This is a genomic window from Streptomyces sp. NPDC044106, from assembly GCF_056433985.1.
This window is the reverse complement of sequence record NZ_JBWKFZ010000011.1, coordinates 1-55302: the sequence shown is the minus strand read 5'-3', so window position 1 is coordinate 55302 and position 55302 is coordinate 1. Positions and strand designations below refer to the sequence as shown.

General features: G+C 71.6%; 55 protein-coding genes (1 of these 55 only partly in view). 34 read left to right on the top strand and 21 right to left on the bottom strand.

All coding sequences use genetic code 11. The features are described 5' to 3' along the window. On the bottom strand, positions 1-989 hold the 5' end (the start) of the coding sequence (tkt, locus tag AC07DI_RS21005) for a transketolase (RefSeq protein WP_478905617.1). It extends 1099 nt beyond the left edge of the window; 989 of the gene's 2088 nt are visible here — the first part of the coding sequence; the start codon lies at positions 987-989; its stop codon lies beyond the left edge, outside the window. Positions 990-1406: 417 nt separating this feature from the next. Between tkt and AC07DI_RS21000 the strand changes: the two genes are divergently transcribed. The 3 genes from AC07DI_RS21000 (at position 1407) to AC07DI_RS20990 (ending at position 3995) form a co-directional block, all read left to right on the top strand. Further along, a complete protein-coding gene (locus tag AC07DI_RS21000; RefSeq protein ID WP_384261071.1) occupies positions 1407-2360 on the top strand; it encodes a heme o synthase in 954 nt (317 codons plus the stop codon). 93 nt (positions 2361-2453) lie between these two features. Beyond that, a complete protein-coding gene (locus tag AC07DI_RS20995; protein ID WP_384260965.1) occupies positions 2454-2801 on the top strand; it encodes a hypothetical protein in 348 nt (115 codons plus the stop codon). A gap of 102 nt (positions 2802-2903) precedes the next feature. Continuing rightward, positions 2904-3995, top strand: a complete 1092-nt coding sequence (locus AC07DI_RS20990) for an amidohydrolase family protein (protein ID WP_384260968.1) — start codon at positions 2904-2906, stop codon at positions 3993-3995. A 9-nt stretch (positions 3996-4004) separates the two neighbouring features. Here the strand turns inward: AC07DI_RS20990 and AC07DI_RS20985 are convergent, their stop codons facing one another. Both AC07DI_RS20985 and AC07DI_RS20980 read right to left on the bottom strand, forming a co-directional pair. Beyond that, the gene (locus AC07DI_RS20985) at positions 4005-5033 is read right to left on the bottom strand and encodes a COX15/CtaA family protein (protein ID WP_478905616.1); all 1029 of its coding nucleotides are present in this window, start codon (positions 5031-5033) and stop codon (positions 4005-4007) included. Positions 5034-5037: 4 nt separating this feature from the next. Then, positions 5038-7764, bottom strand: coding sequence for a tetratricopeptide repeat protein (locus AC07DI_RS20980; protein ID WP_478905615.1), 2727 nt, complete (start codon positions 7762-7764; stop codon positions 5038-5040). Between the two features lie 140 nt (positions 7765-7904). On the opposite strand from AC07DI_RS20980, the gene AC07DI_RS20975 reads away from it, so the two are divergent. After that, the gene (locus tag AC07DI_RS20975) at positions 7905-9155 is read left to right on the top strand and encodes a glycosyltransferase family 4 protein (RefSeq protein WP_478905614.1); all 1251 of its coding nucleotides are present in this window, start codon (positions 7905-7907) and stop codon (positions 9153-9155) included. On the opposite strand, the gene AC07DI_RS20970 is transcribed toward AC07DI_RS20975, so the two are convergent. From AC07DI_RS20970 to AC07DI_RS20960, 3 genes are all read right to left on the bottom strand, one after another. Beyond that, positions 9114-11351 (bottom strand): glycogen debranching N-terminal domain-containing protein, encoded by a 2238-nt coding sequence (locus AC07DI_RS20970; protein ID WP_478905613.1) that lies wholly within the window; start codon positions 11349-11351, stop codon positions 9114-9116. The genes AC07DI_RS20975 and AC07DI_RS20970 overlap by 42 nt on opposite strands. Positions 11352-11414: 63 nt before the next feature. Further along, entirely contained in the window at positions 11415-12185 is a 771-nt protein-coding gene (locus AC07DI_RS20965) for an ABC transporter permease (RefSeq protein ID WP_384260980.1), read from the bottom strand. An 88-nt stretch (positions 12186-12273) separates the two neighbouring features. Next, positions 12274-13197: an ABC transporter ATP-binding protein gene (locus AC07DI_RS20960; protein WP_478905612.1), complete on the bottom strand. Its 924-nt coding sequence runs from the start codon at positions 13195-13197 to the stop codon at positions 12274-12276. A gap of 261 nt (positions 13198-13458) precedes the next feature. Between AC07DI_RS20960 and AC07DI_RS20955 the strand changes: the two genes are divergently transcribed. The 10 genes from AC07DI_RS20955 (at position 13459) to AC07DI_RS20910 (ending at position 21049) form a co-directional block, all read left to right on the top strand. Further along, on the top strand, positions 13459-14214 hold the full coding sequence (locus AC07DI_RS20955; RefSeq protein WP_478905611.1) for a helix-turn-helix transcriptional regulator: 756 nt from the start codon (positions 13459-13461) through the stop codon (positions 14212-14214). After that, complete coding sequence (sufB, locus tag AC07DI_RS20950) at positions 14211-15632, top strand: Fe-S cluster assembly protein SufB (protein ID WP_223773968.1); 1422 nt, start codon at positions 14211-14213, stop codon at positions 15630-15632. The genes AC07DI_RS20955 and sufB overlap by 4 nt, the downstream gene beginning before the upstream one ends. A gap of 62 nt (positions 15633-15694) precedes the next feature. Next, entirely contained in the window at positions 15695-16876 is a 1182-nt protein-coding gene (gene sufD / locus AC07DI_RS20945) for a Fe-S cluster assembly protein SufD (RefSeq protein ID WP_478905610.1), read from the top strand. Further along, complete coding sequence (locus AC07DI_RS20940; RefSeq protein ID WP_384260990.1) at positions 16873-17205, top strand: bifunctional 3-phenylpropionate/cinnamic acid dioxygenase ferredoxin subunit; 333 nt, start codon at positions 16873-16875, stop codon at positions 17203-17205. Before sufD ends, AC07DI_RS20940 begins: the two co-directional genes overlap by 4 nt. A gap of 7 nt (positions 17206-17212) precedes the next feature. After that, positions 17213-17977, top strand: a complete 765-nt coding sequence (sufC, locus tag AC07DI_RS20935; protein WP_365145094.1) for a Fe-S cluster assembly ATPase SufC — start codon at positions 17213-17215, stop codon at positions 17975-17977. Further along, positions 17974-19242 (top strand): cysteine desulfurase, encoded by a 1269-nt coding sequence (locus AC07DI_RS20930; RefSeq protein ID WP_478905609.1) that lies wholly within the window; start codon positions 17974-17976, stop codon positions 19240-19242. The genes sufC and AC07DI_RS20930 overlap by 4 nt, the downstream gene beginning before the upstream one ends. 17 nt (positions 19243-19259) lie before the next feature. Further along, the gene (gene sufU, locus AC07DI_RS20925) at positions 19260-19733 is read left to right on the top strand and encodes a Fe-S cluster assembly sulfur transfer protein SufU (protein WP_384260995.1); all 474 of its coding nucleotides are present in this window, start codon (positions 19260-19262) and stop codon (positions 19731-19733) included. Beyond that, entirely contained in the window at positions 19730-20068 is a 339-nt protein-coding gene (locus AC07DI_RS20920; protein ID WP_030358830.1) for a metal-sulfur cluster assembly factor, read from the top strand. The genes sufU and AC07DI_RS20920 overlap by 4 nt, the downstream gene beginning before the upstream one ends. Before the next feature lie 115 nt (positions 20069-20183). Then, positions 20184-20504, top strand: coding sequence for a DMT family transporter (locus AC07DI_RS20915; RefSeq protein ID WP_478905608.1), 321 nt, complete (start codon positions 20184-20186; stop codon positions 20502-20504). Beyond that, positions 20504-21049, top strand: coding sequence for a TetR/AcrR family transcriptional regulator (locus AC07DI_RS20910; protein ID WP_384260999.1), 546 nt, complete (start codon positions 20504-20506; stop codon positions 21047-21049). Before AC07DI_RS20915 ends, AC07DI_RS20910 begins: the two co-directional genes overlap by 1 nt. Here the strand turns inward: AC07DI_RS20910 and AC07DI_RS20905 are convergent. Next, positions 21021-21911, bottom strand: coding sequence for a winged helix-turn-helix transcriptional regulator (locus AC07DI_RS20905; protein WP_478905607.1), 891 nt, complete (start codon positions 21909-21911; stop codon positions 21021-21023). The two genes, AC07DI_RS20910 and AC07DI_RS20905, sit on opposite strands and share 29 nt — an antisense overlap. Positions 21912-22088: 177 nt before the next feature. On the opposite strand from AC07DI_RS20905, the gene AC07DI_RS20900 reads away from it, so the two are divergent. The 5 genes from AC07DI_RS20900 to AC07DI_RS20880 all read left to right on the top strand — a co-directional run bounded on the left by AC07DI_RS20900 (position 22089) and on the right by AC07DI_RS20880 (position 26873). Then, on the top strand, positions 22089-23282 hold the full coding sequence (locus tag AC07DI_RS20900; RefSeq protein WP_478905770.1) for an MFS transporter: 1194 nt from the start codon (positions 22089-22091) through the stop codon (positions 23280-23282). Between the two features lie 9 nt (positions 23283-23291). After that, positions 23292-24281, top strand: a complete 990-nt coding sequence (gene dapD, locus AC07DI_RS20895) for a 2,3,4,5-tetrahydropyridine-2,6-dicarboxylate N-succinyltransferase (RefSeq protein WP_478905605.1) — start codon at positions 23292-23294, stop codon at positions 24279-24281. 22 nt (positions 24282-24303) lie between these two features. Continuing rightward, positions 24304-24912 carry a hypothetical protein gene (locus tag AC07DI_RS20890; protein WP_478905604.1) on the top strand — a complete coding sequence of 203 codons (609 nt, stop codon included), beginning with the start codon at positions 24304-24306 and terminating at the stop codon, positions 24910-24912. Between the two features lie 177 nt (positions 24913-25089). After that, positions 25090-25650 carry a SigE family RNA polymerase sigma factor gene (locus AC07DI_RS20885; protein WP_478905603.1) on the top strand — a complete coding sequence of 187 codons (561 nt, stop codon included), beginning with the start codon at positions 25090-25092 and terminating at the stop codon, positions 25648-25650. Then, positions 25647-26873, top strand: coding sequence for a WD40 repeat domain-containing protein (locus tag AC07DI_RS20880; protein ID WP_478905601.1), 1227 nt, complete (start codon positions 25647-25649; stop codon positions 26871-26873). The genes AC07DI_RS20885 and AC07DI_RS20880 overlap by 4 nt, the downstream gene beginning before the upstream one ends. Here the strand turns inward: AC07DI_RS20880 and dapA are convergent, their stop codons facing one another. Continuing rightward, entirely contained in the window at positions 26874-27785 is a 912-nt protein-coding gene (gene dapA / locus AC07DI_RS20875) for a 4-hydroxy-tetrahydrodipicolinate synthase (RefSeq protein WP_384261012.1), read from the bottom strand. Between the two features lie 158 nt (positions 27786-27943). Between dapA and AC07DI_RS20870 the strand changes: the two genes are divergently transcribed. The 6 genes from AC07DI_RS20870 (at position 27944) to AC07DI_RS20845 (ending at position 31975) form a co-directional block, all read left to right on the top strand. Continuing rightward, a complete protein-coding gene (locus AC07DI_RS20870; RefSeq protein WP_384261014.1) occupies positions 27944-28366 on the top strand; it encodes a phage holin family protein in 423 nt (140 codons plus the stop codon). Then, entirely contained in the window at positions 28363-28962 is a 600-nt protein-coding gene (locus tag AC07DI_RS20865) for a DUF3618 domain-containing protein (RefSeq protein ID WP_384261015.1), read from the top strand. Before AC07DI_RS20870 ends, AC07DI_RS20865 begins: the two co-directional genes overlap by 4 nt. Then, positions 28959-29225, top strand: a complete 267-nt coding sequence (locus AC07DI_RS20860; RefSeq protein ID WP_384261017.1) for a DUF4235 domain-containing protein — start codon at positions 28959-28961, stop codon at positions 29223-29225. The genes AC07DI_RS20865 and AC07DI_RS20860 overlap by 4 nt, the downstream gene beginning before the upstream one ends. A gap of 70 nt (positions 29226-29295) precedes the next feature. Continuing rightward, positions 29296-30072 carry an SDR family NAD(P)-dependent oxidoreductase gene (locus AC07DI_RS20855; protein ID WP_478905598.1) on the top strand — a complete coding sequence of 259 codons (777 nt, stop codon included), beginning with the start codon at positions 29296-29298 and terminating at the stop codon, positions 30070-30072. Positions 30073-30204: 132 nt separating this feature from the next. Then, positions 30205-30966: an antibiotic biosynthesis monooxygenase gene (locus tag AC07DI_RS20850; protein WP_478905596.1), complete on the top strand. Its 762-nt coding sequence runs from the start codon at positions 30205-30207 to the stop codon at positions 30964-30966. Positions 30967-31213: 247 nt separating this feature from the next. Continuing rightward, positions 31214-31975: an SRPBCC family protein gene (locus AC07DI_RS20845; RefSeq protein ID WP_478905594.1), complete on the top strand. Its 762-nt coding sequence runs from the start codon at positions 31214-31216 to the stop codon at positions 31973-31975. A 36-nt stretch (positions 31976-32011) separates the two neighbouring features. Here the strand turns inward: AC07DI_RS20845 and AC07DI_RS20840 are convergent, their stop codons facing one another. Then, positions 32012-33865 (bottom strand): endonuclease/exonuclease/phosphatase family protein, encoded by a 1854-nt coding sequence (locus AC07DI_RS20840; RefSeq protein WP_478905592.1) that lies wholly within the window; start codon positions 33863-33865, stop codon positions 32012-32014. 282 nt (positions 33866-34147) lie between these two features. Here AC07DI_RS20840 and AC07DI_RS20835 point away from each other — a divergent pair, with 282 nt between their 5' ends. Then, positions 34148-35605 carry a hypothetical protein gene (locus tag AC07DI_RS20835; RefSeq protein ID WP_478905591.1) on the top strand — a complete coding sequence of 486 codons (1458 nt, stop codon included), beginning with the start codon at positions 34148-34150 and terminating at the stop codon, positions 35603-35605. A 108-nt stretch (positions 35606-35713) separates the two neighbouring features. Here the strand turns inward: AC07DI_RS20835 and AC07DI_RS20830 are convergent, their stop codons facing one another. The 3 genes from AC07DI_RS20830 to AC07DI_RS20820 all read right to left on the bottom strand — a co-directional run bounded on the left by AC07DI_RS20830 (position 35714) and on the right by AC07DI_RS20820 (position 37670). Next, a complete protein-coding gene (locus tag AC07DI_RS20830) occupies positions 35714-36169 on the bottom strand; it encodes a hypothetical protein (RefSeq protein WP_478905589.1) in 456 nt (151 codons plus the stop codon). 26 nt (positions 36170-36195) lie between these two features. Next, positions 36196-37365: a chymotrypsin family serine protease gene (locus tag AC07DI_RS20825; RefSeq protein WP_478905587.1), complete on the bottom strand. Its 1170-nt coding sequence runs from the start codon at positions 37363-37365 to the stop codon at positions 36196-36198. Positions 37366-37430: 65 nt separating this feature from the next. Beyond that, the gene (locus AC07DI_RS20820; RefSeq protein ID WP_478905586.1) at positions 37431-37670 is read right to left on the bottom strand and encodes a hypothetical protein; all 240 of its coding nucleotides are present in this window, start codon (positions 37668-37670) and stop codon (positions 37431-37433) included. A 284-nt stretch (positions 37671-37954) separates the two neighbouring features. On the opposite strand from AC07DI_RS20820, the gene AC07DI_RS20815 reads away from it, so the two are divergent. Further along, on the top strand, positions 37955-39400 hold the full coding sequence (locus AC07DI_RS20815) for an alkaline phosphatase PhoX (protein WP_478905584.1): 1446 nt from the start codon (positions 37955-37957) through the stop codon (positions 39398-39400). Positions 39401-39467: 67 nt separating this feature from the next. Here AC07DI_RS20815 and AC07DI_RS20810 read toward each other — a convergent pair whose 3' ends face one another. Further along, positions 39468-40370 (bottom strand): serine/threonine-protein kinase, encoded by a 903-nt coding sequence (locus AC07DI_RS20810; protein WP_478905582.1) that lies wholly within the window; start codon positions 40368-40370, stop codon positions 39468-39470. 330 nt (positions 40371-40700) lie between these two features. On the opposite strand from AC07DI_RS20810, the gene AC07DI_RS20805 reads away from it, so the two are divergent. Beyond that, on the top strand, positions 40701-40928 hold the full coding sequence (locus tag AC07DI_RS20805) for a CarD family transcriptional regulator (RefSeq protein ID WP_055564387.1): 228 nt from the start codon (positions 40701-40703) through the stop codon (positions 40926-40928). Positions 40929-41091: 163 nt separating this feature from the next. On the opposite strand, the gene AC07DI_RS20800 is transcribed toward AC07DI_RS20805, so the two are convergent. From AC07DI_RS20800 to AC07DI_RS20770, 7 genes are all read right to left on the bottom strand, one after another. Continuing rightward, positions 41092-42309: a TerD family protein gene (locus AC07DI_RS20800; protein WP_478905769.1), complete on the bottom strand. Its 1218-nt coding sequence runs from the start codon at positions 42307-42309 to the stop codon at positions 41092-41094. A 66-nt stretch (positions 42310-42375) separates the two neighbouring features. After that, complete coding sequence (locus AC07DI_RS20795; protein ID WP_478905580.1) at positions 42376-43365, bottom strand: zinc-dependent alcohol dehydrogenase family protein; 990 nt, start codon at positions 43363-43365, stop codon at positions 42376-42378. Then, positions 43362-44192, bottom strand: coding sequence for a carbohydrate ABC transporter permease (locus AC07DI_RS20790; RefSeq protein ID WP_478905579.1), 831 nt, complete (start codon positions 44190-44192; stop codon positions 43362-43364). The genes AC07DI_RS20795 and AC07DI_RS20790 overlap by 4 nt, the downstream gene beginning before the upstream one ends. Beyond that, positions 44192-45154 carry a carbohydrate ABC transporter permease gene (locus AC07DI_RS20785; protein ID WP_478905578.1) on the bottom strand — a complete coding sequence of 321 codons (963 nt, stop codon included), beginning with the start codon at positions 45152-45154 and terminating at the stop codon, positions 44192-44194. The genes AC07DI_RS20790 and AC07DI_RS20785 overlap by 1 nt, the downstream gene beginning before the upstream one ends. Next, positions 45151-46518 (bottom strand): ABC transporter substrate-binding protein, encoded by a 1368-nt coding sequence (locus AC07DI_RS20780; RefSeq protein ID WP_478905576.1) that lies wholly within the window; start codon positions 46516-46518, stop codon positions 45151-45153. The genes AC07DI_RS20785 and AC07DI_RS20780 overlap by 4 nt, the downstream gene beginning before the upstream one ends. Positions 46519-46637: 119 nt before the next feature. Further along, positions 46638-47408, bottom strand: coding sequence for a DeoR/GlpR family DNA-binding transcription regulator (locus AC07DI_RS20775; RefSeq protein ID WP_478905575.1), 771 nt, complete (start codon positions 47406-47408; stop codon positions 46638-46640). 207 nt (positions 47409-47615) lie between these two features. Continuing rightward, positions 47616-48425: an NAD-dependent epimerase/dehydratase family protein gene (locus tag AC07DI_RS20770; RefSeq protein WP_478905574.1), complete on the bottom strand. Its 810-nt coding sequence runs from the start codon at positions 48423-48425 to the stop codon at positions 47616-47618. Between the two features lie 268 nt (positions 48426-48693). Here AC07DI_RS20770 and AC07DI_RS20765 point away from each other — a divergent pair, with 268 nt between their 5' ends. Together AC07DI_RS20765 and AC07DI_RS20760 are read left to right on the top strand one after the other, a co-directional pair. After that, a complete protein-coding gene (locus tag AC07DI_RS20765) occupies positions 48694-49659 on the top strand; it encodes a 5-dehydro-4-deoxyglucarate dehydratase (protein WP_478905573.1) in 966 nt (321 codons plus the stop codon). Then, complete coding sequence (locus AC07DI_RS20760; protein ID WP_478905571.1) at positions 49656-50855, top strand: hypothetical protein; 1200 nt, start codon at positions 49656-49658, stop codon at positions 50853-50855. Before AC07DI_RS20765 ends, AC07DI_RS20760 begins: the two co-directional genes overlap by 4 nt. Positions 50856-50945: 90 nt before the next feature. Here the strand turns inward: AC07DI_RS20760 and AC07DI_RS20755 are convergent, their stop codons facing one another. Then, positions 50946-52154 carry an MFS transporter gene (locus AC07DI_RS20755; protein ID WP_478905570.1) on the bottom strand — a complete coding sequence of 403 codons (1209 nt, stop codon included), beginning with the start codon at positions 52152-52154 and terminating at the stop codon, positions 50946-50948. Positions 52155-52404: 250 nt separating this feature from the next. On the opposite strand from AC07DI_RS20755, the gene AC07DI_RS20750 reads away from it, so the two are divergent. The 4 genes from AC07DI_RS20750 to AC07DI_RS20735 all read left to right on the top strand — a co-directional run bounded on the left by AC07DI_RS20750 (position 52405) and on the right by AC07DI_RS20735 (position 55202). Beyond that, positions 52405-53196, top strand: a complete 792-nt coding sequence (locus tag AC07DI_RS20750; RefSeq protein WP_478905569.1) for an HAD family acid phosphatase — start codon at positions 52405-52407, stop codon at positions 53194-53196. A gap of 146 nt (positions 53197-53342) precedes the next feature. Continuing rightward, a complete protein-coding gene (locus AC07DI_RS20745) occupies positions 53343-54098 on the top strand; it encodes a CPBP family intramembrane glutamic endopeptidase (protein WP_478905567.1) in 756 nt (251 codons plus the stop codon). Position 54099: 1 nt separating this feature from the next. Further along, positions 54100-54441, top strand: coding sequence for a PadR family transcriptional regulator (locus tag AC07DI_RS20740; RefSeq protein ID WP_384263944.1), 342 nt, complete (start codon positions 54100-54102; stop codon positions 54439-54441). Further along, a complete protein-coding gene (locus AC07DI_RS20735; protein ID WP_478905566.1) occupies positions 54438-55202 on the top strand; it encodes a hypothetical protein in 765 nt (254 codons plus the stop codon). Before AC07DI_RS20740 ends, AC07DI_RS20735 begins: the two co-directional genes overlap by 4 nt. Positions 55203-55302 lie beyond the last annotated feature (100 nt).

Below are 55302 nucleotides of genomic sequence, written 5' to 3'. Positions count from 1 at the left end.
TTCTCCCACTCGGCCTTGGCCTCGCGGCCCCGGTCGAGGGCCTTGCGGGTGTGCGCGAGGACCTCGTCGGAGACCTCGAAGGTCTGCTCCGGGTCGAAGCCGAGGACGCGCTTGGTGGCGGCCACTTCCTCGTCGCCGAGCGCCGAGCCGTGGGCGGCCTCGGTGTTCTGGGCATTCGGGGCGGGCCAGGCGATGATCGAACGCATCGCGATGAAGGAGGGGCGCCCGGTCTCGGCCTTGGCGGCCTGGATCGCGGCGTACAGGGCGGCCGGGTCGAGGTCGCCGTCCTCCTTGGGCGCCACGCGCTGGACGTGCCAGCCGTACGCCTCGTACCGCTTCATCGTGTCCTCGGAGACCGCGGTCTCCGTGTCGCCCTCGATCGAGATGTGGTTGTCGTCCCACAGCAGGATCAGGTTGCCGAGCTTCTGGTGCCCGGCCAGCGACGAGGCCTCGCCGGAGATGCCCTCCTGGAGGCAGCCGTCACCGGCGATGGCGTAGATGTAGTGGTCGAACGGGGACGAGCCGGGGGCCGCCTGCGGGTCGAACAGACCGCGCTCGTAACGGGCGGCCATCGCCATGCCCACGGCGTTGGCGACGCCCTGCCCCAGCGGACCCGTCGTCGTCTCCACGCCCGTCGTGTGCCCGTACTCCGGGTGGCCCGGGGTCTTCGAGCCCCAGGTGCGGAACGCCTTGAGGTCGTCGAGTTCCAGGCCGAAACCGGCCAGGTAGAGCTGGGTGTAGAGGGTCAGGGACGAGTGGCCCGCAGAGAGGACGAACCGGTCGCGGCCGGTCCAGTCGGCGTCCGCCGGGTCGTGGCGCATCACCTTCTGGAAGAGGGTGTACGCGGCGGGCGCGAGGCTCATGGCCGTACCGGGATGGCCGTTGCCGACCTTCTGTACGGAATCCATGGCCAGGACGCGAGCGGTATCAACGGCCCGCTGGTCCAGTTCGGTCCACTCGAGGTCTGTGGTGGTCGGCTTGGTGCTCACCCTGAGTCAGGGCTCCTCTCCACATGTCGAATGCCGGCGGTAGATCCCACCGGCCGTTGTCGAGCCTACCGCTGCGAGAGCGCTCATTTTTTCGAGTCATTCCAGACTGCAGTGACATGCGAGGATCCGCCTCCCGAAAGGAAAGCGGAGGCATTAGGCAAGTGAATATGGGGTCGCTCATATGTCCGCTCAAAAGGCCACCGGTATCGCCCATTTGTCCGCTCGATGAACGCGCGGTTCCGCGTCCGTGGCGGCCCGGGCCGCCACGGACGCCGCCCGGCCGGTCGCCCAACACGACCCCACCCCCGCGAAGAGCGAGGTATGGGCAACGTCTACAGTGGCGTGGTACGCGCGGGCCTTTACCGGATCTTCATGTCAGAAGGTGCTGGTCGGCTCGCTGGGATGTCTCTGTCAGGGGTGTGCGTGACGGCCGTTGAATCCCGTCCAGCGGGGGTTTCCGGGACGGACCTTAGCCCGAGCCATCGGCCGTTCGGGGCTCGTGTCAAGGCTTTCGTGGCGCTGACCAAGCCGCGGATCATCGAGCTGCTGCTCATCACCACCGTTCCGGTGATGTTCCTCGCCGAACAGGGGGTGCCCGACCTGTGGCTGGTCTTCGTGACCTGCCTGGGCGGCTATCTCTCCGCAGGCGGCGCCAACGCCCTCAACATGTACATCGACCGCGACATCGACGCCCTCATGGACCGCACGTCGCAGCGGCCGCTGGTGACCGGCATGGTCAGCCCGCGCGAGTGCCTCGCCTTCGGCGTCTGTCTCGCGGTCGTCTCCACCCTGCTGTTCGGCTTCGCCGTCAACTGGCTCTCCGCCTGGCTCTCGCTCGGCGCCCTGCTCTTCTACGTGGTCGTCTACACGATGATCCTGAAGCGCCGCACCTCGCAGAACATCGTGTGGGGCGGCATCGCGGGCTGCCTGCCGGTCCTCATCGGCTGGTCCTCGGTCACCAACTCCATGTCGTGGGCGCCGGTCATCCTCTTCCTCGTGATGTTCTTCTGGACGCCGCCGCACTACTGGCCGCTCTCCATGAAGGTCAAGGACGACTACGCGCGCGTGGGCGTGCCGATGCTGCCCGTCGTCGCCTCCAACAAGGTCGTCGCCCGCCAGATCGTGCTCTACAGCTGGGTCATGGTCGCCGTCTCGCTGCTGCTCCAGCCGCTCGGCTACACCGGCTGGTTCTACACGGCGGTCGCGCTGGTCACCGGCGGCTGGTGGCTGTGGGAGGCGCACGGGCTGCAGAACCGCGCCAAGGCCGAGGTCACGGGCGGCAAGCTCAAGGAGATGCGGCTCTTCCACTGGTCCATCACGTACGTCTCGCTGCTCTTCGTGGCCGTGGCTGTGGACCCCTTCCTCCGCTGAGCGTTCACTTCGCCGACGGGCGGGGCGCGTGGTGTTGAACGCCACGGGCCCCGCCCGTCGCCAGTTGGTCTACCCGTCGGTAGCATCCTGCTCATGGCAGAGACGCAGCAGGTTGAGGACAGCAAGCAGGCCGCTCGTGCCGAGCGGAAGGCGGCCAGGCTCGCCAAGGAGATCGGCACCTTCGCGCGGGCGCACGGCGGGGCCGAGGCGCAGGTCGCCTACCTCGGGCAGAAGGGCGCCCGGATCGTCCTGGTCGGTGAGGACGGTGGCTGGGGCGACCTGGTGGCCCCCACCCACGCCGTCGCGCAGAGCGCCGTCGAGAAGGCCGGTGTCACCGTCCACGAGGAGTTCGACGGGGAGTTCGCGGCAAAGGTGAAGACCGGTCCGTACGAATGGACGCGGATGGCCGGCATCCAGCTCGGCGGTCCCAGCAACGGCTGAACGCCACGCCGTCCGTTCCCCGCGGACCGGCCGAAAGCAACACCTGACACCCGGGTCACCCGTTAGGACCGTAGGAGCAAGGTCCACTCATCGGGAGTCCGGATGATCGAAACGCCGTCCCTGGTGGACCAGTACTGCCATGGCGTCCTCCGCAGCGAGCTGGGCCTCGGCACCTTCGAGGCCCACCTCGGCCGGGGCGAGGGCCCGCCCGCCCCCGGCACCACCTTCTTCGACACGCAGACCGGCTTCGCGGTGCGCCGCTGGTGTCCGCCGCTGCTCGGCCTCGAACCGCACTGCCCGCCCGCCCGCTACCTCGCACGCCGCCGCGAACTCGGCGTACTGGAATCGGGGCGGCGCCTGCTGCGGGGCAGCGGCATCACCACGTACCTCGTCGACACGGGGCTGCCGGGCGACCTGACCGGGCCCGCCGAGATGGCCTGCACCGGTGACGCCGACGCCCGCGAGATCGTCCGCCTGGAACTGCTCGCCGAACAGGTCGCGGACACCTCGGGCACCGCCGACGCGTTTCTGGCCAATCTCGCCGAGTCCGTGCACGCCGCCGCCGTCGGCGCCGTCGCCTTCACCTCGGTGGCCGGGGTGCGCCACCCCCTCGCCCTGGCCGCGGAGCCGCCGGGCCCGGGGGAGGTACGGGGCGCCGTGGTGCGCTGGCTGGCCGGACGCCAGGTGGGCGGGGCGCTGACCGACCCCGTACTGCTGCGGCACCTGCTGTGGATCGCGGTGGCCTCCGGGCGGCCGCTGCAACTGCACGCGGGCGCCGGGGACCCGCAGACGTACCTCGGGGACTTCGCGCGGGCCACCGCGGGGCTCGGCACCGACCTGGTGCTGCTGCACGGCTACCCCTACCACCGCAGCGCCGCACACCTGGCGGCCGTCTTCCCGCACGTGTACGCCGACCTCGGCCCCGCGCTGGTGCGCACCGGGGCCCGCGCCGCCGCCGTGCTCGCCGAGATCCTGGAACTCGCGCCCTTCGGCAAGGTGCTGTTCTCCAGCGGCGCCCTGGGGCTGCCCGAACTGCACGTCGTCGGCGCGCACCTGTTCCGGGAGGCGCTCGGGCGGGTGCTCGGCACCTGGGTCGCGGAGGGCGCCTGGTCGCTCACCGACGCGCAGCGCGTGGCGGGACTGATCGCCGCGGGCAACGCCCGCCGGGTCTACGGGCTCCTCGACGGGCGGTGAGAGCGGCTCTCAGACGGCCGAGAGGCGGGAGTCGTCCGCCTGGGCGGGTACGTCCGCCGTGGTGAGCGGCCGCTCGCGCAGCGAGAGCAGCACCCGCAGCACGGCGATCCACACCAGGCACGAGCCGAACATGTGCACGCCGACCAGGAGCTCGGGCAGGTCCGTGAAGTACTGGACGTAGCCGATCGCGCCCTGCGCGAGCAGGACCAGGAAGAGCTGGCGGGTGCGGGCCAGCGGGCCGGACGGCGCGTCGACCGCCTTGAGGACGAACCAGAGGGCGAACGCCAGCGTCACCACGATCCAGGCGAGGACCGCGTGCAGCTTGCTGACCGCCTCCCAGTCGAAGCCCATCCGCGGCACGTCGCTGGAGTCACCGGCGTGCGGCCCGGAGCCCGTCACGACCGTGCCCATCGCGATCAGCAGCGCGGCGGCGCCGACCAGGAACCAGACGAGCTGCACCACGGCCTTGCCGACCAGCGGGCGCGGCTCGCCGTCGCCCTCGCGGGTGCGCTGCCACATGGTGATGGCGACCACGATCAGGGCGCAGGAGAGCAGGAAGTGCGCCGCGACCGTCCACGGATTGAGGCCGACGAGGACCACGAAGCCGCCGAGCACGGCGTTGCCCATCACCAGCCAGAACTGGATCCAGCCGAGCCGGGTGAGGCTGCGCCGCATCGGCTTCTGCGAGCGGGCCGCGATGATCGCCCAGCCGACGGCCGCGCAGAGCACGTACGTCAGCATGCGGTTGCCGAACTCGATGACGCCGTGGAAGCCCATCTCGCTCGTCGCGGTCAGGGACTCCTCCGTGCACTTGGGCCAGGTCGGGCAGCCGAGCCCCGAACCGGTCAGCCGCACGGCGCCGCCCGTCACCACGATGACGACCGTCATGACGAGGGAGATCATGGCCGCCTGCTGGACGGTCCGCTGGGTCGGCGTCCAGCGCTCGGCGATGAAGGCGAGCGGGTTCCGCACGGCGGAGGCGATATCGGCTCGGGTCACGTTTGGCACGCGCACCATCGTAGGGGGCCGCTTGTGCATGTCTTCACGAGGGGGACGAGTTGTCCCAGAGTGACCGGTGGATGCGGTCGGCCCGGGCCCGCAGCTCCGCCTCCCGCGCCGGGTCCGGGGCGCAGTCGGCGAGGAACTCGTAGACCGCCACGAGCGAGGGATGGTCCTCTCCCAGGCTGGCGACGAAGATCCGCTCCGCCGTGCGCAGCTCCTGCTCGGCCCGGTGCCGGTCGTTCGATGCCCGCAGTACCGGGCCGAGACGGGAGAGGGTCTTCGCGCGGTAGTGGTGGTCGGGGCCGTACGCGGTGACGTAGATCTCCTCGGCCTCGCGGAGCGTGTCGACGGCCTTGTGCAGGTGGCCCTGCGCCCACTGCAGCGAGCCCAGTTTGTTGAGGCAGGCGGCGTACGTGTGCGCCTCGGTCCTGCGGCGCTCGCCGAGCAGGGCGAGGACGGGTCCGAGGAGGTCGTGCGCCGTCGTGAGATGGGCCTGGGCCTGGGCGTGCAGCCGGCGCTTGCGCAGCGGATTGCGGGTGCGCCGGGACTCGGCCCGGCACCGCTGGGCCTTGCGGCGCAGCACGTCCGCGAGGAACTTGGCGACCTGCGCGGTCTCGAAGTCCTCCGCGCCGCGCTTGTTGCGGAAGACGGTGTGCGCCGCCGACAGCTCGCGCTCCGCGGTGTCCAGGTCGCCGCGGTCCTGGGCAACGATCCCGATGTCGCGGTCGAGCATCGCGTGGAACAGCACATGTTCCTCGAGACCGGTGGAGCCGCCGCTGCTGACCAGGTCGCGGGCGCGCCCGTAGCAGTCGAGCGCGTCGGTGAGCCGGCCCGCGTTGCGGTGGATCATGCCGGCCTCCTGCTCGGTGACCGCCCAGTCGAGCACCTCCCATCCTGAGCCCTGGTGCTCGTAGATCCGCAGGGCGGATTCGAGGTAGCCGCTGGCCTCGCGGAAGCGGTTGCGCTCCCGCAGGATCCCGCCGAACTGGCGGCAGCACTGCGCCCGCACCTGCTGGAAGGCGTCGTCGTCCTTGTGGGCGTCGCACAGGGCGAGCGCCCTTCCGCAGGCCGCCTCCGCGGTGTCCAGGTGGGCGAGGAGGTAGTGCTGGCGGGCGAGGGCGAGATGGGACGCCGCCAGGCTGTGGTCGGACCCCGTCCCCAGCCTGCGCAGCTCCGCCTCCCGGCTGAAGAAGGCCAGCGCGCTCTCCCAGTCGCAGCGGTGGTTCTGGTAGCAGCCCGCCCGGTGCAGCAGCCGCATCAGCGCCTCCGGGTCCTGCGCGGCGCCCAGCTCGCCGTCGCCGTCCCCCTCGCTGTCGGCGGCCCAGGCGGGCTCGGCGGTGACCGCGTCGACGTGCGGCATGAGGCGTTCGCAGTCGACCCGCGAGTCGAGCTGCTCGGGGGTCTGCGGGAAGGCGGTCTCTATCAGCCGGACGGCGGCCTGCGACCACTCCAGGCGTTCGTGGCCCGTCAGCCGGGAGCGGATGAAGATCTGCACCCGGGAGTGGATCCCGTACGTCACGTCCTTCGTCCGGCCGCCGCCGTGGCGGGTCATCAGCGAGTGGTCGACCAGCTTGAGGACCAGCCGGGTGAAGGCGAGCTGGTCCTCCATGACCAGCCGCAGCCGGTCGGGCAGGACCGCGCGGGCCCGGAAGAGCATGGTGCGCGGCACGTCCTCGGAGGCGAGGAAGGAGCACAGCCGCAGCAGGTCCTCGGCGGCGGGGTGCTGGGCGCCGACCCGCTCGATCGCCAGCTGGAAGGTCCTCGCGTCGCTGTCGGCGCTCCGCTCGGACAGCCGCTCCAGGTAGCCCTCGAAGTCCTCGCCCTCGACGCTGATCTCCGCCTGTTCGATGTACGCCCCGGCCTGCTCCAGGGCGAGGGGCTGCCAGCCGAGCTGTTCGCCGAGCCGGGCGAGCCGCTCGTCGGCGGCCGAGCCGGTGCGCAGCCGCAGGAAGGCCATGCCGTCGGCCTCGTCGTAGACGCTGAGCTCGACGGGGTCGGGGCAGAGGCCGGTCCAGCCCTCGCGCAGCTGGGTGGTGATCAGGACTTCGCCGACGCCTTCGGGCGGCAGCAGGGGCTGCAGCCGCTGCTGGCGGTCGACGGGTCCGTCGGCGTGCGGCTCGGCGCCGTCGAGCTGGACGTTGTCGTAGATCAGGAGCCAGTCGGGGTGGTCGCGCAGCCAGCTCCACAGCCGGGTCAGGACGACGGTCTTCGACTCGTGGTCGGCGATGCCGAGCAGGGTGGCGAGATCGAGGAGGTCGCACAGCAGCCGGTCGGGGCTGGTGGCGTTGAGCCAGCGGGTGAGGGTGTGGTGGGCCAGCTTGTCGTGTGCGTACGCGGTGGCCAGCTGGGACTTGCCGACGCCGCCGGTGCCGTGGATGACGCAGACGCGCCGGTCCTTCGGGGTGCGGGCGGGGCGCAGCGTCCGCTCGATCCGGGCCATTTCCCTCGCGCGGCCGACGAAGTACCGTGACCGGAAAGGGAGGTTGTTGGGCGGGAAGGCGGTCGAAGGGGCCTCCTCGGCGGAGCGCGCGTGCGGCGGGGCGGCCGCGCCGACGAGAGTCACCATGCACAGCACGATGCAGCCGACGAGGATCCACATCAGCGGTCCGCTCGTCTTGTCCTTCAGGAGCGTCACCAGGGCGATCGCCACGCCGGAGAGCGCGGTGGCGCCGGCGGTGAGCCGCTTCACCGTGTTGGTGGCCCGCCTGCGTACCGTGCCGAACTGCTTGCGTGCGCCGGTGACCAATCCCGAAATCAATACGGACATCAGTTCCCCCTGACCGTCTGGCCCGTGCCGTGCGCAGCACACTCTTATTCTCGGGGGAAAAGCGGCCGGACCGGAATACGGCCGCAGCGGATTCCGGGACTAATATCTGCGCTTCGCGGAATCGACGGTACGGAGGCGGTATGGATCTCGGCACGAAGGATCAACCCCCGGGGTCCGGGATGCATATCGCGTTGGTCCACTGGTCCTTTCCGCCCTGCGTCGGTGGGGTCGAATCCCATTTGTGGGACTATTCGCGACTGCTGGCGCGGCAGGGGAACCGCGTCACCGTGCTCACCGGGACGCTCAAGGCCAAGGCGTCCGGCCGGCCGGACGTGGAGGTGCTCACCCACCCGGCCCTCGACCTCGCCCGGGTGGAGCGCGGTCCCGACGACCGGCACCAGCTCACCCGGTGGTTCGCCGACGTCCTCGGCGAGCGGGGCATCAGGGTGGTCCACTGCCACAACCTGCACCACTTCAGCGCGGACCCGGCCAGGGCCCTGGAGGCGCTGCGCGAGCCGCTGCGGCTGGTGCTCTGCCACACGTACCACAGCATCTGGGGCGAGCGGGGAAGTCGCGGTTCCACGCTCGACGCGGCCCAGTGGGACGGCCACTACGCCGTCTCCGCCTTCCTGCGGACCGCCTGCGCCGACGTGCTCGGCGTGCGGGCCGAGCGCACCTACCTGGGCATCGACACCGAGGCGTACGCGAAGATCCCCCCGCTCGACGTCGCGCCGCGGCCCGGCACGGTGCTGCTGCCCGCGCGGCTGATCCCGGACAAGGGCGCGATGCTCGCGGTCGCCGCGCTCGACCTGATCGTCAAACGCCGCATGTGCGCATTCACCCCTCGGCTCGTCCTCACGGACACCCGGCAGACGGTCGATTTCCACGGCGAGAAGATCGGTTTCCGGGAAAGCCTCGAAAAGGAAATCGAAGAGCGCCGCTTGGAGCCGTATGTGGATTTCGTCGAGGCCGGCGTCGAACAAATGCCTGATCTTTACGCGGAGTCCACCGTCGTCGTCTACCCCTCCGTCTTCAATGAGCCGATGGGGCTCGCCCCGTTGGAGGCGATGTCCGCGGCGCGGCCCGTCGTCGTGACCCGGATGGGCGGCCTCGACGAGGGCGTCGACGACGACGGGGTGATCGGCTACCTCGTGCCCGGCCGGGACACGGAGCAGCTCGCCGGACTGCTCGCCGTGCGCCTCGCCGAACTGCTCGACCGCCGGGAGACCGGACGTCTGATGGGGCTGCGCGGACGGGCCCACGTCAGGGAGCACTTCGATCTGCGCACGATGTACCTGGGGCAGATGCAGAGCGAGTACCGCAGGCTGCTCGCCCGGGCGGACGGGGCGTCAGCGGGCCAGGTCGGGGCCGGCGCGCGCACCGGTGTCTGAAGCAGTGCCTGGACCGGCACCTGGACCGGCACCTGGACCGGCACCTGAACCGGTGCCCGAGCCGTTGTCCGCGCCGGTGTCGCTCAGCCACCCCTCCGGCAGCCCCGCCACCGTCGCCCGGCCGTCCCGGTCGACCCGTACGGAGAGCTCCGCACCGGCGAGGCGCAGTCCCGTCACGGAGAGCGGGCCGAGCAGTTCCGGGTGGAGCGGGCGCACCCCGAGCCGCCGACGGTGCGCGTCGGGGCGCAGGCCGAGCAGGGCCGCGAGCACCGCCACACCCGACGCCGCGGACCAGCCCTGCGGACGGCAGGCCGCCGGATAGGCGAGCGGGGCGGGGGAGTTCTCGGTCCGTGCGTCACCGGCGTACAGCTCCGGCATCCGGTACGAGAAGTGGACCGCCGCGTCGAGCAGGCCGTCGGCGAGCGCCGCGGCCTCGGCGTGGTGGCCCGACGCGCACAGCCCCTGCACGGCGATGGCCGTGTCGTGCGTCCACACCGAACCGCCGTGGTAGCTCAGCGGGTTGAAGCCCGGCACGGCCGCGGACCGGCTGCGCAGCCCCCAGCCGGAGTTCAGCCCCGGCGCGGCGAGCCAGGCGGCGACGTCGGCGCAGCCGTCCCGGTCGAGGATGCCGGTGGCGAGCAGCTGGCCCATGTTGGAGGCCGGGCCGCTGACCGGATCGAGGCCGAGTCCGACGGCGATGGCGACGTAGCGGGGGGCCGGGCCCTCCTTGCTGTCGATCCAGAAGGCGTCGGCGAAGCGGCGGCGGAGCGCCGCCGCCCACCCGCGCAGCGTCCTGGCCCGCCGCTCCGCCCCCCGGGAGTGCAGCAGGTCGGCGAGCCCGGCCGCCGCCTCGTAGGCGTATCCCTGCACCTCGCAGATGGCCAGCGGCGGTTCGACGCGCCGGCCCGCCGCGTCGCGCACCGCGTCGACGGAGTCCTTCCAGGACTGGTGGAGCAGGCCGCCGGGGCGAGGGTAGTAGCGCAGCAGCCCGTCCTTGTCCTTGCCGCAGGTGGCGACGATCCAGTCCATCGCCCGCTCCGCGTACGGCAGGAGGCCGTCGACGTCGGCGGCGGGCAGGCCCCAGCGCCAGGCGTCGACGAGGAGCGAGACGAAGAGCGGGGTCGCGTCGACGGAGCCGTAGTAGTGGGCGGGGAGCAGGAGGCCGTGGCCGTGCTGCGACTCCGCGGGCCGCAGCTCGTGCAGGATCCGCCCCGGCGCCTCCTCGCGGAACTCGTCGTGGACCGTTCCCTGCCGGCGGGCGAGGGTCCACAGGGTGCCGCGGGCCAGTTCGGTGCCGAGCGGCAGCAGCATGCGGGCCGACCAGATGGAGTCCCTGCCGAAGAGCGTCAGGTACCAGGGGCAGCCCGCGGCGATGAACTGGTCGTCGCGGGGCGCCGACCTGCGTCCCGAGCCGTCCGCGAGCCGCAGCGCCCGCAGATCGGCGAGGCCCTGGCGGACCAGGGCGACGAGCCGCCGGTCGCCCCGTACCACCGGCTCCGACCAGGGCACGTACGGGGAAGCGGCGACCGGGTGGTCCGGCGGGGCGGGCACCGCGCGGCCCGTGACGGCGAGCCGGACCAGCCAGGAGCCGCCCGGCGGCAGCTCGACCCGGCGCCAGGTGAAGGTGCCGCGCGTCGGGCCTGCCGACGTCTCGGGCTCGGCCGGGCCCGTCACGGCGACCCGCGCGCGGCCGTTGGGGGCGCGCCAGGCGAGGGCCGGGTCCCCGCCGTCCACCGACGGGGGCACGGCGCGCCCGGGGAGTCCGCGCTTCACGTCGGCGATGTCGGCCAGGTCGGTGGCGGCGGCCAGCTCCACCCGCAGTCGGCGGACGGCGGGGCCGACGTTGCGCAGCAGGACTGTCTCGCCCTCGCCCGCGGTGCGCACCCGCTCGACGATCAGTGTCGGGTCGGCCGTGCCGTCGCCCGGGCAGCGGTGCACGGAGGTGAAGCGGACCTGGTGGGGGCCGAGCGGCTGGACGCCGACGGGCTCGGGCTCACGGCCGTCGACCAGCAGGCGCAGGGTGTGCAGGAGCCTGCGGTCGTGGTCGTAGAAGCCGTCGGCCCGGGCGCCGCGGAGCTGGCCGTCGCGGGACGACGCGGTGAAGGCGGGGGCCGCGACGCAGATCACCACGTCGTGCAGCAGGGGCTGCAGGGCGCGGACCCGGCGCGGTCCGGGTAATTCCGGGGTGTCGGCCACGGAACGGGAGTGCCCGCTCCGTGCACACGTCATTCGCGGCGGGGGAGCCCCGCCCCGCGCGCGTCACTCCCAGCGGAAGAATCTCGCCGCCGCGCCGAGGCCGAGCACCGCCCACACCGCGAGGATCCCGAGGTCGCCCCACGGCATGCCCGCACCGTGCTGGAGGACGTCGCGCAGTCCGTCCGAGAGCGCCGAGACGGGCAGCAGGTCGAGCACCGTGCGGGCCGCGTCGGGGAACTTGTCGAGGGGGACGATGACGCCGCCGCCCAGGAGCAGGAGCAGAAAGACGAGGTTCGCCGCGCCGAGCGTCGCCTCGGCCTTGAGGGTGCCCGCCATCAGCAGGCCGAGGCCGGAGAAGGCCGCCGTGCCGAGCACCAGGAGCAGGAGCACGGAGAGGGGGTTGCCGTGCGGCGACCAGCCGAGGGCGAACGCGATGACCGTGAGCAGCACGATCTGCAGGACCTCGGTGACCAGCACCGAGAGGGTCTTCGCCGTCATCAGGCCCCAGCGCGGGAGCGGCGAGGCGCCGAGTCGCTTGAGCACGCCGTAGCGCCGTTCGAAGCCCGTCGCGATGGCCTGGCCGGTGAAGGCCGTCGACATGACGGCGAGCGCGAGGACGCCGGGCGCGAGGAAGTCGACCGCGTCCCCGTCGCCCGTGTCGACGATGTCGACCGCGCTGAAGAGGACGAGCAGGAGGGTCGGGATCACGATGGTGAGGAGCAGCTGCTCGCCGTTGCGCAGCAGCATCTTCGTCTCGAGCGCCGCCTGCGCGGCGATCATGCGAGGGAGCGGGGCGGCGCCCGGCTCCGGCGTGTACGTACCGGCGGCGCTCATCCGCGTGGCTCCCTGCCCGTGAGTTCGAGGCTGTGCCTTCCCTGGGGACAATCCCCGGGCCCCCGGCCGAAGGACGAGTGGGCTTGCGTCATGAGCGCAACTCCTTGCCGGTGAGCTCCAGGAAGACGTCTTCGAGAGTGTGGCGTTCGACCGAGATCCGGTCCGGCATCACGCCGTGCTGCGCGCACCACGTGGTGACCGTGGCGAGCAGCTGCGGGTCGACCGTGCCGCTCACGCGGTAGGAGCCGGGGGTCAGTTCCGCCGCGGCCGAGTCCGGGGGGAGCGCCTTGAGCAGCGAGGCGATGTCCAGTCCTGGGCGGCCGGTGAAGCGGAGGGTGTTCTCGGCGCCGCCGCGGCACAGCGTGTCGGGGCTGCCCTGGGCGATGACCCGGCCCGCGTCGATGATCGCGACGTCGTCGGAGAGTTCCTCGGCCTCGTCCATGTGGTGCGTGGTGAGGATGACGCCGACGCCGTCGCGGCGCAGATCGCGTACGAGGTCCCAGGTGGCCCGGCGCGCCTGCGGGTCGAGGCCCGCCGTCGGCTCGTCGAGGAAGACCAGCTCGGGCCTGCCGACCACGGCCATCGCGAGCGCGAGGCGCTGCTGCTGGCCGCCGGAGAGCCTGCGGTAGGTGGTGCGGCCGCAGCTCTCCAGGCCGAGGCGCTCGATCAGCGCGTCGACGTCGAGGGGGCGCGCGTGCAGCTTGGCCACGTGGCGGAGCATCTCGTCGGCGCGGGCGCCGGAGTAGACGCCGCCGGACTGGAGCATCACGCCGATGCGGGGCCGCAGCGCCTCGGCCTCGCGCACCGGGTCGAGGCCGAGGACGCGGACGGTGCCGGAGTCCGGCTTCCGGTAGCCCTCGCAGGTCTCGATCGTGGTGGTCTTGCCCGCGCCGTTGGGGCCGAGGACGGCGGTGACGCCTGCCCCGGCCGTCAGGTCGAGACCGTCCACCGCGGTCTTGTCTCCGTACCGCTTGACCAGATTCCGGATCTGGACGACGGGCTCGTTTCGCATGGTGAGCCAGTCTAGGGACGGCGGCGGGGGCCGGGTCGGGCGGGGCGGCGGAGTTCGGCCGCGTACTGGCACAAAGGGCCGGTCGGAGGGGGTGCCGACATGGTGGAGGAGCCTGCGGGCCACGCTGCGTGGGCGGTGCGCTTTGATCGATCAGTGATCGTTTCCGCAGGTCAGCTTAGGTATGCCTAAGTGATGCAGCGCACCGGTGGCCGCTCTGGACACGGGTTGTCAGGCCCTGAGGAATTACGCAACAATGGCGTTGTGAAAAACGTTGGCGAGGCTCCGCAGGAGGAACTCGCGGCCGGGATGCGCTCGGACCACTCCACGCGCAACCGGGTCGCGCGCTCCATCCTGGACCACGGCCCGTCCACCGTCGCCGACCTCGCCAAGCGCCTCGGCCTCACCCAGGCGGCCGTCCGCCGCCACCTCGACGCCCTCGCCCATGAGAACGTCGTGGAACCCCGCGAGCAGCGGGTCTACGGGGCCAGGACCCGGGGCCGGCCCGCCAAGGTCTTCGCGCTGACCGACTGCGGCCGCGACGCCTTCGACCAGTCGTACGACAAGCTGGCCGCGGACGCGCTCCGGTGGATCACCGAGCACCACGGCGAGGGCGCGGTCGTCGAGTTCGCCAGGGCGCGGATCGCCGCCCAGGCGGAGGCGTACAAGCGGGCCGTGGACGCCGCGCCGCCCGCGGAGCGCACCGAGGCCCTCGCGAAGGCATTGACCGCCGACGGGTACGCTGCCACGGCGCGCAGCGCACCGGTCGGCGAGCAGCTCTGCCAGCATCACTGCCCTGTCGCGCATGTCGCCGAGCAGTACCCGCAGCTGTGCGAGGCGGAGACGGAATTCTTCTCCACGCTGCTCGGCACGCATGTGCAGCGTCTCGCCACGATCGCCCACGGAGACGGCGTCTGCACGACGTTCATCCCGCGCAGTGGCACCAGCGGCGACAGCGACAGCACCACACGGACCACCCCATCAGCATCAGCAAGCACGGCCGGGAGGAACCCCGCATGACGCTCCCCACGGAGACTGCCCACCCCGAACTCGAGGGTCTGGGCAACTACGAATACGGCTGGGCCGACTCCGACGCGGCCGGTGCCTCTGCCAAGCGCGGCATCAACGAGGACGTCGTCCGGGACATCTCGGCCAAGAAGTCCGAGCCGGAGTGGATGACCAAGCTCCGCCTCAAGGGCCTGCGCCTCTTCGACAAGAAGCCCATGCCGAACTGGGGCTCGGACCTGTCGGGCATCGACTTCGACAACATCAAGTACTTCGTGCGCTCCACGGAGAAGCAGGCGGAGTCCTGGGAGGACCTGCCCGAGGACATCAAGAACACGTACGACAAGCTCGGCATCCCCGAGGCGGAGAAGCAGCGCCTCGTCGCCGGTGTCGCCGCCCAGTACGAGTCCGAGGTCGTCTACCACCAGATCCGCGAGGACCTGGAGGAGCAGGGCGTCATCTTCCTGGACACCGACACGGCGCTGAAGGAGCACCCGGAGCTCTTCAAGGAGTACTTCGGAACCGTCATCCCCGTCGGTGACAACAAGTTCGCCTCGCTGAACACGGCCGTGTGGTCCGGCGGCTCGTTCATCTACGTCCCCAAGGGCGTGCACGTCGAGATCCCGCTCCAGGCCTACTTCCGCATCAACACGGAGAACATGGGCCAGTTCGAGCGGACGCTGATCATCGTCGACGAGGACGCCTACGTCCACTACGTCGAGGGCTGCACCGCGCCGATCTACAAGTCGGACTCGCTGCACTCCGCCGTCGTCGAGATCATCGTGAAGAAGGGCGGCCGCTGCCGCTACACGACGATCCAGAACTGGTCGAACAACGTCTACAACCTGGTCACCAAGCGCGCCGTGGCGTACGAGGGCGCGACTATGGAGTGGATCGACGGCAACATCGGCTCCAAGGTGACGATGAAGTACCCCGCCGTCTACCTCATGGGCGAGCACGCCAAGGGCGAGACGCTGTCCATCGCCTTCGCGGGCGAGGGCCAGCACCAGGACGCCGGCTCCAAGATGGTCCACATGGCGCCGAACACCTCCTCCAACATCGTCTCCAAGTCGGTGGCGCGCGGCGGCGGCCGCACCTCGTACCGCGGCCTCGTCGAGATCGGTGAGGGCGCGGCCGGATCGAAGTCGAACGTGCTCTGCGACGCGCTGCTCGTCGACACGATCTCCCGCTCCGACACCTACCCCTACGTCGACGTCCGCGAGGACGACGTGTCGATGGGTCACGAGGCGACGGTCTCCAAGGTCTCCGACGACCAGCTCTTCTACCTGATGAGCCGCGGCATGACGGAGTTCGAGGCCATGGCGATGATCGTGCGCGGCTTCGTCGAGCCGATCGCCAAGGAGCTGCCCATGGAGTACGCCCTGGAGCTGAACCGGCTGATCGAGCTGCAGATGGAGGGTTCGGTCGGTTAATTCCGGCGACCATCCTCCGCAGCGACTGACTTCTTACGCAGAGAGAGAGCACGACGACAGCCATGGCTGAGGCTCAGAATATCCCGGTGGGAAGCACCACCGCCGGATCGATCGCGGTGGCCGCCGAGTCCACCGTCGCCACCCGCATGAGCGCTCCCCCGTCCTACGACGTGGACAGCTTCCCGGTCCCGCACGGCCGCGAGGAGGAGTGGCGGTTCACGCCGCTGGAGCGGCTGCGCGGGCTGCACGACGGCACGGCGGTGGCGGACGGTGGCATCCGTGTCGAGGTGAGCGCCCCCGAGGGCGTCCTCCAGGAGACCGTCGACCGGGACGACGCGCGCGTCGGCAAGGCGGGCAAGCCCGTCGACCGCGTCGCCGCCCAGGCGTACTCGTCCTTCGAGAAGGCCTCGGTCGTCACCGTCCCCAAGGAGACGGTCCTCACCGAGCCGATCCGGATCGCCGTGCACGGCGAGGGCGGCACCGCCTTCGCACATCAGGTCATCGAGCTGGGCGCCTTCGCGGAGGCCCTCGTCGTCATCGACCACACCGGTGACGCCGTGCTCGCCGCCAACGTCGACTTCGTCGTCGGCGACGGCGCCAAGCTCACCGTCGTCTCCGTCCAGGACTGGGACGACACGGCGGTGCACGTCGCCCAGCACAACGCGCTGGTCGGCCGCGACGCCTCCTTCAAGTCCGTCGTCGTCACCTTCGGCGGCGACCTGGTCCGCCTCCACCCGCGCGTCACCTACGCGGGCACCGGCGGCGAGGCCGAGCTCTTCGGCCTGTACGTCACCGACGCGGGCCAGCACCAGGAGCACCGCCTCCTGGTCGACCACAACACCCCGCACTGCAAGTCCAACGTCGTCTACAAGGGCGCGCTCCAGGGCGACGAGGCCCACGCGGTGTGGATCGGCGACGTCCTCATCGAGGCCGCCGCCGAGGGCACGGACACGTACGAGATGAACCGCAACCTCGTCCTCACCGACGGCGCGCGGGTCGACTCGGTGCCGAACCTCGAGATCGAGACCGGTGAGATCGTCGGCGCGGGCCACGCCTCTGCGACCGGCCGCTTCGACGACGAGCAGCTCTTCTACCTGCAGTCGCGCGGCATCACGGAAGAGGACGCCCGTCGCCTGGTCGTCCGCGGCTTCTTCGCCGAGCTGGTCCAGCAGATCGGCCTGCCCGACGTCGAGGAGCGCCTCCTCGCGAAGATCGAAGAGGAGCTGGAGGCGACCGTCGCATGACGTTTGACCAAGCTCGGTTCGTTCGGGTCTGTGGCCTCGGCGAGCTGGAGGAGGACACCCCCAAGCGGGTGGAGCTCGACGGCACGCCCGTCTCGGTCGTCCACACCCAGGGCGAGGTGTTCGCGATCAACGACATCTGCTCGCACGCGAACGTCTCCCTCTCCGAGGGCGAGGTGGAGGACTGCCAGATCGAGTGCTGGCTGCACGGCTCCGCCTTCGACCTCCGCACCGGCAAGCCGTCCGGTCTCCCCGCGACGCGCCCTGTCCCCGTATACCCCGTAAAGATCGAAGGGGACGATGTGCTCGTCTCCCTCTCCCAGGAGTCCTGAGGCACCCATGGCAACGCTTGAAATCAAGGACCTGCACGTCACCGTCGAGGCCGACAACTCCACCAAGGAGATCCTCAAGGGCGTCGATCTGACCGTGAAGCAGGGCGAGACCCACGCCATCATGGGCCCGAACGGCTCCGGCAAGTCGACGCTCGCCTACTCCATCGCCGGTCACCCCAAGTACACGATCACCAAGGGCACCGTCACCCTCGACGGCGAGGACGTCCTGGAGATGTCCGTCGACGAGCGCGCCCGTGCCGGCATGTTCCTCGCCATGCAGTACCCGGTCGAGGTCCCCGGCGTCTCGGTCTCCAACTTCCTGCGCACGTCGGCGACGGCGATCCGCGGCGAGGCCCCCAAGCTGCGCACCTGGGTGAAGGAGGTCAAGTCCGCGATGGAGCAGCTCCAGATGGACCCGGCCTTCGCCGAGCGCAACGTGAACGAGGGCTTCTCCGGCGGTGAGAAGAAGCGCCACGAGATCCTCCAGATGGAGCTCCTCAAGCCGAAGATCGCGATCCTCGACGAGACGGACTCCGGCCTGGACGTCGACGCCCTGCGCCAGGTCTCGGACGGCGTCAACCGCGTCCGCGAGACCGGCGAGGTCGGCACCCTGCTGATCACGCACTACACGCGCATCCTGCGCTACATCAAGCCCGACTTCGTGCACGTCTTCGCCAACGGCCGCATCGCCGAGTCCGGCGGCGCCGAGCTCGCCGACAAGCTGGAGGCCGAGGGCTACGAGGCCTACACGAAGGGCGGCGCATCCGCGTGACAGTGGCCCACCAGGGGCTTTCCGGCCTCCTCGACACCGAGGCGATCCGCAAGGACTTCCCGATCCTGGATCGCAGGATCCACGACGGCAAGAAGCTCGTATACCTGGACAACGCGGCGACCTCGCAGACTCCGCGCCAGGTCCTCGACGTGCTGAACGAGTACTACGAGCAGCACAACGCCAACGTCCACCGCGGCGTGCACGTCCTCGCCGAGGAGGCCACCGCGCTGTACGAGGGCGCGCGTGACAAGGTCGCCGCGTTCATCAACGCGCCGAGCCGCGACGAGGTGATCTTCACCAAGAACGCCTCGGAGTCGCTCAACCTCGTGGCCAACATGCTGGGCTGGGCCGACGAGCCCTACCGCGTGGACCACGAGACCGAGATCGTCATCACGGAGATGGAGCACCACTCCAACATCGTTCCGTGGCAGCTGCTCTCGCAGCGCACCGGCGCGAAGCTGAAGTGGTTCGGCCTCACGGACGACGGCCGCCTGGACCTCTCCAACATCGAAGAGGTCATCACCGAGAAGACGAAGATCGTCTCCTTCGTGCTTGTCTCCAACATCCTGGGCACGCACAACCCGGTCGAGGCCATCGTGCGCCGCGCCCAGGAGGTCGGCGCGCTCGTCCTGATCGACGCCTCGCAGGCCGCCCCGCACATGCCGCTGGACGTGCAGGCGCTCCAGGCCGACTTCGTGGCCTTCACCGGCCACAAGATGTGCGGCCCGACGGGCATCGGCGTGCTGTGGGGACGGCAGGAGCTCCTGGAGGACCTCCCGCCCTTCCTCGGCGGCGGCGAGATGATCGAGACCGTGTCGATGAACTCGTCGACGTACGCTCCCGCGCCGCACAAGTTCGAGGCCGGCACGCCGCCGGTCTCCCAGGCCGTGGGCCTGGGCGCGGCCGTGGACTACCTCTCGGCCATCGGCATGGACAAGATCGCCGCGCACGAGCACGCGATCACCGAGTACGCGGTCAAGCGCCTCCTGGAGGTCCCCGACCTCCGGATCATCGGCCCGACGACGGCCGAGGAGCGCGGCGCCGCGATCTCCTTCACGCTCGGTGACATCCACCCGCACGACGTGGGCCAAGTCCTCGACGAGCAGGGCATCGCGGTCCGCGTCGGCCACCACTGCGCACGGCCCGTCTGCCTCCGCTACGGAATTCCTGCGACCACGCGAGCGTCGTTCTATCTGTACTCCACGCCCGGCGAGATCGACGCTCTCGTCGACGGCCTGGAGCACGTACGGAACTTCTTCGGCTGAGGGGCTGGCTGGGCAACGTGAAGCTGGATTCGATGTACCAGGAAGTCATCCTGGACCACTACAAGCACCCGCACGGGCGTGGTCTGCGCGATGGTGACGCCGAGGTGCACCACGTCAACCCGACGTGCGGCGACGAGATCACGCTGCGCGTGAAGTACGACGGGTCGACCATCGCCGACGTGTCGTACGAGGGGCAGGGCTGCTCCATCAGCCAGGCCAGCGCGTCCGTCCTGAACGACCTCCTGGTCGGCAAGGAGCTCGCGGAGGCGCAGAAGGTCCAGGAGGTCTTCCTGGAGCTGATGCAGTCCAAGGGCAAGCTGGAGCCGGACGACGCGATGGAGGAGATCCTGGAGGACGCGGTCGCGTTCGCCGGTGTCTCCAAGTACCCGGCGCGGGTGAAGTGCGCCCTGCTGAGCTGGATGGCCTGGAAGGACGCGACGGCCCAGGCGCTGGGAGAGACCGACGGGGCCGCTGAGAGGAAGACGGCATGAGCGAGAACGAGACACTCACGACGAAGCCCGCTTCGGAGGAAGAGGTCCGCGAGGCGCTGTACGACGTCGTCGACCCCGAGCTGGGCATCGACGTCGTCAACCTCGGCCTGATCTACGGCGTGCACATCGACGACGCGAACATCGCCACGATCGACATGACGCTGACGTCGGCGGCGTGCCCGCTGACGGACGTCATCGAGGACCAGGCGAAGTCCGCCACGGAGGGCATCGTCAACGAACTCAGGATCAACTGGGTCTGGATGCCGCCGTGGGGCCCGGACAAGATCACGGACGATGGCCGCGAGCAGCTTCGGGCGCTGGGGTTCAACGTCTGATTCCAGCTCCGAGCCACGGCTGACGCATCGGCCCCCCCGCGCCTTCGGGTACGGGGGGCCGACGTGCGTCCGGCGTTACGTACGCTCGTACGCAACGATATGTACACTCGTACGCATGGGATACGCACTGCTGGCCGCGGCGATCGCTGCGGAGGTGGCCGGGACCACGGCCATGAAGTACAGCGAGGGGTTCAGCAAGCTATGGCCCTCGCTCATCACCGTCGCCGGATATCTGCTCGCCTTCACGCTGCTTGCGCAGACCCTCAAGACGCTCTCCGTGGGGACCGCCTACGCCATCTGGGCGGGCATCGGCACGGCGGCCGTCGCGGCGATCGGGATGCTGTTCCTGGGGGAGCCCGCGGGGCTGCTCAAGATCAGCGGGATCGCGCTCGTGATCGCGGGCGTCGTCGTGCTCAATCTGGGCGGTGCGCACTGATGGTCCGCCGTTACGACCCCGAGCGCAGGCAGCGCATCATCGACGCGGCGATCCGCGTGGTCGCCGCGAAGGGGATCGGCGGGCTCAGCCACCGCTCGGTCGCCGCCGAGGCCGATGTGCCGCTGGGCTCGACCACGTACCACTTCAAGACGCTCGACGAGCTGATGGTGGCCGCGCTGCGGCAGACCAACGAGAGCTTCGCGAAGGTGGTGGACGCGGGCGGCGTGTTCGAGGACCCGGGGGCCGACATCGCGGGGGAGCTCGCCCGGCTGCTCGCCGAGTGGTTCGCGGGCGAGCGTGCGGGGCTTGAGCTGGAGTACGAGCTCTACCTCGCCGCGCTGCGCAGGCCCGCCCTGCGCCCGGTCGCCGCCGAGTGGTGCGCGGGGCTGGCCGAACTGCTGGAGCGGCGCACCGATCCGGTCACCGCCCGCGCCCTCGTCGCCCTGATGGACGGCATCTGCCTGCAAGTGCTGATCACCGGCGGCGAGTACGACGAGGGGTATACGCGGGAGGTGCTCAACCGGCTGCTGGTGTCAGGGACTTGACGGTCACCAGGGCCGCCTCCACGCTCGCCGTGATGTCGGTGACCGGATACTGCACGTCCCGCACCACCCGGTCGCGGTCCACCACCAGCGTCAGCCGCTTCATCCGGCTCACGCCCGCCGCGCGGAACGTCGGCAGGCGCAGCGCCGCCGTGAGCGCCAGGTCGGCGTCCGAGAGCAGCGGGAAACGCAGGCCCTCCTTCTCGGCGAACGCTCGCTGCTCGTCGGGGCGCTGGGAGGACACGCCGTGCACGGTCGCGCCCGCCGCGGTGAACTCCGCGAGCCGGTCGCGGTAGGTGCAGGACTCCAGCGTGCAGCCGCGCGCGCCGGGGATCTGCGACCAGCCGGGCGGGTAGGCCTCCTGCCGGGCGTACGCGCCGGGGAAGCAGTACAGGACGGTGCAGGGTGTGTCCGCGGCCACCGGGTCGAGCAATGCGCCCCCCCGGCCGGCCAGTTGGAGTTCCGGCACGCGCGTGCCGAGCAGCGCGTGGACCCGCTGCGCCTCCAGGGACGCCTCCGTCGCGGTCGCCATCGTCTCTCCCTCTCCGAGGATCCAGGTGTCGCCCCAGTCCTGGAGGGCGACAAGAACGGGCAGCAGCGCGCGGCCGCGCGGCGTCAGGCGGTACTCGTGGCGCACCGGGCGGTCCTGGTAGGGGACACGGGCGAGTACGCCCGCGTCGACCAGGAGCCGCAGCCGCTCGGTCAGCACCTTGCGGGACAGGCCCAGTTCGCGCTGGAGCGCGTCGAAGCGGTGCACCCCGCGCGCCGCGTCGCGCACGATCAGCAGGGTCCACCAGTCGCCCACGACGTCCAGGGCCTGCGCGATGGCGCAGTCATCGTCGTCGAGCCGGGTCCGTTGCGCCATGGCTGCCATCCTGACATAGTCCGTTCCCAAAAGGAACTGACTCGGGCGTGGGCCTGGGCCGACGGGGGTGGCGCGGTGCGGGGCAAGCGTGGTCGACAGCGGGAGCGGACGCCGGGACAAGGGCTGCGGGATGTGCCGAGGACCGTGTGGCTGCTCGCCGCCGGCCAGTTCTTCAACATGGTCGTCGCCTTCACCTTCGTCTACTTCTTCGTCTACCTCACCGACGAGCGCGGCCTCTCCGTCGCCGTGGCCGGTCTGATCAGCGGCATCGGCGGCGCGGGGATGGTCGCGGGCAACTTCACCGGCGGTTGGTTCGGCGACCGGTTCGGCCACCGCCGCGTGCTCCTCACCGGCTCCCTGATCAGCGGCGCGGGCGTACTCGCGTTGCCCGTCCTGCCCGCCGCGCTGCTGTACGTGGTGCCGGCCGTCGGCCAGTACGCGGGCGGCTGCGTGCGCGCCGCCAACGGCGCCCTCGTCGCCGTCACCGTGCCCGAGGGCGCGCGCCGCCAGGGCTTCGCCGTGATGCGCTTCGCGGCCAACGCGGGCTTCACCGTCGGACCCCCGCTGGGCGCGCTGCTCATCGCCCGCACCTCGTACACCTCGCTCTTCGTCGTCGACGGAATCGGCACGCTCGTCTTCGCCGCGTATGCCTGGCGGGTGCTGCCGTCGCACGGCGCGACGCGCGGGCAGGCGGCCGGTACCGTCGGCCCGGAGCACGGCGTCCGCGCCGCCCTGCGCGAGCGCCCCACCGTCCTCGTCCTGCTCGCCGCGATCCTCGTCACCGACCTCGTCTACCGCCAGCAGTACTCGACGCTCCCCGTCGACCTCGACCGGCACGGCCTCGGCACCGGCGTCTACGGCTGGCTCCTGGCGATCAACGGCGGCGTCATCCTCCTCCTCGAACTCCCCGCCACCCTCGCGCTGCGCGGTCGCGCGCCGCTGCGGATCATCGGGGCCGGGCTGCTGCTCGTCGGCGCGGGCTACGCCGTGCTCGCCCTCGGCACCGGGACCGCCACCGCCGTGGCCATGATGCTGCTGCTCACCGCGGGCGAGATCCTCTACAAGACACCGGCCACCGCGTACGTCGCCGACCACGCGCCCGCGCACGCGCAGGGCCGCTTCCAGAGCCTGTACTCGGGCTTCTCCGTCAGCGGCGTCGTGCTGTCGGCCCCGCTCGGCGGCGCGCTGTACACCGCGGCGCCGGGGCTGCTGTGGCCGCTCTGCGCGGCGCTCGCGGGAGCGGCGGGGTGCGTGGTCCTCGCGGCGGGGCGGGGCGGGGGCCGCGAACGGTCCGCCGCCGTCGCCGCGGGCGACGCCACCGGCAGCCCGCACCCTGAGACCGGTTCGCCCGCGCGCCGCACCTCCGGTTAGGTTTCACCCATGACCGACACGCATGCTTCCCGCACCACCGGCGCCGTCGCCGCAGGCCTCGCCACCGTCACCGCCGACGGCACCGTTCTCGACACCTGGTTCCCCGCGCCCGAGCTCACCGCAGAGCCGGGCCCCGCGGGCAGCGAGCGGCTGACCGCCGAGCGCGCCGTGGAACTGCTCGGCGACGGCGCCGCCAAGGCGATGGGCCCGGACGCCCGCCGCGGCGTGGAGGTCATCGCCGTCCGTACGGTCATCGCGTCCCTCGACGACAAGCCGCTGGACGCCCACGACGTCTACCTGCGCCTGCACCTGCTCAGCCACCGCCTGGTGCGCCCGCACGGCGTGAACCTGGACGGCCAGTTCGCCTTCCTCGCCAACGTCGCGTGGACCTCGCTCGGTCCGGTCGCCGTCGACGACCTGGAGAAGGTGCGGCTCAACGCCCGCGCCGAGGGCCTGCACCTCGCCGTGACGTCCGTCGACAAGTTCCCGCGCATGACGGACTACGTCGCGCCCAAGGGCGTCCGCATCGCCGACGCCGACCGGGTCCGGCTCGGCGCGCACCTCTCCGAGGGCACCACGGTCATGCACGAGGGCTTCGTGAACTTCAACGCGGGCACGCTCGGCACCTCCATGGTCGAGGGCCGCATCTCCGCCGGTGTCGTCGTCGGCGACGGCTCGGACATCGGCGGCGGCGCCTCCACGATGGGCACGCTGTCCGGCGGCGGCAACGTCCGTATCGTCATCGGCGAGCGCTGCCTGATCGGCGCCGAGGCGGGCGTCGGCATCGCGCTGGGCGACGAGTGCGTCGTCGAGGCCGGTCTGTACGTCACCGCGGGCACCCGCGTGACGATGCCCGACGGACAGATCGTCAAGGCCCGCGAGCTCTCCGGCGCCTCGAACATCCTCTTCCGCCGCAACTCGGTCACCGGCGCCGTCGAGGCCCGCCCGAACAACGCGGTGTGGGGCGGCCTGAACGACGTGCTGCACAGCCACAACTGACGTACGCCACAGGGGGAGCGACATGAACAGAACGGGTGCACGGGCCCTGGCCCTCGGTGCCGTCGCGGCGCTCGGCCTGGCCGCCGGGTGCGGGCAGAGCGCGGGTCAGCCACGGGACGACGTCCGAAGCGCCGCGCAGGTGGTGAGCCGGACGGCGACCGGCGACCACAGCCATCCGCTGGGGAGGAGCGACATCCCCTGGAGCGGCAGCCCGAGCCCGTTCGACGCTCAGGTCAAGCTCGCCGACAAGCGTCGCGTGGCCATGTACTACCTGCGGGGCAAGGGGCTCTACGTGCAGGACTACAGCCCCCGCGCCAAGGGGTGGTCCAAGCCCGCCGCGGTGTACCGCACCAAGGTCGACGCCTGCCAGGGCATCACCCTCAAGGCCAAGGACGGCACCGTCGCGGCCTTCGGCGACTTCGGTCCGTACTGCGCGGACGGCGAGCCGCCGACCGAGTCGGTCGCCGCGGTGTCCTTCGGACCGCTGACGAAGTGGGCGAAGCACCTCACGACGGACTTCGACGGCTGGGAGAAGATCGTCATCGCACCCGGAGGCAAGAAGACCACCTTCAGCGGGGGCGGAGAGACGCTTCGCTGGACCAGGGCGGTGGGTTTCCCGGCCGGAGCCTGAGACGCCCGCTCGCCACTCGAAAGGAGCGGTCGCCCCACGTGGGGCGACCGCTCCTTTTCTGCGCGCACAGATTTTTCGCGCACAGGTTTTCTCCGCACACAGGCATAGCGGGAGGCTCCCGGACCCGTCCACATCCATGCGGGAGGGCAACAGGCCCACCAGGGAGCGAAGGTGACGATGAATGCCGATGAGCAGAACAGCTTCCGGGAGTTCGTGGCGACCAGATCGTCGGCGCTGCTGAGGACCGCCGTGCTGCTCTGCGGGGGCGACCGGCACGCGGGGGAGGACCTGCTGCAGAACGCCCTGGTCAAGGCGGCCGGGCGGTGGCAGCGGATCGACGAACCGGAGGCGTACGTACGCCGGATCCTGTACCGGCAGCAGGTCAGCCGGTGGCGGCTGAAGTGGCCCCGACGCGAACTGGCCGTCGCCGAGCCGCCCGAACGTGCCGCGTCGGGGGACGGCACGTCCGCGGCGGAGCTGCGCATCGTGATGCGCGGGGCGCTCGCCAAGCTCACCGTGCGCCAGCGGACCGTGCTCGTACTGCGCTACTTCGAGGATCTCCCGGAGGCGGAGGTGGCCGCCGTCCTCGGCTGCTCCGTCGGCACCGTCCGCAGCACCACGCACCGCTCCCTCGCCCGGCTGCGGGGCCTCGCGCCCGAGCTCGCGCACCTCGAAGGCCGGGGCACCGCGGAGCAGCTCGCTTCCCCCGACTACTCGCCCATGGAGGTACGACCGTGAATGTGGCAGATCTGGTGCGTGAGTCACTGCGGGAGCAGGCGGACCAAGGGCCGCCCGCGCCGGAGGACCTGGCCGACCGTGTGCTGGCCGCGCGCAAGCGGCGCAGGACCCGGACGGTCGTGGGCACCTCGCTCGTCGCGGCGACGGCCGCCGTCGTCGCGGTGGCCGTGCCGGTCCTCGGACACGACTCCGGAAGTCAGGAGCCGCGCCCGGCAAGTGAGCTTCAGGACGACGACGTCGTCGCGCACCCCGGCCAGACCCCGCCGCGTGAGCTGATCGCCGCGGGCGACACGGCCCTCGCCGCGTACAGCACGATCGAGCACGTCAAGCAGTCCGACGGCGACGCCCGCATCACCCGCACCTTCCGGCTGCTCGACCAGAAGACCGGCACCTACCGCAAGGCGCCGCGCTGGTCGTGGCTGGACATCGCGCCCGGCATGCGGACCGCCGCGGTCCTGGAACGCGGTCTGCCGACCCGGCGGATCGGCCTGCTGAACCTGATCACCGGCAAGGTCGAACGCTGGATCCCGGTGGACCACGGGGTCGGCGGCGTCGAGTTCTCGCCGGACGGCAGGAAGCTCGTCGCGACGACGTACGCGGACGACCCCGACCGGCTCGACAAGGACCGGCCGATCAACGACGGCAAGCACGAGGAGCCGGGGCCGGCCGATCCGACCAGGACCGGCTTCTACGTCCTCGACGTGGCCTCCGGCAAAGGCAGTTGGAGCGAGGTGAAGACCAAGCCCGGCGGATGGGGGATGTCGGACATCAACACCCGGCAGGACTTCGACTTCAGCCAGGACGGCTCGCTGGTCCACACGGGCCGCATCCGCGCACCGAGTGAGCAGTACTACGACTTCGCCGGGCACAAGAAGAGCGCGCCCGCGCGCGAGAGGCATCTGACCTGGTCCGTCGAGGCCCGGCTCTCCCCGAACGGGAAGCTCGCCGCCGGTGACTACGCGGGCAGCGGCGAGACCACCGCCACCGAGGTCCTCGACCCCCTCACCGGGAAGCGCGTCGCCAAGCTGCCGGGCCAGGAACTCCTCGCCTGGGCCGACGACAAGCGGCTCATCGCCTGGGACATCGCGCCCGGCACGAGCGAGTACCGCAACCGGCTCGTCCTCGTCACCATCGGGAGCAGGAAGACCGTCCCGCTCAGCGGTTACCGCTCGTCGAAGGCCGATGGCGTCGGACGCTGGACGCCGGTCTTCGCCCGGCGCTGATCACCGCACCGCCGCCCGCGTCTCCTCGTAGGCGGCGAGCAGCCCGTCGGTCGCCTCGCGGCCGGCGGGCAGCAGCGGTGCCCGCACCGGACCCGCGGGCAGCCCGAGGGCGCCGAGCAGGGCCTTCGCCGTGACCGTGCCGGGCAGGCCCGACGCCATCATCGCCTCGATCAGCGGTGTCGCGGCCAGTTGCAGCCGGCGCGCACCCGCCGTGTCACCGGCGTCGAACGCGTCGAAGACCGCCCGCGGCAGGCCGGGGAGCACGTTGGCCACCGTGCTGACGCAGCCGGCGCCGCCCACCGCGTACAGTGCCAAATTGAACTCGTCGCAGCCCGCGTAGTACGCCGACTCCGTCCGGGACATGACCTTCTGACTGCCGAGGACGTCGTACGCGCAGTCCTTCACGCCGACGATCCGCGGATGGTCCGCCAGCCGCAGCACGGTGTCCGTCGCGATACGGGTGCCGGTGCGACCCGGGATGTCGTAGAGCAGGACCGGCAGCCCGCAGGCGTCCGCGACCGTGCGGAAGTGCGCCTCGACGGCGTCCTGCGGCGGGAGGCTGTAGTACGGCGTCACCACCAGCAAACCGTGGGCGCCCGCCTTCTCGGCCCGCAGGGCCAGCTCGACGGTGTGCCGGGTGTCGTTGCTGCCGACGCCCGCGACGACGGACGCCCGGTCGCCGACCGCGTCGGCGACGGCCCGCACGAGCGCCGCCTTCTCGTCGTCGGAGGTGGTCGGCGACTCGCCGGTCGTGCCGGACAGGACGAGCCCTTCGCAGCCTCCGGACACCAGGTGGTCGGCGAGGCGCTGGGCGCCGTCGAGGTCGAGGCGGCCCTCGGCGGTGAAAGGCGTGATCATCGCGCAGAGGGTGCGGCCGAAGGGCGCGGCCGACGCGGCGGTTCCGGAGGTCATGCGGACAGTCTGGGCACCCCGACTCTGAAGCTCCACTTAATTCTTCTACGAGGTAATGGAAAGAAGGCCTACGAGGTTGCTCGGTTCACCCGAGATCAGCGGGGATAGCGCGGCCCCGCCCGGGTACCCGGGCCTCCCAGAAGGAGGGAGGCGAAACTGTGACCGGAACCATGGGCGAGCAGCCGACACGCGAACACGAGCGGCACTCGGTGGGAGAGCTCGTCGAGCAGGCCACCGCGCAGATTTCGGAACTCGTACGCCAGGAAATGCGGCTGGCCGCCCAGGAGATGGCGGAGAAGGGCAAACGGGCGGGACGCGGCGGAGGGCTCCTCGGAGCGGCCGGCGCGGTCTCGTACGTCGGACTCATGGCGCTGTCGGCCACGGCGGCCGCGGCCCTCTCCCTGGTGCTGCCCGTATGGGCCGCGGCCCTGATCGTCACCGGCGTGCTCTTCGCCGTGGCGGCGGTGCTCGCGGTGCTGGGACGCGGTCAACTGGCCCGCGCGGTACCGCCCGTGCCGCAGCGGGCGATGGACAGCGTCAAGGCGGATGTCGAGGAGATCAAGGGAAGGGCGCACCGATGACGAAGACGCCGGAGCAACCGGAGAACACGGGCGTGAAGGGGCCGGACGAACTGCGCCGGCAGATCGAGGACACCCGAGGCCGTCTCGGCGTGACCGTCGAGGAACTGGCGGCGAAGGCGGACGTGAAGGCCCGCGCCCGGGAGCGGGCGGCAGCGGTGAAGGAACAGGTACGAGGGACGGCGGCACAGGTGAAGGACAAGGTGACGGAACAGGCGGCGCGCGCCAAGGACAAGGCGGCCGACGAGGCGGAGCACGCCAGGAGCGTGACGGCCGAAGGCACGGCGCGCGTGAAGGACAAGGCGGCGGCCGGCGCGGTCCGGGCGAAGGACAAGGCGGCCGAGAGCGCCGAGCGGGCCAAGGGAGCCGTGCTCGACGGCAAGGCGCGCGCGGAGCAGCACCCCGCGGTGGTCCAGGCCGAGGAGAAGGTGGCCGAGGCCGCGCGCCGGGTGCAGGACGGTGCGCCCGAGCCGGTGCGGGCCGCCGCGAGCGGTATCGCGAGGATCGGCGGCCGCCACCCGCGCGCGTTCGCCGCGGCCGGGGCGGGCGTCCTGGTCGCCTGCGTGCTGCTGCGCCGCAAGCGGGCGGGGCGCCGATGAACGGGGCACAGGTGCTCTACAAGCCGCTCGGTCTGGCCTTCGGCATGCTGGGCGGCGTGGCCGCGAGCGCGCTGTTCAACCGCACCTGGAAGGCGGTGGCGGGCGAGGACGACGCACCGGACGCGCACGACGAGGAACGCGCCTGGGGCGAGATCCTCGCCGCCGCCGCGTTGCAGGGCGCGATCTTCGCCGTCGTCAGGGCCGCCGTCGACCGCGGCGGCGCGGTCGGCGTGCGGCGTCTGACGGGCCGCTGGCCGGGCTGACACCGGTGCCCGTCTGGCATGATCGCCCCGGGCGCCGACAGGCCGGACGGATGCAGAGGTTTGAGGCTTGATGAACAGCAGCAAGAGCAGTGACAGCGACGGCGACGCCACCGCGGAGCGGCGCGTCGCGCTGGTGACCGGATCCTCCTCCGGGATCGGCGCCGCCATCGCCCGCCGCCTCGCCGCGGCGGGCGTCCGCGTGGTGGTCAACTCCGCCCGGTCGGTGGAGGCGGGCGAGAAGCTGGCGGCCGAACTGCCGGACGCCGTCTACGTCCGGGCGAGCGTCGCCGACGAGGCCGACGCCGCGCGGCTGGTGCAGAGCGCCGTCGACACGTACGGCCGACTGGACATCCTGGTCAACTGCGCCGGTACCACCCGGTTCATCGACCACGACGACCTCGCGGCCGCCAGCCCCGACGTGTGGCGTGAGCTGTACGACGTCAACGTCATCGGCGTCTGGCAGACCATCACGGCGGCCGTCCCGCACCTGCGGGCGAGCGGGGCGGGCAGCATCGTCAACATCTCCTCGCAGGCGGGCGTGCGGCCGGACGGCAGCTCGATCCCGTACGCGGTCAGCAAGGCCGCCGTGAACCACATGACGAAGCTGCTCGCCAAGACGCTCGGCCCGGCCGTCCGGGTCAACGCGGTGGCGCCCGGCATGATCGACACCCCCTGGTTCGACGGTGTCGAGGGCATCGAGGCCACCATGGAGGCGGTCGCGGGCCGCCTCCCGCTGGGCCGGGTGGGCCGCCCGGAGGACATCGCGGAGGCGGTGGCCGACCTGGCCGACTCCTCGTACATCACCGGGGCGGTCCTGCTCGTGGACGGCGGCGGCCACCTGCTGTGACGCGGCGGCGATGACGGCGCGAAACCGCGCGGGGGTTGACCTCAACCTTGGTTGATGTCGCATCGTCGGTCGTGTCCCGCCGGGCCCCGGCCCGGCGGGCGCACCGACATCGACCGAGACGGACGGACCGCCATGCCCACGACCGCGACCCACAGCACCGGAACCCTCCCCGACCCGGCCCGGCAGGACGGGGACCTCACCTTCATCAGCACCTGGAGCACCGGTTCGCCCGAGCGGCAACGGGCCACCCTGGACGCCATCGCGAAGGCCTGGGAGAGCCGCCCCTGGCCCCATGAGGGACTGCTCTCCTACACGGTGTACGCGGGCGCCGACGGATCGACCGTCCTGCACCGCTCGCAGTGGCGCGACGACTCCGCCTACCAGGACTTCTTCGCCAACTCCGGGAACGGCAGGGACGCCAGGAACACCGACATCGACGCGGCTGTGCCGGGCATCGAGCGCCTCGGCCTGAACAAGACGCGCCTGTACCGCAGTTGGACCGAAGGACGCGACGACAGCGACGGCAGCGACCGCGAGGGGCACGACTCCGGCGCGCTCGCGATCGTGGTCGTGCAGGTCGACTTCGAAGGGCCCGACGAGGACCGGCAGCGCGCCTGGGCCGACGGGGTGATCGAGGCCCTGGACACCGACCCGGCGGGGAAGCCGGGGCTGCGCTCCGCCCACTTCCACGTCAGCACCGACGGCAGGCGGGTCCTCAACTACGCCGAGTGGGAGAGCGAGCAGGCCCACATCGACGCGCTCGCCGCGGCGGGCGAGGGCATCGGCTCGCCCACGCCCCAGTGGCGCCGGGTGCGCGGATTCCCCGGCGTCGTGGGGGACGGAGCGGTCGCCCGGTACCGGTTCGCGTACGGCTTCGTACCGAGCAAGGCGTAAATTCCCGGCGCCGTCCCGCCGACGGCTCCACCCGCCTGGACAGCGGTTGGGGTCGGCGGGACGGTGGAGCCATGCTGGACGTGACCGTTGCCCCGCACCCGTACCCGCACCCGCCTCTTCCACCCGCCTCCGCCCCCGGGCGGCCGGTATGAGCGACGACGGCAGGGCCAGGAGGGGCAGGTCGGGCAGGGCAGCCAGGTCGGCCGGGCGCCGGTCCGGCCGGGGGAGGGCCGACGAGGTCGGGCCCGTGGCCGCCGGGGAGACCGGTGCGGCCGACGGCGCGGGCGAGGCCTTCGAGATCGTCAGGGAGTTCGCGGTCGAGGGCTCCCCCGACCAGCTCTGGGCCGCCCTCACCACCGGCACCGGCGGCTGGCAGTGGCCCATGGAGTACGAGCCGCGCGAGGGCGGTGCCGCCCCCTGTGGCGGCACCGTCACCCGCTGGGACCCGCCCCGCCGCCTCACCGCCCGCGTCGAGGACCCGGACAGGGTGCCGGGCCAGAGCCTGCACCAGCTCGACCACACCATCGAGCCCCGCGACGGCGGGCGCCGCTCCTGGCTGCGCTACGTCCGCAGCGGCGTCTTCACCGGCAGCGCGGACACCCAGTACGAGAGCGCCGTCCGCCACACCGACTTCTACCTGCACACCCTCGGCCAGTACATGACGTACTTCGCGGGCCGCCCCGTCGCCTTCTCCGCCGTCAACGGCCCGCTCGCCTCGCTCGCCCCGGATGCCTTCGCCGCACTCGCCCGCGCCCTCGGCCTGCCCGACGACGCCACGGACGGCGCCCGCGTCCGCGCCCAGGCCCCCGCAGGGGAGCTGAACGCGGTGATCGACTTCCGCAGCCGGTACTTCATCGGACTGCGCACGGACGAGACGATGCACCGGTTCTTCGGCCGCAACCACTTCGGCGCTCCGGTCGGCGTCAGCGTCCACGACTTCGGTGCGCACGCGGACGCCAAGGGCACCGAACTGGCCTGGCAGGACTGGCTGGACCACCTCTACGGCTGAGGCGGTCCAGCGGATCCACCGCCTACGGCCTACGGTCTACGGCCTGAAGCGCAGCACCTGCGGATCGTGATCGCTGTTCTGCTCGGCGAACTCCGCGTTGATGTGCACGCTGTCGTAGCCGAAGTCGTCCCCCACCCCGGGGCTGGTCAGGATCTGGTCGAGGACCTGCGAGTTGCCCTGGTAGACGTAGGAGTAGCGCTCGGCGCGCGGCAGCGATCTCACGGCCGAGCGAAGCACGCCGCCGTCCTCCAGGGCCTTGGCCGCCGCCGAGAACTCGAAGTCGTTGATGTCGCCGAGCACCACGACGTCCGCGTCGCGCTGCGCCTCGCGCAGCTCCTTCACGAAGCCGTTCACCGCCTGCGCCTGCCGCAGCCGCTTGGCCTCGGAGGAGCGCACCGGCGGCTGGTGGTGCGAGGTCAGACCCTCGTCGCCGCCCTTGGACCCGAAGTGGTTGGCGATCACGAAGACCGTGCGGCCGCGGAAGACGAACTCGCCGGCCAGCGGCTTGCGGCTGTCCTCCCACGCCGTGTTCAGCGGGTCCACGCGTCCGGGGGAATGGCTCAGCGCGGCCCGCTTGCCCTCGCGCACGACCTCGGTGGGGGTGGTGGCGTCGCCGGGCGCACGCTCGGTGAACGAGACCCGCTCGGGGTTGTAGAGGAAGACCTGACGGATGTTGCCGCCCGGCTCGCCGCCGTCCTTGTTGTTCTGCGGGTCGACGGAGCGCCACGCGTAGCGCGGCCCGCCCGCGGCGACGACCGCGTCCGTGAACTTCTTCAGGGTCGCCTCCGCGGAGACCGTGCCGTCGTTCTTCGCGCCGTTGTCGTCCTGGATCTCCTCCAGGGCGACGATGTCGGGCGAGGAGAGGTTCGAGACGACGGCCGCGGCGAGCGCGTCGAACTTCTTCTGCGGGTCACTCGGGTCGAGGTTCTCGACGTTGTACGTGGCCACGGCGAGCTCACCCTTGGCCTGCCGCCGCGTCTTCTCGCGCACGAGACCCTTGTCGGTGACGGTGCCGAGCTCACGGGCGGCGAGGGTGTAGCCACCGAACTGGTTGAAGTCCAGGGGCCCTTCGGCGCCGCCGCGCAGCACGTCGCCGACGTTCGCCTTGGGGAAGGGGTGCTCGGAGACGGGGGCGAGCTGCTGGATCTGCAGCCGGCCGCCGTTCTGCGCGCGGTACGAGCCGTAGACGGTGCCGCCGCGCCTGCTGCGGTTCTCGTGCTTCTTCACGGTCACCCACATCTCGTTGTACGTGTCGGTCGCGCCGACCACGCGCGAGGTGCCGATGCGTACGTTCATGCCCTCCAGGGACTCGTAGAGGTCCAGGGCGTACGAACGGGGCCTGAGCGGCAGCGCGTTGACGCTGTTGCCCTGGGCGGGGTCGCCGTCCGGCGCGTACGCGGCGGGCACGGACTTCGCGTCGATCGTGACCGGCGCGGGCAGCGCGTTGCCCGACGACTCCACGCTCACCGTCGGCTTGGTGATCTGGGTGAGGGACTGGTTGCCGGATCCCGCGCCCCCGGGAACGTACTCCCCGACCGTCCCGGAGACCCGGACCGCGTCCCCGGGCTCGACGGTGAGCGGCGCCGAGCCGGTGAAGACGAAGACCGCCTCGCTGGTGGCCGGGTCCTTGTCGGCGGCGTCGGCGGCCGACTGGATCCAGAAGCCCTTGGAGCCGTATGCGCGGACGCCGGTCACGACGCCGGCGACTCCTGTGACCTGCTGTCCCGCCAGGGGCGAGACGCGGGTGGTGCCCTGGATGTCGTGGATGCGGACCTCGTCGGCGGAGGCGGCGGACGAGGTGGTCGCGAGCAGGCCCGCGGCGAGAGCGGTGGCGAGCACGGCGCCGACGGCGGCGGATCTGGGGACGCGGGGCGAGGGTATGTGCGGCATCGGGAAACTCCGGGTGACGGAAGGCGGAGCGGACAGCGGGCGCCCGCAGAGGAGTGCAGGAGTGCAGAAGTGCGGGAAGGCAGGAGTGCGAGGGTGCGGAGGTGCTCTACGCGCGTCAATCTCTTGCGTGACCAGGGCAGTTGTCAAGGTTCCCCGGGTGTTCCCGCGCTGTACGTTTCCTGACAGGGACATGAACCGGGCCGCATGGTGCCAAATCCGTCTAGGCTTGCGCCTTGCCGATCCGAACGCTCGGCGACCACACCTTCGGAGGAGAACCAGCCGATGTCCGTAAGTCCCGCCACCCTGCCGCCGGTGCTGCTGCACTCCGAAGCGGAACTCGCGCGGGCCGCGCTCGCCACTCCGCTGCTGTCCCGCGCCGTGCGGCTCGCCCGCTGGGCGGGGCCCGAGACCCGCGTCGGCGCGGGCGGCGAGCTCGTCGACGCCCAGCTCCCGGCGGCCGCGGCCGAGCTGGACCTCGCGGCTGCGGGCATCGAGGAGGCGGACGCCGCCGCGTACACGAGCGAGGCCTGGCGGGTCGCGGTGGACACCGGCCTCGTCGACGTCACCGACGCCGACGAGGAGGGCGCGGACGGCACCGTCACGCAGGGCGCGGACCTCGCGGCGCTCGTGGCGGGCAGCCCGCAGGACGTCCTCGGCATCTGGCTCGGCGCCCTCGACACCGTGTACGCGGACGCCACCGTGCCCGACATGGAGAACCTCCTGGACGTCCTGGAGGAGAACGGCGAGGTCGACTTCGACGAGCTCGGCTGGGACCCGCAGGCCGAGGCCGACTTCCTCGACGGCGTACTCGGCAACCTCTACCTGCTCACCGTGGGCGACGCCGCGGGCGGTGAGGGACCGGTGCCACTGCCCGCCCTCGCCGCCTCGATGATCGTCCCCGACGACATGGGCGAGCCCACGGACGACATCCTGGAGCAGGTGTCGGACGCGATGATGAAGCTCGACGACCAGTTCCGGCTCTTCGAACCGCTCGGCCTCGTCGAGTACCAGCCCGTCGACGAGGCGCTCATGGCCGACATCGACGACGAGAACGCCGAGCAGCCTGCCCCCGTCGACGAGGAGGACGTCAGCCGCTACGGCATGGTCCGCCTCACCCCGCTCGGCCTGTACGGCGTCCGCGCCCGCATGCTGGAGGCCGGCGTCGACGCGCCCGCCGTCGGCGACCTCGCGGACAAGGGCGCCGACGCGCTGCTCGCCGGCACCTCCGGCTTCCCGCAGCACGCCGCGCAGGCCGAGATCGAGCAGTGGCTCACCCGGCACGAACCGCTGGCCGCCGCCGCCGAGCTGCTGGCCGCGGCGCGCGGCGGCGACGAGGGCGCGCCGCTGCGCAGACTCCGCTGCCAGCAGGCGCTCTCCCTGGTCGGCGCCGAGGCGGAGCCCGCGCTCCGCGAGGTCCTCGACGACCCGGAGCTCGGCGGTCTCGCCCGGGTCTGGCTCGCCGAGCACGGCGCCGCGGACGTGCCCGCCCCGTCGGAGGCGCTCATCTTCTGGCTGACCATCGACACACTCGCCGCGCAGCTCGCCGCCGAGGGCAACTCGGACGAACTCCAGGGCCTGGTCGAGGGCCTCGCCCAGCAGCACAGCGGCTTCTTCGCCGCGGCATGGCGGGTCGACCACCCCGCCACGGCCGACGTCCTGGAGGCCATGGGCCGCCTGCACCCCGACAAGAAGGTGGCGAAGGAGGCCCGCAAGGCGGCCTTCAAGGCGAGGAACCTCTAGCCCTCTCAAGCCCGTCCGGCGTTTGAGGACGAGCCCGGAGGGCGACAGACAGCACCCCGGGTGGGCCAGGAGATCAGGCCCACCCGGGTTCCGCTCACCAGACCTGCGTCAGCATTCGTACCGAGTCGTGTGCTTGAACGACGACGACGCCCCGTCGAACCCGTACGTACCCCGGTAGGCCGGCGGATTCTGGAACTCGCCCACGATCGTGATCGTGGACGCGCACGACCCCTGCCCCGACCGCTTCGCGTCGAGCCGGATCGTCTCGCCGATCGAGCCGCCCGTGATGTCCCACGGCGCACCGCAGATGCCGGACGTGATCCGGCCCCCGGTCACCACGTGCGGGTAGGTGTTGGGGTTGTACCGCACCTCGATGGCGAAGGTGACGGTGCCGTTGTGGAGCGTCAGCTTGCAGTCCGCCGACAGTGCCTCGGCCGACACGTCGGCGACCGGCGCGGCGAACGCCTCGTCGCGCGTCTTGACCTCGGCGCCCTGCGGATTGTGGAAGCGGTGCTCCGACATCCGTGACTGGCTGTCCTTCTGCTTGCGTGCCTGAGTGGTCATGGAAAACCCTCCTTCCGTCCTGACCGTCAGGCCAGCAGCTCGGCGATCTCCACACGCAGCAGCGCGCGGACGTTCTCGATGTGGTTGACGATGGTCGCGACGGAGGAACCGGCGAAGAGCAGGCCCACCGCGACGTCGTCCTGCGAGGTGACCAGCGAACCGGAGTCGCCGCCCGCCGAGATGTTCGTCGTGATGATCTGGTCCTTGAACCGGGCCGTGCCCGCCGTGCCGTAGTTCACGTCGACGGTCGCGTCGACGGCGATGATCCGGCCGAAGCTGATGTTCGTCGTCCTGCCGGTCTTCTTCACCAGGTCGCCGACGGCCACGTTGGCCTTGCGCCGCCAGGCGCGCGGGGCGCCGCTGAAGTACTGCTCACGCGTCGCGTCCTGGAACTCGACCGCGCCGAGCGCCGCGTCCACGACGTTGTTGTGCCGCTCCAGCGGGATCTGCGGGGCGAACTGGATCGTGATGAAGCGCTCCAGGGTCGCGATGCGGTCCGCCGGGTCCTGCCCGCCGTCGAAGACGCCGGGCTGCACGATGGCGCTGCCAAGCTGCGCCCGGTTGGAGTCGGCGAGCACGTGGTTGTTGGAGAGGACGTAGAACTTCGCCGGGGTGCCGAGGCCGGAGCCCGGCGGGTCGACGGAGGCGCCGGGCAGGAAGTCGTAGACCACGCTGCCGAGCGTGCCCGCGGTCACCCGGACGTTGCCGACCGAGAAGCCGGAGGGGCAGGGGCGCATCCGGCGCTTGAGGAGCTGCGGCTCGTACATGGTGTGCCCGGCGTACTCCTCGAGCTGTGGCTGCCCGAGGCCCGAGAGGTGCTCGCCGATGCCGGTGTCGGAGTCGTACGCCCCCGGGGAGCGGTCCTCGGCCCGGCGGCCCCCCGGCCTGCTCTGCCTGCTGCGCTGCGCCGCGATGTGGCCCACCGCGACGATGTCGGTCGGGGTGCCGTCGTCCATCTGGCGCGGGACGACGTCCCGCTCCGGGAGCATGGATTCCGGGACCTTCTGGGTGACGAACACGATGACGGCGGGCTCGCCGGTGGGCTCTCCGCCGCTCCACTTCACACCGTGGCCGAAGCCGACGACGTTGGCCAGCGGCTGCTGGGGCCGCAGGAAGTCGGACATCGCCTGCTGGCGGGAGCTGTCGCTCAGCTGACCGCCGGTGGGTCCTCGCATCAGTTCGGGCTGGCTGACCACGCCAGACCACCTCTTCCCCTGGAACAAGGGTGGGGCTCCGGCACCGCGCGCGGGCGTCGCTCTCGCTACGACCCGCCGTCCTGTGCGTCGACTTCACCGATGGTGAGTACGCGTACGGGGACGCCGTCGAGCGTGTCCGGAACCACGTCTTCGTCACGGAGACGGTCACGGGGCACTCGGTGGGTGACAAAGACGACGATCACGTCCTGACCCGAGTGCTCATCCCTCCCGGTGCCGACTCCGGTGACATTGGCCAGCCGCATCAGCCGGCCCTCATGGAGGCTGCGTGCCTGCTGTGCGTCCACTCGGCTCGCCTCCCCACGCGGTGGTGCGTGTGCACGTACGTGCTGTCTATTGCCGTGGGCATCGCGGGTCAAGGTGTCCCGCGCTGATTCTTCGCGCCGGGCCGCCTCCCACAGGCGGATTCGGAAAGCGGGCCCCTCGCTGTCGGACAGCGTTCAGCCCGTGTTCAGGCGCGGGCGGGACGGTGGCGCCGACAGCGGCCCGGCCGTCCGCTGCCGCCCGCGCGACTCCAGACGTACCTGCCCACGCGCCCATACGTACCCGTCCACGCGCCCCAGGAGAAACCATGTCGCTCACCCGCAGGGATTTCGCCAGACGCTCCGCGCTCACCGGTGCGGGGGTCGCCCTGACCGGCAGTGTCGCCGCGCTCGCCACCGCGCCCGGCGCCCTGGCCGCCACGGAGACCGAGGAGCCGGAGAGCGCCCGGGGCCACGGCCACCACGGCCCCGGCTACGGGCCCCTCCTGCCCGACCCCGACGGGCTCCTCGCGCTGCCCGCCGGGTTCACCTACCGCGTCCTCACCCACAGCGGCAGGACCAAGCTGGAGAGCGGTGAGTTCACGCCGTCCAACCATGACGGCACCGCCGCCTTCCGCGGCCCCCGCGGCACCACGCTCCTCGTCAACAACCACGAGCTGGGCGGCCCCCGCAGCAAGTGGGAGCACCCCGTACCGCTCGCCGAGGGCCTCGTCTACGACCCGGCCGCGGCCGGCGGCTGCACGGTCGTCGAGGTCGGCTCCGACGGGCACGTCGCCGAGTGGGTCGGCATCGCGGGCACCGCCACCAACTGCGCGGGCGGCGCCACTCCGTGGGGCACCTGGCTCACCTGCGAGGAGACCGAGGACCGGGCGGGCCGCAACGGCATGACCAAGGACCACGGCTACGTCTTCGAGGTCGACCCCCTGGACAGGCGGGCCAACCGCGCCCCCAAGCCCGTCAGGGCGCTCGGCCGCTACGCCCACGAGGCCGTCGTCGTCGACCCCAAGCGCGGCCACCTTTACCTCACCGAGGACGCCTCAGGGCCGAACGGCCTCCTCTACCGCTGGACCCCGCCGCAGGGCTTCACCCACGGACGCGGCAGACTGCGCACCCTCGCCGACGACGCGGGTGTCCTGAAGGCGCCCAGGTGCTACGACTCCGGCGGCCGCTTCGTCGACGACCTGTCCCGCGCCACGAGGACCGGCACGGTGTACGGCGTCGACTGGGTCGAGGTCCCCGACCGCGACGCCAGGACCGTGCCCGTGCGCCAGCAGTTCGACGACGGCGACATCACGCGCGCCCGCAAGCTCGAAGGCATGTGGTGGGCCGACGGCGGCGCCTACATCGTCTCGTCCTTCGCCCGCGCCGAGAGCCCCGTCCCGCACGACGGACAGGTGTGGTTCTACCACCCCGGCCGCCGCACCCTGACGCTGAAGGTACTCCTCGGCGTCAACCCGGAGCCGGGCAAGGACGGCGCGTTCGACGGCCCCGACAACATCACCGTCTCGCCGCACGGCGGACTCGTCATCGCGGAGGACGGCGACGGCGTCCAGCACCTGTTCGGCGCGACGGAGAGCGGCCGCACGTACCCGATCGCGCGCAACGAACTCAACGCGGGGACAGTGGAGGAGCCCGCGTACAGCGAGTTCACCGGCGTCACGTTCTCGCCCGACGGCAGGACGCTCTACGCCAACATCCAGACGCCCGGCATCATGCTCGCGATCACCGGACCGTGGCGGCGCCGACGGCGCTGACCGGCACTCCTGCGTCCCCGGGCCCGAGGCGGGCGCCGGGGCGCAGGCAAGGGTGCAAAGACAGGCTTCAAGACCCTCCGGTCCCGGCCTGCCCCAACATCTCGGCGAGCTTCCCCTCCTGACGGCGGATCAGCCCCGCGACCGGCTCCTGCGCCCACCACGGAGGGACCGCCGCCTGCCCGGCGCACCGGCCGAGCACCTCCGCGACCGGTGGCCGCGCCGCGGGGTCACGGGCCAGGCAGCGGCCGAGAAAGTGCCGCCACTCCGGGTCCGGCACGCCGAGCAGGTCGGGGTCCTCGTGCAGCGTGCGGTGCAGGACCTCGGGGGCGCGTCCGGAACCGAAGGGGCCCTGCCCGGTCGCCGCCACCACGAGGACGGCGCCGAGCGCGAACACGTCGGAGGCGGGCCCCGGCCGGGCGCCCCGCGCCAGCTGCTCGGGGGCGAGGAAACCGGGCGATCCGACCATGCCGCCGTCGGCCGCGGGGCTTCCGTCGGCCGGGAGGCCCCCGGCGACCGTGCTCTTGGCGATGCCGAAGCCGATGAGCCGCGGGCCGTGCCGCGTGATGACGACGTTGGACGGCTTCACGTCGCGGTGCGTGAGGCCCGCCGCGTGCACCGACGCCAGGGCTCCGGCGAGCGTGGCGCCCAGCGCGGCCAGCTCGGCGGAACCGAGTGGCCCGTACGTGGCCACCGCCTTCGGGAGGCTGGGGCCCGCGCAGAACTCGACGGCCAGCCAGGGCGGTTCGCCGTCCGGGTCGGCGCCGACCACGGCAGCCGCGCAGGGCCCGGTGACGGTCCGCGCGGCGAGCGCCTCGCGGCGGAAGCGCTCGCGGAACGCCGGATCGGCGGCGAGGGGCCCGTCGACCGTCTTGACGGCCACCGGCCGCCCCCACGCGGACCGCGCCAAGTGGACGCGGCCCGTCTCGCCCTCGCCGAGCAACGCGACGATCCGGTACCCGGCGACCTCCACGGGCTCTCTCCTTCCAGCGGCCCCGAGGGCCCTCGGGACTGCAGGACATGTCGACGCTCTGTGCGACGCCTGGGAGGCATCGTACGGTTGCGTACGCCGGGAGACCGGCGGCCGTATCCCCCCTCCGTCCGGCGCCCGCGGCAAGGGCCTCTCGATCACCGCTGGTGGCCGAAAGGCAGCGTGCTGACACCCTGTCCCTCGTTCGGGTCGTCTCCGCAGCGTGATCGGGGCGTGACAGACCGTGGCTTGTGTGTCTGTTCCATACCGATGTGAGGGCAGTGTGAGCACGGAATATGGTGCCGCGGCCACTCGGGGGCCCATACTGCGAATATGACGAGGCCCCCCGGCTCGCGCCGCCACCTGCCGAACAGTCCCTTCAACGTGCCCGCTCCGCCCGCGCCACCCGTGGAGCACTTCGAGGTGGGCGACAGGGTCTCCCACGACCAGTACGGCCTGGGAAGGATCGTGGGCGTCGAGGGCGAGGACGCGGTGGTCATCGACTTCGCGGGCCGCCAGGGACGGTTCCTGAGCCCCTACCCGAAGCTGGCCAAACTCTGACCCGGAAGCCGGCCGAACTCTGACCCGGAAGACGATCCGGTACGTCCGACCCGGACGGCGAACCGATACGAGTGAGGGGCGGCGGACCGCACATGCGGTCCGCCGCCCCTCACTCGCGTCCGCGAGGCCCTTCACGGGGCCTTACGCGGCCTTTGCAGGGGCCCTACAGGGCCTGCGCCGCCGGCTTCACCATGCCGCGCACCGTGCGGGACTTCACGAACTGCCCCATCGCGGTCATTTCCCACTCGCCCGTGAACTGCTTGATCAGCTTCGCCATCATGACGCCCGTCTGCGCCTCGGCGTTGGTCAGGTCGAAACGGACGAGCTCCTCGCCCGACGCCGCGTCGATCAGACGGCAGTAGGCCTTGGCGACCTCGGTGAACTTCTGCCCCGAGAACGAGTTCACCGTGAAGACCAGGCCCGTGACGTCCTGCGGGAGACGGCCGAGGTCGACGACGATCACCTCGTCGTCACCGCCGCCCTCGCCCGTGAGGTTGTCGCCGGAGTGCTTGATCGCGCCGTTCACGATCGAGAGCTTGCCGAAGTAGCAGCTGTCGACGTGGTTGCGCTGCGGGCCGTACGCGATGACGGAGGCGTCCAGGTCGATGTCCTTGCCGCGGAACGCGGGCTCCCAGCCGAGGCCCATCTTGACCTGCGAGAGCAGCGGGCGGCCGCCCTTGACCAGGGACACCGTCTGGTTCTTCTGCAGGTTGACCCGGCCCTTGTCCAGGTTGATCTTCCCGGCGCCGGGCGCGGGTGCGGCGGGCGGCGGGGGAGCGGCCGGGGCGGGCGCCGAGAGGCGCGGGTCGGCGGCCGGCGGGGGCGGACCCTGCACGGGCGGCCCAGCGGGCGGCGCCATGGGGGCGGCGGCCGGCGGAGCCGGGGCGGGCTCCTCCACCGAGACGCCGAAGTCCGTGGCGATGCCCGCGAGGCCGTTGGAGTACCCCTGGCCGACCGCGCGGGCCTTCCACGCGCCGTTGCGCAGGTAGATCTCGACGATCACCAGGGCTGTCTCGGCACCGAGCTTCGGGGGCGTGAAGGTGGCGAGGACCGAGCCGTCGTCGGCGTTGCGGATCGTGGCGGTGGGCTCGATGCCCTGGAAGGTCTGGCCCGCCGCGTCCGGGCTCGCGGTCACGACGATCTTCTCGATGCCGGGCGGCACGGATGCGGTGTCGACGGTGATCTTGTCGGGGGTCGTGCCGCCGCCCGACTGGTAGGTCACGCCGGGCCCGGCGGGCTGGTTGAAGAAGATGAAGTCGTCGTCGGAGCGCACCTTGCCGTCGGCGGTGAGCAGCAGGCCCGATACGTCGAGCCGCACCGGAGCGGCGACGTCCACCGCCACGCGGGCGGCGGTCAGCGGGATGTTCGAGCCGGGGGTCATAGCTGTCATGCCGGGGTAACGAACGATCCCGCTTTGCCGTTCCCTTACCCGGCGAAGGTTTTTGGATCACGGCACCACCACGATCTTCCGCCCGAGCCCGGCGGCGAACCGGTCGAGCGCCCCCGGGTACTCCGTGAGCGGCAGCCGGTCGCTGATGAACACGTCGGGGTCGAGCACGCCGCCCGCGAACAGCTCGGCCGCCCGCTCGTAGCTGTGCAGGACCGCCATCGAACCGGTGATGGTGATCTCCTGGTTGTAGATGCGGTACGGGTCGATGTTCACGCGCGTGGCGTAGTCGGCCACACCGAACTGCAGGAACGTGCCCGCCTTGGCCACTCGTTCGAGCCCGTCCTGGATCGCGGCCGCGTTGCCGGTCGCGTCGACGACGACGTCCCAGCCCTGCGGACGCTCCAGTTCGTCCGCGCTCGCCGCCGACCCCGAGACGCCGAGGCGCCGCGCGGTGGCGAGCCGGTCCGCGTTCAGGTCGACGACGTCCACGCTCGCCGCGCCGGTGCGCTTGGCGAGCTCCAGCATCATCAGGCCCATCGTCCCCGAGCCGTAGATCAGTACGTGCGAACCGAGCCGGGCGCGCAGCACGTCGTAGCCGCGCACCGCGCAGGACAGCGGCTCGATCAGGGCGGCGTCCTCGGTGCGTACGTGGTCGGGCAGGCGTACGCAGTTCGCGGCGGGCGCCACCGCGTACTGGGCGGCGCCGCCCGCCGTGGTCACCCCGATCGCGGCCCACCGCTCGCAGAGGTTGCCCCGCCCGTCCCGGCAGTAGCGGCACTCGTGGCAGTGCAGTGAGGGGTCGACGGCGACCCGGTCGCCGACGGCGAGCGTGCGCACCTCGCTGCCGAGGGCGACGACCTCGCCGGCGAACTCGTGCCCCGGCACGACCGGCAGGGTCGGCGCGAACTCGCCCTGGAGGATGTGCAGATCGGTCCCGCACAGTCCGCACGCGGCGACCTCGACGACGACGTCACGGGGGCCGGGAGCGGGGTCGGGCACCTCCCCGACCACGGCCTTGCCGACGGACTCGATGATGGCGGCCTTCACTTGACGGCTCCCAACGACAGGCCCTGGACCAGCTTGTCCTGGGCGGCGAACCCCGCGGCGAGCACCGGCAGGGAGATCATGAGCGACGCGGCGCACACCTTTGCGAGGAACAGGCCCTGGCTGGTGATGAAGCCGGTCAGGAAGACGGGCGCGGTCTGGGCGACGACGCCAGTGAGCACCCGGGCGAAGAGCAGTTCGTTCCAGCTGAAGATGAAGCAGATCAGCGAGGTCGCGGCGATGCCCGGCAGCGCGATGGGCGCCACCACGCGCGTGAGGATCGTCGGCAGCCGCGCCCCGTCGATCTGTGCGGCCTCGATGACCGGCTTCGGCACCTCGGCGAGGAACGACTGCATCATCCACACGGCGATCGGCAGGTTCATCGAGGTGTAGAGCAGGACGAGCAGCCAGATGTTGTCCAGCAGGCCGGTGTTCTTGGCGAAGAGGTAGATCGGCAGGAGGCCCGCCACGACCGGCAGCATCTTCGTGGACAGGAAGAAGAAGAGCACGTCCGTCCACTTCTTCACGGGCCGGATCGACAACGCGTAAGCGGCGGGCAGCGCCAGGACGAGGACGCACAGGGTCGAGACGAGGGAGGCCACCGTCGAGTTGATGAGCGAGGGCCAGGGGCTCGCGCCGCCGCCCGCGCCGAAGAAGTCGCGGTAGCCGTCGAGGGTGAGCGAGGCGGCGAGCGAGGGCGGGTTGGTCGCCGCGTCCTCCTCCGAGTGGAAGGAGGTCAGCGCCATCCAGGCGATGGGCAGGAAGAACAGGATGCCGGCGAGCCAGGCGGTGAGCCCCAGGCCGATTCCCTTGCCGCGTACGTTGCTCATCAGCGGGACGCCTCCTCACGGAACAGGGACGAGACGACCCGCAGCGCGAAGGTCGCGATGACGAGGGAGCCGATGACGACCAGGACGCCCGCCGCCGAGGCCAGACCGTTCTCGTGGGCCTGGTAGAAGCTCTGGTACACGGTGTAGGGCAGATTGGCGGTGCCGAGGCCGCCCGAGGTGATGGTGAAGACTGCGTCGAAGTTCTGCACGATGTAGATCGAGCCGAGCAGCGCGCCCAGTTCGAGGTAGCGGCGCAGGTGGGGCAGTGTCAGATGGCGGAAGACCTGCCAGTTGCCCGCGCCGTCCATGCGGGCCGCCTCGATCAGTTCGGGGTCGCGGCTCTGCAGCCCCGCGAGCAGGATCAGCATCATGAAGGGCGTCCACTGCCACACCAGGGAGGCCTCCACGGCGAGCAGCGGGGTGTTGGAGATCCAGTCGGGCTGCGCCGCGGAGTCCCCGCCGGCCCAGTGAAGCAGGCCGTTGAAGAGCCCGTACTCGGGGTTGTAGAGCACGTGCTTCCACAGCAGCGCGGCGGCCACGGGGACCAGCAGGAACGGCGCGATGAGCAGGGTGCGCACCAGCCCGCGTCCCTTGAACCTCCGGTTCAGGAGCAGCGCGAGAGCGAGCCCCGCGACCAGGCTGGCGAGCACCACGGAGGCGGTCAGAAGGATCGTGGTCAGTACGGACTTGCGCAGGTCGGGGTCGGTGAGGACCTCGTGGTAGTTGGCGAACCCGGTGAAGCTGCGGGCGTCCGGGTAGAGGGCGTTCCAGTCGAAGAAGGAGATCACCAGGGTCGCTACGAACGGCAGTTGGGTCACGGCGATCATGAAGACGAGGGCGGGCAGCAGGGGTGCCCTGGTGGCCCAGGCGCGCAGCCGTCCCGGTGGCCCCGGTGTCTTCGTGGTCCTCGCGCCGGGCACGCGCGCGTGGCCGACGGTGGTGGTGCTCGCGGTGGTGGTCATCGTCCCTCGTACTCCTCGGAGATCTTCTCGGCGAGCTCCTGCGAGTTCTTCAGGGCCGATTCGACGGATACGCGTCCGGCGATGGCCGCGCTGATCTCCTGGGAGACCTTGGTGCCGAGGTCGGTGAACTCGGGGATGCCGACGAACTGGATGCCGGGGGCCGGGCGGGGCTGCACGCCCGGGTCGCGGGGCCTCGCACCCTCGATGGCGGCGCGGGTGACGTCCTGGAAGGCGGCGGCCTCCTCGCGGTAGGCGGGGTTCGCGTAGGTCGAGGCGCGTTTGCCCGCGGGCACGTTGGACCAGCCGATCTTCTCGCCGACGAGCTTCTCGTACTCCTTGCCGGACGCCCAGGAGATGAACTTCCAGGCCTTGTCGGGGTTGTGCGAGGCCTTCTGCATGCCCCAGGCCCAGGTGTAGAGCCATCCTGAGCTCTTGGTCCGCGCCACCGGTGCGGGCACGTAGCCGATCTTTCCCTTCACGGGGGACTTGGCGGACTCAAGGGAGCCCGCGGCGGCCGTCGCGTCGTACCACATGGCGGTCTTGCCCTGGGTGAGGTTGTTGAGGCACTCGGCGTAGCCGGACTGCGCGGCGCCGGACTCGCCGTGCTCGCGGACGAGGTCCACGTAGAAGCGGGTCGCCTTCTCGAACTCGGGGGAGTCCAGGCGGGCCTTCCAGTCCTTGTCGAACCACGTGCCTCCGAAGGTGTTGACCACGGTCGTCAGGGGCGCCATCACCTCGCCCCAGCCGGGCAGCCCGCGCAGGCAGATGCCCTTCATCCCCGGCTCCTCACCGTCCACACGGGCGGCGAGTTCCGCCACCTGCCGCCAGGTGGGGTGCTCGGGCATGGTCAGACCGGCCTTCTCGAAGACGTCCTTGCGGTACATCAGGAAGGACGACTCCCCGTAGAAGGGCTGCCCGTAGAGCTTGCCGTCACTGCCGGTGAGGGACTGGCGCATGGGCGCGAGGATGTCCTTCTCGTCGTACGCCCGGTCCTTTCGCGCGTACGAACCGACCTCGTGCAGCCAGCCGTTCCTGGCGTAGATCGGTATCTCGTAGTTGCTGAGCGTCGCGACGTCGTACTGGCCGGCCTGGTTGGCGAAATCCTGGCTGATCTTGTCGCGGACGTCGTTCTCCGGCAGGACGGTGAAGTTCACCTTGATGCCCGTCTCCATGGTGAAGTGGGCGGCGGTGAGCTTCTGCAACTCCACCATCTGCGGGTTGTTCACCATGAGGACGTTGATGGAGTCGCCGCCTGAACCGGACCCGCCGGCACCGGCCCAGCAGCCGGCGAGCAGCGGGGCGAGCAGCGCCCCTGCGGTGGCCGCGACGAGCGTGCGCGGCCTCCGTCGGCTCGGGGTTCGCATGAATCGCTCCTGAACATAGAGGGGCATAACGGGTGATGAGGGGCGCGCCGGGGCGTGCGGGGGCCCGTGGGGGGTGCGGAGAGGAGAGGCGGGAGGGGGCAGGGGGAGGGGACAGGGCGTCAGGTGCGGATGACCTGCGGGCCCAGGAGCGAGTAGCGGTGCGCCTCGGACGCGGGCAGGCGGCTGCTCGTGACGATCGTGTCCAGGTCGCCGACCCCCGCGAACCGGCAGAAGCTCGTCGCCCCGAACTTGGTGTGCACACCCAGGAACACGGTCCGCCGCGACGCCCTGATGGCCTGCGCCTTCACCTCGCTGACCGCCGGGTCGGGCGTCGTCAGGCCGTGTTCGCGGGAGATGCCGTTGGCGCCGATGTACGCCAGGTCGATGACGAAACCGGCCAGCATGCGGGTCGTCCAGTGGTCGACGGTGGCGAGTGTCCCGGGGCGCACCCGGCCGCCGAGCAGCAGGACGGTGATGTTCTCGGCCTCGGCGAGGATGCCCGCGGTGGCGAGCGAGGCGGTGACCACCGTCAGCGGCCTGCCCGCCGCGGCCCCGGGCAGGGCCTCGGCGATCAGCTGCGGGGTGAAGCCCTCGTCGACGAAGACCGTCTCGGCGTCGCCGAGCAGCTCCGTCGCGGCCGCCGCGATGCGCCGCTTCTCCGGGACGTGCATGGTCGTGCGGAAGGCGAGGGTGGTCTCGAAGCCCGCGCTCTCCACGGGGTAGGCGCCGCCGTGGGTGCGGCGGACCAGGCCGTGGTCCTCCAGGGCCCGCAGGTCGCGGCGGACGGTCTCCTTCGCGACACCGAGCTCCCCGGCGAGCGCCGTCACGTCGACGGAGCCGGAGTGGCGGGCCGCGTTGACGATCCGCCGCTGACGTTCCTCCGCGGTCATCGGCGCCACCTTCTTCCCCCTGGGTGCGGTCGGTGCCCGTTCGGGCCCTGTGGGGGAAGTTCTACAGCGCGGGCCGGGGCGTGACCAGGCTCGCAGCGGGCGTGATGCTGCCCGCTTGTGCCCGCTCGGCGGGGCGACGGCCTGTGCGGCGGTCCTGACGCGTGCCCGTTTGCGCGGGTTGGGCCGCCCGTTCGGTGCCCGAATGGTTCAGTACGGCCACACCGGCGGGTTCGTGCAGAAGTGGCCGCCCACGTGCGCGTGGTCCGGATTCGCCGGGTCAAGGTCGCCCTGCTCGGCGATCAGCTGCCGCGCGAACCGCTCGGAATCGTCGCGCGGTTCGTAGCCCAGCGCCCGCGCGGAGCCGAGGTCCCACCACAGCCGGGTGTTGGCGGACGAGCCGTACACCACGGTGTGCCCCACGTCCTCGGCGGTGAGCGCCGCGTGGAAGAGCCGCGCGCCGTCCTCGGGGCTCATCCAGACCGACAGCATCCGCACGCTCGACGGCTCGGGGAAGCAGGACCCGATGCGGACCGAGACGGTCTCGATGCCGTGCTTGTCGAAGTAGAGCTGGGCGAGGTCCTCGCCGAAGGACTTCGACAGGCCGTAGAAGGTGTCGGGGCGGCGCGGGGTGTCGGCCGGGATCAGCGGTTCTTCGCTCCGCGGGCGCGGGGTGAAGCCGATCGCGTGGTTGGAGGAGGCGAAGACGATCCGCCGCACGCCCTCCTCGCGGGCCGCCTCGTAGAGGTTGTACGTCCCCTCGATGTTGGCCTTGAGGATCTTGTCGAAGGTGGACTCCAGGGAGATGCCCGCGAGATGGAGGATCGCGTCCACCCCGCGCACGGCCTCGCGCAGCGCCGCCCGGTCGGTGAGGTCGGCCGTGCCTGCGTCCGGCTCGTCGTCCATGGGGCGTACGTCGAGCGGGCGCAGGTCGTAGCCGTACGCGGGCAGGAGGGCGCGCATCAGGGTGCCGATGCCGCCTGCGGCGCCGGTGAGCAGGACGGTGCGGGGAGCGGGCATGGCGGGGTCTCCTCGTGCGGCCGTAAGCAATCGCGTATGCATCCACGTACAGAATTCACATCCATGGACACGCTAAGGATCTCCGTCATGCCGCGTCAAGACTCCGGCGAGGTGTCGGGTGCGGCTCCGGAGGTGCCAACTCCGCTCCGGGCCGGGCGGTTCGCGCGCTTGACCCCGCGCGAGCGGGCGCCTTAGCGTGACCATGTTCAGGGATATGGACATGAATCATAAACATGCACGTCTTGGCGTGCGCGCCCAGGGAGAGCCCGTGACCTCAGCCCCCCTCGCTTCCCGACTCCGCGTCCCCAGCGGGCCGCTGTTCTTCCCGGTCACCGCGTTCGGTCCGGACGGCGCTGTCGACCTGGACACCTTCCGCACCCATGTGCGCGCCGGCGTCGAGGCGGGCGCGGCGGCCGTCTTCGCCTGCTGCGGCACGGGTGAGTTCCACGCCCTGACCCCCGAGGAGTTCCAGGAGTGCGTCGCCGCGGCCGTCGAGGGGACGGCGGGGCGCGTCCCGGTGGTCGCGGGCGCCGGGTACGGCACCGCGCTCGCCGTGCGGTACGCGCGCCTCGCCGAGCAGGCCGGTGCCGACGGCCTGCTCGCCATGCCGCCCTACCTGGTCGTCGCCGGGCAGGAGGGGCTGCTGCGGCACTACACCGAGCTGGCCGCAGCCACCTCCCTGGACGTCATCGTCTACCAGCGCGACAACGCCGTCCTCACCCCGGAGACGGTCGTCGAACTGGCCCGCACGGAAGGCGTCATCGGCTTCAAGGACGGCCTCGGCGACATGGACCTGATGCAGCGCACCGTCAGCGCCGTGCGCAGCGAAGTGCCGGGCGACTTCCTGTACTTCAACGGCCTGCCGACCGCGGAACTGACCGGGCTCGCCTACCGCGGCATCGGGGTGAGCCTCTACTCCTCGGCGGTCTTCTGCTTCGCCCCCGACATCGCCCTCGCCTTCCACCGCGCGTTCAACGCCGGTACGCCGGAGGGCGACGCCACCGTGAACCGCCTCGTCGACGGCTTCTACCGGCCCTTCGTGGAGCTGCGCGCCCTCGGCCGGGGGTACGCGGTCTCCCTCGTCAAGGCGGGCGTGCGGCTCGGCGGCCTGGACGTCGGCCCCGTGCGACCGCCGCTGCACGAGCCCGCCGACGACCACGTGAAGCGGCTGGCCGAACTCGTCGAGCGCGGCCGGGAACTGATCGGCGGCGCGCACCCGGGAGCGGGCGCGTGAAGGCCGCCGCGTTCCTCTACCCCTGGGACGTCATCGGCGACCCCGACGCCCCCGCCCGCCTGACCGCCCTCGGCATCCGGCAGGTGACCCTCGCCTCCGCCTACCACTCCACTCGCGCCCTGACCCCGCGCCACCCACGCCACCGCGTCGTCACCGCCGCGCACGCGGCCGTCCTCTACCCGCCGGGCGATCGGTGGCAGGGCCGCGAACCGCGCCCGTACGCCGCCGGAAAGTGGGCGCCGGGCGACGCCTACGGAGAGGCGGCGCGGGCGCTCACCGACGCCGGGATCGACGTACACAGCTGGGTCGTCCTCGCCCACAACTCCCGGATGGGGGAGGAGCATCCGGCGACCTCCGTGGTGAACGCCTACGGGGACCGCTACCCCTGGGCGCCCTGCATCGCGCAAGCCGCCACGCGCGCGTACCTGGTCGATCTGGCCGCCGAAGCCGCCGTGCGCCCCGGCACGTCCGGCACCGAACTGGAGTCCTGCGGCTGGTACGGCCTCGCGCACCTGCACGCCCACGACAAGACCGCGGGCGTCCCCCTCGGCGAGGCCGGGCAGTACCTGATGTCGCTCTGCTTCTGCTCCTCCTGCCGTGATGGGTACGCCGGGCAGGGCCACGACCCCGAGGAGCTGGCGGCCGCTGTCCGCCGCGCCCTGGAACCCCTGTGGCGCGGCGCCGGTAGCACGGGGGAGGAGGAAGGCGAGGGCGGCGGCTGGCCGGCCGTCGAGAAGCTGATCGGCGTGGACAGGGCGGCGGCCACGCGCGCGTGGCGCGAGGAAACCGCCCGTACCCTCCAGGAGGCCGCCGTGGGCGCGGTCCGCGCGGCGGCGGTCACGGCGGGCCGGACCGGTTTCCACGTATTGCTCCACGCCGACCCGGTGACGTACCACTGCGGCGCCGACGCGGGCACCGACCCGGCGCACATCCTCACCGTGGCCGACGGGGTGGTGGTGCCCTGCACGGGCGGCCCGCGCCTGCTGACGCCGTTCGCCGCGCGGGCCGGGGACGGCACGGTCCTGGCCGCCAACCTCACCGTGGTGAGCGGCATGGGCGGCAGCCCCGGCACGCTCGCCGCCGACGCCGCGCGGGCCGCGGAGCTCGGCGCCACCGAACTCCGGCTCTACCACGCGGGCCTGGCGTCGGACGGCGACCTCGCGCTCGTCAAGGAGGCCCTGTCGCGCACGGAGTGATCGCCGATACGGTCCGCGGGACCACGACCACGCACGGCGCCTCGATCGCCGGGCTCCCCGCGGCCGAGCAGGCGAAGGCCGTCGCCACCGTCAAGCGCTGGGCGAACGTGAAGCAGCCCGCTTGCGGGGCCGCCTCAGCAGGGGCGCGGCGATCAGCAGCCGTGCCCCCGCGAGCACCGTCAGCAGCACGCGGTAGTCGACGCTCTCCACGAGGGCCGCGCCCGCCGCGATGCCGATCGCCGTCGGGGTGAACATCAGGGTGCCGGCCGTCGCCGCCACCCGGCCGACGAGCGCGTCCGGCGTCTCGCGCTGGACCGCGGTCAGACCGGCGATCAGTACGCAGGGCAGTCCGATGCCGTTCGTGAGGCTGCCCAGGAGGGCGGCGGCGTCGTACGGCACTGCGCTGAGCAGCAGGGACGCGGCGGTCAGCGCGATGCCCGCGCCGGCGAAACGGCGCGCTCCGAAGCGCCGCATCAGCGCCCCCGACGCCACACCCACCGCCACGGACCCGGCGCCCTGCGCGACGTACAGCACGCCCGTGTACGAGGGCGGGCGGCCGAGCCCCTCGACGATCGCGAAGACCGTCGCGCCGCTGATCCCCGAGCTCAGCATGGTCAGGCCGCCCGCCACCACGAGGGGCCGCAGCCGCTCGTGGCCCCACAGGTGGCGCGTGCCTTCCGCGGTCCGTGCCCGCAGCGACGCGCGGTCGGGCACCGGCGCGCTCTCCCGCACTCGCAGCAGCGCGAACATCCCCGCCGCGAGCACGAACGTCACCGCGTCAAGGAGCGCCACCCGGGCGCCTCCGTAGGCGGCGAACAGGCCCGCGCCGGCGAGCGGGGCCACCAGCTTCATGCCCTCGTTCGCGGACATTCGCAGGCCGTTGAAGTCGCCGAGCAGTTCCTTGTCGACGGCCGCCGCGACCAGGGCGGCCTCCGCCGCGTCCGTGACGACGCCGCACGCCCCGTACAGCACGAGGACGGCGAAGAGGATCCACAGCCGGCCCGCCGTGTCGACGGCGAACAGGGACAGGAGCAGCGCGCCGAGCGCGAGGTTGGCGGCCACGAGGAGCGGTCTGCGGCGCGTGCGGTCGGCGAGCGTGCCGAGCAGGGGGCCGACGAGGGTGGGCGCCCACAGGGCGAACTGGCAGAGCGCGGCGAGGCCGTCGGACCCGGTCAGCTCCTTCACCCAGATCCCCGACGCCAGCCACAGCGCGGAGGTCCCGAAGCCGGAGACGACCACGGCCCCCAGATACAGCCCGGCGTTCCGGTCCCGGAGGACCCGCCCGATCGTCGATGTCATGCCTGGTGATGGTGGCGCCTAAGGCCCCCGCGGCGGTATCGGCCGCTTTCCCTACGGGGGCTGCGATGAGTACACGGCGCGCGGCCTGTCTACAGGGAGAGGTACCGAGACAGCCGCCTTAGAGCCTGTGTCCTGTCCGCCCGCTCAGGTATGGATCAGGTAAAGGGTCATCCCGCCCCCTCCCCACGCCCGGGTTGATGCGCGTAGACAGTCCTTGACCTGCCCGAACCCTGATGCGGAGACGCAACACATGCGCAAGTCCCTACGCGTGGCCGGCCTGGCCACCGCCTGCACCGTCGCCGGAGCCGCCCTCTACGCCACCGGCGCCGCCGGCGCGGATCAGGCCGAGGCGCGCCCCACGAAGGAGCCCCACAACATCGGCCTCCTCGTCGGCGAGATCGACGCCTACTACGGCGCCGCCAAGGGCGCCGACGGCGTGTGGAAGTCCTCCCCCGACAGCCCGTACGCCAAGGACCTGGCCCGCATCCAGGTCAGGGCGAAGAAGGACATCAAGAAGGCCGCGCACCACGCCCGGCACGGCAGGAAGCCTGCGATCGTCCTCGACGTCGACGACACCGCGCTGCTCAGCTTCGACTACGAGAAGTCGACCAACTTCACGTACAACGACGCCAGTTGGAACGCCTACGTCAAGGAGGCCAAGCGCCCCGCCGTCTTCGGCATGCCGGAGCTGGTGAAGTACGCCAAGCGCAAGGGCGTCGAGGTCTTCTTCCTCACCGGCCTCGCCGAGCCGCTGCGCGAGGGCGCTGTCACCAACCTCGCCAGGGCGGGCTACGACACGGCGCTCGACCGTACGCACGTCTTCACCAAGGACAAGGCGAACCCGCCCGCGTACCTCAAGAACTGCGCGACGGCCGACGCCTGGAAGTGCACCACCGTCCAGTTCAAGGAAGGCACTCGCAAGCACATCGAGTCGACCGGCTACAACATCGTCGCCAGCTTCGGCGACCAGACGTCCGACCTCGCGGGCGGGTACGCCGACAAGACGTACAAGCTTCCGAACCCGACGTACTACGTGGGCTGAGCCAGTAGCGCGCGGGTGTGGCGGTCACGCACCCCTGAAACGCCGGGCCCCGGGGACACGCGTCCCCGGGGCCCGGCGTCTATAGGTTGTATTCCTGACTAGGTCGCTATACGGTCTAGGTAGCTCAAACGCACAAGGAGGGCTCCATGACCATCTCGCCCGACTTCTCCGTCGCATCGACGGCCGTCACCGCCACGCTCGCCGCCTACCTGCTGTTCGCCGAACCCTTCACCGGCCGCCGGATGTACCGCTCGCTGGCCCGCCGCAGGGACACCGAACCCGGCGCCCTCGTCCGCTACTTCGGCCTGCTGCTCGCCCTCTCGTGGGCCCTCGCCGCCCTCGCCGTGGCGGCGCTGCTGCTCTCGCCCGGCACGGAAGCCGCCGACCTCGGCCTGGCCCTCCCGGAGCGGCCCATCTACGCCGTCGCCGGGATCCTCCTCTGCACGGCGATCGCCGTGGCCTCCGGACGGAACTTCCACGACCTCGCCGAGCGCGGCAGGAACGTGCCGGGACTCACCGCCATCGAGGCGATGCTCCCGCGCACCACCGAGGAGCGCAGGCTCGCCGTCGCCGTCGCCGTGAGCGACGGCCTCTGCGCCGAACTGGTCTACCGCGGCCTCCTCATCGCCTTCGGCGTCGGCGCGCTCGGCCTCAACCTCTATGCGGCGGCGGCCCTCTCGGTCCTCGTCTACGCGGTCGCCGGCCTCTACCAGGGCCGCCAGGGGATCCTCGTCTTCGCCCTCTTCGGCGCCGTGTTCACCGGCCTCTACCTCGCCACGGGCAGCCTGCTGCTCCCCGTCGCCGTGCACATCGTCCTCTCGGTACGCGACCTGACGCTCCCGGCGCCGGACAAGCCGCGCGCCGCCCACACCGCCCGGCCCACCGCCCGAAAGGCAGAGTGAAGTGACCGACCGCCGCGCCAGCTGGTTCAAGGGCGTACTCGACCTCCTCGTGCTCGCCGCCCTCACCGACGGTGAGAGCTACGGCTACGAGATCGCCAAACTGCTCGGTGCCGCGGGCTTCGGGCAGATCAAGGGCGGCACCCTCTACCCGGTGCTGAACCGCCTTGAGGAGGCGGGCCTGGTCTCCGCGGAGTTCCGCGCGACCGAGAAGGGGCCCGGCCGCCGCTACTACCGGCTCACCGACGCCGGCCGCGACACCCTCGGCGAACAGGGCGGCCTCTGGCTCGCCTTCGACGGATCCGTACGCGAAGTCCTCGCGAAGGCAGGAGTGACCCCTCGATGAACACCACGGAAGACATGAACACGCGCCACCGGCAGGACGGTTACCTCATCGGCCTCGCCGAGCGGCTGCGGGCGCACGGCCTGCCCGCCGACCGCGTCGAGGCGACCGTCGCGGACCTGGCCGCGCACCTGGAGGAGTCCGGCGCGAAGGACGCAGAGGCCGAGTTCGGGCCCGCCGAGGAGTTCGCCGCACAGCTGGTGCCCGCCACGGGGGAGTGGGCACCGCAGGCGCCGGAGGAGCGGGTGGAGACCTGGCGCTGGACCGCCGACACCTACGTCGACGAGGAGCTCCTGAACCGCTTCGGCGACGAGGGCTGGGAGGTCGAGCGGGTCGACGCCGTCGGCCGCTTCGTCAGCCGCCGCGACATGGCGCAGCCGCAGCGCTGGGAGTACCGGCGCGAACTGATCACCCGCGGTCGCGAGGGCCTGGACGAGCGGCTCGCCCCGGACGGCTGGGAGGCGTGCGGGACCTGGCTGATCTACGCCTGGTTCAAGCGGCCGAGGGCGGCGAGCCTCGGGCCCGCGGCCCGGGTGGAGTCCCCGCCACCGGTGCCGGAGCGGTCCAGCTTCTTCAGCGGACAGTTCTACGCGCTGCTGACCGTGCTCGCCGTCGCGGTGCTGGCCGGCGGAATCTCGATGACCACCCGCGACGGCGACGTCGGCTCGGGGATCGGCTTCGTGGGAGGACTGCTCGCCGGCGCCGGGGCGGTCGCGGCGGTGGTCTGGGCCCTGCGGACGTGGCAGGAACGCCACCGCTCCTGAGACCTGTCAGAGCCTGTCTTTGAACCCCCGTCGTCCGCGCGAAGCGCGGGCGCAGCGGTGGATTGGGGCCTCCCCTGCTCGAGCGGAGCCGAGAGCTTGG

What these genes read in the sequence shown, in the direction of transcription:
- AC07DI_RS20995 (WP_384260965.1), top strand. Translation starts at nt 2,454, where the DNA reads ATGGCAGAGACGCAGCAGGTTGAGGACAGCAAGCAGGCCGCTCGTGCC.
- AC07DI_RS20990 (WP_384260968.1), top strand. Translation starts at nt 2,904, where the DNA reads ATGATCGAAACGCCGTCCCTGGTGGACCAGTACTGCCATGGCGTCCTC.
- AC07DI_RS20985 (WP_478905616.1), bottom strand. Translation starts at nt 5,033, where the DNA reads ATGCACAAGCGGCCCCCTACGATGGTGCGCGTGCCAAACGTGACCCGA.
- AC07DI_RS20980 (WP_478905615.1), bottom strand. Translation starts at nt 7,764, where the DNA reads ATGTCCGTATTGATTTCGGGATTGGTCACCGGCGCACGCAAGCAGTTC.
- AC07DI_RS20975 (WP_478905614.1), top strand. Translation starts at nt 7,905, where the DNA reads ATGGATCTCGGCACGAAGGATCAACCCCCGGGGTCCGGGATGCATATC.
- AC07DI_RS20965 (WP_384260980.1), bottom strand. Translation starts at nt 12,185, where the DNA reads ATGAGCGCCGCCGGTACGTACACGCCGGAGCCGGGCGCCGCCCCGCTC.
- AC07DI_RS20960 (WP_478905612.1), bottom strand. Translation starts at nt 13,197, where the DNA reads ATGCGAAACGAGCCCGTCGTCCAGATCCGGAATCTGGTCAAGCGGTAC.
- sufB (WP_223773968.1), top strand. Translation starts at nt 14,211, where the DNA reads ATGACGCTCCCCACGGAGACTGCCCACCCCGAACTCGAGGGTCTGGGC.
- sufD (WP_478905610.1), top strand. Translation starts at nt 15,695, where the DNA reads ATGGCTGAGGCTCAGAATATCCCGGTGGGAAGCACCACCGCCGGATCG.
- AC07DI_RS20940 (WP_384260990.1), top strand. Translation starts at nt 16,873, where the DNA reads ATGACGTTTGACCAAGCTCGGTTCGTTCGGGTCTGTGGCCTCGGCGAG.
- sufC (WP_365145094.1), top strand. Translation starts at nt 17,213, where the DNA reads ATGGCAACGCTTGAAATCAAGGACCTGCACGTCACCGTCGAGGCCGAC.
- AC07DI_RS20920 (WP_030358830.1), top strand. Translation starts at nt 19,730, where the DNA reads ATGAGCGAGAACGAGACACTCACGACGAAGCCCGCTTCGGAGGAAGAG.
- AC07DI_RS20915 (WP_478905608.1), top strand. Translation starts at nt 20,184, where the DNA reads ATGGGATACGCACTGCTGGCCGCGGCGATCGCTGCGGAGGTGGCCGGG.
- AC07DI_RS20910 (WP_384260999.1), top strand. Translation starts at nt 20,504, where the DNA reads ATGGTCCGCCGTTACGACCCCGAGCGCAGGCAGCGCATCATCGACGCG.
- AC07DI_RS20905 (WP_478905607.1), bottom strand. Translation starts at nt 21,911, where the DNA reads ATGGCGCAACGGACCCGGCTCGACGACGATGACTGCGCCATCGCGCAG.
- AC07DI_RS20900 (WP_478905770.1), top strand. Translation starts at nt 22,089, where the DNA reads ATGGTCGTCGCCTTCACCTTCGTCTACTTCTTCGTCTACCTCACCGAC.
- dapD (WP_478905605.1), top strand. Translation starts at nt 23,292, where the DNA reads ATGACCGACACGCATGCTTCCCGCACCACCGGCGCCGTCGCCGCAGGC.
- AC07DI_RS20890 (WP_478905604.1), top strand. Translation starts at nt 24,304, where the DNA reads ATGAACAGAACGGGTGCACGGGCCCTGGCCCTCGGTGCCGTCGCGGCG.
- AC07DI_RS20885 (WP_478905603.1), top strand. Translation starts at nt 25,090, where the DNA reads ATGAATGCCGATGAGCAGAACAGCTTCCGGGAGTTCGTGGCGACCAGA.
- dapA (WP_384261012.1), bottom strand. Translation starts at nt 27,785, where the DNA reads ATGACCTCCGGAACCGCCGCGTCGGCCGCGCCCTTCGGCCGCACCCTC.
- AC07DI_RS20865 (WP_384261015.1), top strand. Translation starts at nt 28,363, where the DNA reads ATGACGAAGACGCCGGAGCAACCGGAGAACACGGGCGTGAAGGGGCCG.
- AC07DI_RS20860 (WP_384261017.1), top strand. Translation starts at nt 28,959, where the DNA reads ATGAACGGGGCACAGGTGCTCTACAAGCCGCTCGGTCTGGCCTTCGGC.
- AC07DI_RS20855 (WP_478905598.1), top strand. Translation starts at nt 29,296, where the DNA reads ATGAACAGCAGCAAGAGCAGTGACAGCGACGGCGACGCCACCGCGGAG.
- AC07DI_RS20850 (WP_478905596.1), top strand. Translation starts at nt 30,205, where the DNA reads ATGCCCACGACCGCGACCCACAGCACCGGAACCCTCCCCGACCCGGCC.
- AC07DI_RS20840 (WP_478905592.1), bottom strand. Translation starts at nt 33,865, where the DNA reads ATGCCGCACATACCCTCGCCCCGCGTCCCCAGATCCGCCGCCGTCGGC.
- AC07DI_RS20835 (WP_478905591.1), top strand. Translation starts at nt 34,148, where the DNA reads ATGTCCGTAAGTCCCGCCACCCTGCCGCCGGTGCTGCTGCACTCCGAA.
- AC07DI_RS20830 (WP_478905589.1), bottom strand. Translation starts at nt 36,169, where the DNA reads ATGACCACTCAGGCACGCAAGCAGAAGGACAGCCAGTCACGGATGTCG.
- AC07DI_RS20815 (WP_478905584.1), top strand. Translation starts at nt 37,955, where the DNA reads ATGTCGCTCACCCGCAGGGATTTCGCCAGACGCTCCGCGCTCACCGGT.
- AC07DI_RS20805 (WP_055564387.1), top strand. Translation starts at nt 40,701, where the DNA reads ATGACGAGGCCCCCCGGCTCGCGCCGCCACCTGCCGAACAGTCCCTTC.
- AC07DI_RS20800 (WP_478905769.1), bottom strand. Translation starts at nt 42,309, where the DNA reads ATGACCCCCGGCTCGAACATCCCGCTGACCGCCGCCCGCGTGGCGGTG.
- AC07DI_RS20790 (WP_478905579.1), bottom strand. Translation starts at nt 44,192, where the DNA reads ATGAGCAACGTACGCGGCAAGGGAATCGGCCTGGGGCTCACCGCCTGG.
- AC07DI_RS20785 (WP_478905578.1), bottom strand. Translation starts at nt 45,154, where the DNA reads ATGACCACCACCGCGAGCACCACCACCGTCGGCCACGCGCGCGTGCCC.
- AC07DI_RS20780 (WP_478905576.1), bottom strand. Translation starts at nt 46,518, where the DNA reads ATGCGAACCCCGAGCCGACGGAGGCCGCGCACGCTCGTCGCGGCCACC.
- AC07DI_RS20775 (WP_478905575.1), bottom strand. Translation starts at nt 47,408, where the DNA reads ATGACCGCGGAGGAACGTCAGCGGCGGATCGTCAACGCGGCCCGCCAC.
- AC07DI_RS20770 (WP_478905574.1), bottom strand. Translation starts at nt 48,425, where the DNA reads ATGCCCGCTCCCCGCACCGTCCTGCTCACCGGCGCCGCAGGCGGCATC.
- AC07DI_RS20755 (WP_478905570.1), bottom strand. Translation starts at nt 52,154, where the DNA reads ATGACATCGACGATCGGGCGGGTCCTCCGGGACCGGAACGCCGGGCTG.
- AC07DI_RS20750 (WP_478905569.1), top strand. Translation starts at nt 52,405, where the DNA reads ATGCGCAAGTCCCTACGCGTGGCCGGCCTGGCCACCGCCTGCACCGTC.
- AC07DI_RS20745 (WP_478905567.1), top strand. Translation starts at nt 53,343, where the DNA reads ATGACCATCTCGCCCGACTTCTCCGTCGCATCGACGGCCGTCACCGCC.
- AC07DI_RS20735 (WP_478905566.1), top strand. Translation starts at nt 54,438, where the DNA reads ATGAACACCACGGAAGACATGAACACGCGCCACCGGCAGGACGGTTAC.